Consider the following 55,054-nt stretch of genomic DNA (forward strand, 5'->3'; position numbering starts at 1 on the left):
CCCTTTTTTTCATATTTTTTTTCGTTCGCTCAGCTTTCCATCAAATTTAACTTAAATAGCTAGTTTTTGCAGCGTTTTGAACCCTTCGGCTTCGAGAACTGGTTGTAACCCTTTTACGTTGTCATCCATTAATAAGCAATATGCGAAGTTTTCCTCATCTGAATTGATGATTTCAGCTTGATTATTAATGAGCCAAATAGTTCTTCTGGCGATTGCAGAACCTGAATCAATGAATCGAGTTCCATCTGGTAGCACTTTTTCGAGTTCTTCTATTAATAAAGGAAAATGCGTGCAACCCAAAATAACGGTATCAGGCGGCTCTGGCATTCGAATCCATGGCCTAACAGTTTGAGCGACTTCATCGAGTGGTAAGGTTTCCCCATGTAACTTTCTTTCTGCGAGTTGAACTAATTCCGCAGAACCGAGGGAAATCACTTTACAGTCTGTAGCAAACCGTTCGATCAGCTCTTTGGTGTATTCACGGTTTACAGTGCCTTTCGTCGCCAATAAACCCACCACGCCATTACGCGTTAACTTAGTTGCGGGTTTAATGGCTGGAACAACCCCAACAACTGGGAACGTAAAATGTGCTCTCAAATTAGGGAGGCTGACCGTACTTGCGGTATTACACGCAATAATCACAATAGTTAAAGGATGTTTTGCAGCAATTACATTTACGATTTGATAGACCCTATCAATAATAAACTCTTCACTTTTTTCACCATAAGGGAAGGCTTCATTGTCGAATGCGTAGATATAGTGGGCATTCGGGATCATTTTTTTGACTTCACGATAGACAGATAACCCGCCCACTCCAGAGTCAAACACTAGAATGGTCGGGCGAACAGATAGGGTGTTATCAGAAGTTGTAGCTTCCAGTGAGGAAATATTCTCTTCCAGCGGTGCGATAACCATACGCGGTCTCATAGTCTTTATCGAACATATTAGCTATTTTACCACGAATTGTGAGATGTGAAGTGATTGGATACGCAGCTGTGAGACCCCAAAGGCTAACACCGCCTTGTTTTACACGTCTAGAAGGAAATTGGCTATAGTCATTATCATAGCGAGAGCCTATATATTGGTAGGTTAGCCCCATATCTACTTTATCAATAGCCCAATCTAGCTGGTATTTAACTTGCTGCTTAGCCCGTCGCTCAAGAACCTTATCCGTCTTTTTGTTACGAGGGTCAACATATTGATAGGTAACTTGGTGATGAAGGATACCTGTTTCGAACTCACCAACCCATTCAACACCTTTAATTTCAGCTTCGCCAATGTTCTCATAAGTGCTAGTCGGATAACCTGATTTATATGCAATCAGGTTATCAATATCATTATGGTATGCATTGACCTGCCAAAAAAGTGGTCCCGTTGTTCCTTCAACACCAATCTCCCACTGCTTACTTTCCTCGGGTTTCAAGTTCGGATTACCTAGCGTTGTTCCATATGCCGATGAAGAATACGCATATAATTGAGTTAGATTAGGTGCTTTATAAGCAGTTGCATATGAACCAACAAGTTTGTAACCTTCATGAAACTCCCAACTAAGGCCTGATTGCCATATTGTATGCCAATTAAATTCAGAGTGATGGTCAGAACGTATAGCGGCCTCTGCAGTTACTGAATCAATAATTGCATATTGCCCTGTGAGGTATATCCCAGTGTTATTTAACGTTTGTTTTTCATTGATCATCGCGTAGCTGCTAGGCTCAATACTTTGGCGTTGATAATCAATCCCCGCACTAATATTACCTTTATCTAATAGGTAACTATTACCCCATTGAATATTGTACTGCTTAGACTCATCAAGATTTGCAGATTCACTATATTGCCCTTTTCTAGGATCAAAATTGTAATCTTTTGAATAACCATAGCTTCCCATCAATGATGATGAATATTTTCCTTGATGATATTTCAAACCTGTTTCATAAGTACGGCTATAAAGCTTACGCGTATCAACACTAACTCCCGCATATTCTGATACGTCATAACTCGTTCGATTGTCATAACCGTACGCCCTTGCATACGCTAAGATTTCTGAAGAAAATTGATGTTCAACACCTAACCACAATGACTTGCTCAAAAAGCCATCTTTATCATATTGTCTTGGGCTAACTTCTTTTGGTGCTAAATCAAATCCTTTGGTATGCGTATAAGCTCCGGCTGCGGTTACCGTCGTATTTTCACCAATTTTTTGCTGAGTCGAACCGTTATAGTTTTGGTAACTGTGTGAGCCAATACCTGCATTTAAAGTTGTGCCATCGTTATCACGGCGAGTAATAATATTTACTACTCCACCTACTGCATCAGAACCATAAACCGCTGAACGGGCGCCGCGAATATATTCAATGCGTTGCACCAGTGAGATAGGAATTTGGCTCATATCGGAAGAGCCAGAAATGCCCGCTTGATTCAAACGAACACCATCAATCAGCACTAAAACGTGACGTGATTCTGTGCCTCGTATAAATAGAGAGCTTTGTTGACCCATTCCCCCGTTTTGCGCAATATCCACTCCCGGCAGGCGCCTTAATACATCTATCACGGTATTGGATTGCCAATGATCGATATCTTCACGAGTGACCACCGTCACTGGCGCTAATATAGAAGAGATGGGTTGTTCAAAGCGGTTAGCGGAGACAACCACTTGGTCAGTTTTATTATTTGCACTTGCCAAAGAAGAAGTAGCGCACAGCACAGCCAGCGCAGCGGCCGATAACGGCAGCGACTTTTTATTATTCATTATGATTACACTCGGAAAATCAATTCAATTAATGTTCCGCGAGGTTGAATATAGATTCGCGCAGATATTCAACAAAGCGATTGGTAGCGTGGCAGGTATCGGACTTATAAAGTAACAAGTTGGGTTTCTATATATGAAATAAAAACGATATATAAAATGAAAATTCGACCTGTTATATCCCCTAAATAATTCAAGTGACATGTAGGCGGCAAGCGAAGATATCCCTAGGAGCATACTGAAGTATGTGACTAGGGTAGCTGAGCGATGCCAACACCCATGTAGCTTGAAGAATGACGGGGATACCTTAATTACCGTTGCGCGTCAGTCTTGGATTTACACCAAATTCCCTAAACCACAGCCTATTATCGTAAGTTGAATAGTTATGAGTGTCTACGGATGGATAATGAAAACTGGACATCTTCGCCGCATTCCCTACAATTTCGCTCCTGATACGAATTTATTACTGTTTTATGGAGCCAAACATGCCAAACACCTTGCACACTGACGACTACGAACAACAGCTCGTAGAAAAAATGGATCGTTTAAAGGCGATGATGGCTCCTTTTAACGCCCCTGAACCTGAAATTTTTTCATCACCAAAATCGCATTACCGGATGCGCGCCGAATTTCGCGTCTGGCACGATAATGACGATTTATTTCATATTATGTTTGATAAGGAAACTAAAGAAAGGATCCGTGTTGACCAGTTCCCTGTCGCAAGTCAGTTAATCAATGACATGATGGCAGCGTTATTGCCGTTAATTAAGCAAAATGAATTACTGCGTCATAAATTATTTCAAATTGACTATTTATCAACGCTAAGTAATAAGCTGATTGTTTCGCTGCTTTACCATAAAAAACTCAGTGAAGAGTGGGTTGCTGAGGCAAAAGCCTTAAAAGCCGTTTTAGTTGAACAAGGCTTTGATGTGCAATTAATCGGCCGAGCGTCAAAAACAAAAATCATGTTAGACAATGATTATGTTGATGAAATATTACCGGTAATGGGTAAAAATATGGTGTATCGCCAAGTCGAAAATAGCTTTACGCAGCCTAACGCACAGGTCAATATCAAAATGTTGGAATGGGCAATTGGGGCAACACAGAATTCGACGGGGGATTTATTAGAACTTTACTGCGGAAATGGAAACTTTTCATTGGCATTAGCGCAAAACTTCGAACGCGTATTAGCCACTGAAATTGCAAAACCTTCTGTGGCTGCTGCTCAATATAATATCGAAGCCAATAATATTGAAAATGTTCAAATTATTCGTATGTCTGCAGAGGATTTTACCCAAGCCATGCAAGGTGCTCGTGAATTTAGGCGCCTAGAGGGTATTTCTTTAGCCGACTACCAGTGCAATACCATTTTCGTTGACCCGCCTCGCAGTGGTTTAGATGCAGAAACAGTGAAGCTTGTTCAGGGTTATGACCATATCCTATATATTTCGTGTAACCCAGAAACGCTATGCGATAACTTAGTTGAGCTGACTAAAACGCATAAACTAGAGAAATTAGCCTTATTCGACCAATTTCCCTATACCCATCATATGGAAAGTGGGGTATTACTGAGCCGCTATTAGTTGGCTGAAAACTCGGTTATTAAAAACAAAAACGCCGCATTTTACTGCGGCGTCTTATTTAGTAGAAAAGTCGTCTAAACTTAGTTTTCGACTTCTTGCTCAAGTGCCAGCTCCGCTTTTTCTTTCTTACGTGCTTTCCAGCTTGAGTACATCCACAATGCGATAATGACAATAAAGGTTGCTGGGATAAAGTTAGAGCCTATTTCAGGGTTTTGAACGCGTAAAATCGCGGCATAACCAAATAGGCCAATAAAAAAACTACCAGCAACAAATTTTGGCAACCCCATCGGCATGGCTTGATGTAAATAGCGCTGGTGTAAACAATACGCAGCCAATATTAGGGTTAAAATTGGAAAAAATGAAAAGTCGACCAACGAGTTAAACAGCGTTGAAAACGTCCCATGAGTTGCAAGGCCAATCACAAAGGCTAGCAATAATGTGCTTCTTTCATAACTTTTTTGATCCGTCATTGATTCTCCTTATTATTTAGTAAGGTCTGGGTCAGTTTGATTTTGTTTTTCCTGTTCTCGGCGGTACCAGTAATAGGCGCCTTTCGCGATCATTCTTAACTGTAATACCAGCCGTTCTTCGAGATTTCTGCGTTTTTCTTCATCAATGTCTAGCGCTTCCGCACCTGCGCTAAAGACAATCGTTACCATGGCCTCGGCTTGCATTTCAGTAAAATGGCGAGGCATACGGCTTTCAAGTTCAAGGTAATCGGCCAATTCCGCAATAAAATGTTGAATTTCCCGAGCGACCGCTGCACGAAACTCCGCAGATGTTCCCGAACGCTCCCGCAATAATAACCTAAAGGCATTAGGGTTATTACCAATAAACTCCATAAAAGTTGAGACTGATGTACGGATCACACTCCCACCTTTTGCAATACGCTGTCTTGCTTGACGCATTAGCTGGCGTAACATCAAGCCACTTTCGTCAACCATCGTCAACCCGAGTTCATCAACGTCCTTGAAATGACGGTAAAATGAAGTTGGTGCAATCCCAGCTTCACGTGCAACTTCCCGTAAACTGAGGCTAGTAAAGCTCCGCTCAGCGCTTAATTGGCTAAATGCGGCTTCGACGAGTGAACGCCGAGTTTTTTCTTTTTGTTTTGCTCTAACGCCAATTGTGTTGCTCACGGTGATCCTAATTTCTTATCATGGAAGGTCAATGTAATAAGTATTACTCTTCGCCTAGCATACCTGAAAATAATTAAACTGTTTTGGAGAAAAAGCGACTATCGCTGCAATTTACTCATTTTCAGAATTTAACTTAGCCTTTTTTCAATTAGTTTTTTAACGCTGATATACTACCAACCTTTCACTAAACAATACTTCAGCAAATCCCTACTTTATGAACCTATGAATTATATTTAGGTATTTTTCTGAGGCTCTTGAACTAAAATATTTTCTCCTAAGAATTTCAAATTGAGATAAGGCGACAAAACAAGCGAACTCCTGGAAGTATATATAAGTATGTGACTAGAGTAAGCGAATGTCGCCAACGTTGTATCGATTTAAAAGACAGCGAGGAAATTAGGTGAAATAACCAACTAATGATAACATCTTGTTGTCATTTTGTTTTAGAGCAGGTCTTACCTCATGCAACTTACCCATTTTGATGCAATAGTCATTGGTTCCGGTCCTGGTGGTGAAGGCGCCGCCATGGGGCTAGTGAAACAAGGAAAAAACGTTGCTGTTATAGAACGTTATAATAATGTCGGCGGAGGCTGTACCCACTGGGGAACCATTCCCTCAAAAGCCCTCCGTCATGCTGTTAGTCGTATTATCGAATTCAACCAAAACCCGCTTTATAGTGATAACTCCCGTAGCTTAAGCTCCTCTTTCTCCGAAATTCTACGACATGCTGAAACGGTAATTAGCCAACAAACACGCATGCGCCAAGGATTTTACGAACGTAATGGTTGCCAAATGTTTTCGGGTGAAGCCACCTTTATCGATGAACAACATATCAGTGTCCGCTACGCGGATGGAAGTTGTGATGTTTTAAGTGCAGATAAAATCGTCATTGCCACTGGCTCTCGTCCATACTGCCCTTCTGACGTTGATTTCAACCATTCTCGAATCTACAACAGTGATACTATTCTCAACCTAACCCATGAACCTCGCCATGTGATTATTTATGGTGCAGGTGTTATCGGCTGTGAATATGCATCTATTTTTCGTGGGTTAGGGGTTAAAGTTGACTTAATCAACACCCGTGATCATCTCTTGGCCTTTCTTGACCAAGAAATGTCAGATGCCTTGTCGTATCATTTTTGGAATAGTGGTGTTGTTATTCGCCATAATGAAGAATATGAAAAAATCGAAGGGGTTGAAGACGGCGTTATTGTTCACCTGAAGTCAGGTAAAAAAGTCAAGGCGGACTGTTTACTGTATGCGAACGGAAGAACCGGTAACACTGATAGCTTAGGCCTGGCTAATGTCGGGATCGAAGCAGATGGCCGCGGTTTAGTTAAAGTCAATAAAGCGTATCGCACCACTAATGAACATATTTATGCTGTTGGTGATGTCATTGGCTACCCAAGTTTGGCCTCTGCAGCTTATGACCAAGGCCGAATTGCAGCCCGAGCCATTGGGGGTAGTTTAGGTAATGCACATTTAGTGGAAGATATTCCAACAGGGATTTATACCATTCCTGAAATTAGTTCAGTTGGCAAAACAGAACAAGAACTGACCGCAATGAAAGTGCCTTATGAAGTTGGCCGGGCACAGTTTAAACATTTAGCACGTGCACAAATCGCAGGTATGAATGTCGGTAGTTTGAAAATATTATTCCATAGAGAAACATTACAGATATTAGGCATTCACTGTTTCGGTGAGAGAGCGGCTGAAATTATCCATATCGGCCAAGCTATCATGGAACAAAAAGGTGAAGGTAATACTATCGAATATTTCGTCAATACGACGTTCAATTACCCGACGATGGCGGAAGCTTTCCGTGTTGCAGCTTTAAATGGTTTAAATCGACTCTTTTAATTATTGAGTGATTAATGGTTGCCAATAATCTGGCAACCATCATCAACTAAAAAAATAATATTGGTAGCTTAACCCTAAACTCTATTTTTATAATAGTTATCCATTGAGTTATAGATGGTCTCCGCTAATTGTTCATAGCGCCCACGTAACGGTGAACCCGGGCGATAAACTAATACGATAGTTCGTTTCGGTTCAGGTTCAATGCAATTTAAATAACATACCCCATCACGACAAACTTCATTTGGCACCGATAAATCAGGTAAAAGTGTAATTCCACTCCCTGCTGCCACCATATTTCTTAACGTTTCTAAGCTCGTTGCCCTGAAGTGTGTATCTTCTTTAGCACCCGCTTGGAAGCAAAAGCCCATTGCTTGGTCACGTAAACAGTGGCCATCTTCTAACATTAATAGTTTTTCACCTGACAATTCACTCATTTCAATCGTATCACGATCATGCCATGGGTGACTCTCATAGATAGCCAATTTCATGGGTTCTTCAAATAAAGGAACAACAATGAAAGGGTCTGTTTCTTTTACTTCAGCTAAAATAGCGCAATCTAATTTACCACTGTCTAACTGAGCTAATAATTGCTGAGTTTGCGCTTCATGCAAATAGATTTCTAATTTAGGGTGAGCTTGGTGCAATTGCGGAATAATATGAGGTAATAGATACGGCGCAACCGTTGGAATTAAACCAATATGTAATGGCCCTGACATGCTTTCCCCTTGGAGGGCTGCCATTTCTTGTAATACCTTAATTTCACGCAAAATAGTACGGGCTTGTTCAACCAATAACAAACCTTGTTGAGTAAAAAGAACTTTACGGCTAGTTCTTTCTAACAACATCACGCCAAGTTCTTCTTCTAATTTACGAATTTGGCCACTAAGAGTTGGTTGGCTAACATGACAAGAATCCGCGGCACGTCTAAAGTGTTTATGTTCGGCGAGTGCGACGAGGTACTCTAAATCTCGAATATTCATATTTCTTTTCCTTTCGTGAATTCTCTGTCAAACCAAAGATAGATAATACCAATCACTATATCGATATTGTTTTGTTTTATCTATTGATAAATTGAAAAATAGGGGGAAAACCTCATTTTTTGAAGGATACACGCAATATAATGAAACAAAGTGTAATATTTAGAAATAAAATGTATCTCATTCCTGACTCTTCAACAGAGAGAATAGTTAATTAATGATTAAATTCATTTACCATTAGCATTTCAATATAACATTCCTAATAAAAGCATTAACCGTGTTTTTTTAGAATAAAATTTCAATAAATTATATCCTAACGTTGCCAAGTAAAATCCCAACATTCTCCTCAAAAAATATAGGCTATTTGTGTCATTAATTCACATAATAGATAAAATTAACTTTATTTTAACACTTAGTGAATATCACTAGAATAACTAAATTATTAGAATTTAATATGTATTTAGTCACACTTCATCAGTTTTGAATTAATTAAAACATACAAATATTTATTATATTCATCTCAAACAAAAGAAACATTTTGTTATCTTTCCTTTCACTCTCTATTAAAGTTTGTAAGTTTTTATATAAAAGTAAATGTAAATTGCAGCCTAATTTTGTTAAATTTTATTTAAATCACTATTACAGATTGATAACAACAGGAAATCACTAGATAATCCAACTATAAAAAACTAATAGATAACACAAATAATGAAATAAAACACCACAAATTATTAAATGTATAGTCTTATTGGCCATAAAGATACAAAAGGATAATTTTAAATTACAATGAGAGTAATTTTGTTTTCTTTATATTTTTAAACATTTCCTTTTTTAATTTTACACCTAAATAGTGTTTTTAAATTTATAATTCCCACATCAAAAACACCAGGGAATATCAGTTCATTATTATTATTCTTATTTAATCGCACACAAATCTAATTTAAACATACAGCAAGTTGATTAATCAAAAATCAATGATGGGATACTATTATGAAAAATTTATTAACAAAAACTCAAAAGTTTGGCCCTCGTTCACTCTGTGCATTGTTGCTCGTTACAACCGCATCTATTCATGCTTATGCAAGTAATGACCAACAAAATGGGGTTATTCATTTCTCTGGGGCAGTCGTATTTCCGTCTTGCTTTAATGAAGTGACCGACAATCATGTCACACTGAATTGCTTAAATAACCAATCTGATATGGTTTCCAGCAAAATAAACTTGAATAATGTTGCAAATACTCAAGGTTGGAAGGTAATCAATGAAGGTAGAGGAGAGTATTCATATAACTGGGTGAATGAAGAAAAACAACTCGGAATGCTAACCATTAAATATATTTAAAAACAAACGCGTTATGGGAATCGGGGTAGTCATGCTACCCCCCATTTTTTCTTCTACAACTAATCACAGTTCTAATCGTTTTTTTGCTTCCACAATAGCACTTGCCACTTGCTTCTGAGATACCCCACCTTTTGCTAACCGCTTATCTAAACAAGATTGTAGCGATAAAATTTCATAGACATCCAACTGAATAGTGTCACTGAATTTTTGCAAATCACTGAGAGCCATTTCTTCTAAAGCTTTACCTTGCCCAATCGCTGCAACAACCGCTTCGCCCACGATATGATGCGCTTCGCGGAATGGAACACCTTTAGCAACGAGGTAATCAGCAAGCTCAGTTGCATTGGCATAACCTTGTTTCGCGGCATCTTCACAACGGCTACGACGAATTTGAATACCATCAAGCACTAACGCAGCCATATGCATGCAATCTAACCAAGTATCTAATGCGTCGAATAACCCTTCTTTGTCTTCTTGCATATCTTTGTTATACGCAAGCGGCAACCCTTTAAGGGTCATCATCATACCTGTTAACGCCCCTTGGACACGGCCACATTTTCCACGGATTAATTCCAATGCATCTGGGTTTTTCTTTTGTGGCATTAATGATGAACCTGATGTCACTTTGTCTGATAACTCGACAAAACCAGCTTCACCACTATTAAAGAAAATTAAATCTTCAGCAAAGCGGGATAAATGAACCATACCGATACTTGCGTTGGATAATAGTTCAAGCACGTGGTCTCTATCTGAAACGGTATCTAAGCTATTACGCGTTGCCGAAGCAAAACCTAACCATGATGCTAGCTGCTCACGGTCGATATCATAAGCCGTGCCTGCTAATGCCCCGCATCCTAATGGGCTGACATCTAAGCGTTTTAGTGTATCTTTTAAACGGCTTTCATCACGCGCTAACATTTCACTGTAAGCTAAGCACCAATGTGCAAAAGTGACAGGCTGGGCACGTTGTAAATGCGTATAACCTGGCATCACGGCATCTTGATTATTTTCCGCAGTCAGCACCAGTGCTTTTTGTAGCTCTGTTACCGCTTCAAGTAGCAATGCAACTTGGTCTTTACACCACAGTTTTAAATCTGTTGCGACTTGGTCGTTACGGCTACGGCCTGTATGCAATTTTTTACCTAAATCACCGACTTTATCAATCAGTTGACCCTCAACCCAGCTATGAATATCTTCTGCGTCACTTTGCAGGATAATTTCAGGGTTATCTTGTACTTCTTTAAGTAAGGCATTTAGTGCTTGTTCTAAAGTTTGTTGTTCGCTATCAGACAATACACCAACTGTTACCAGTGATTTTGACCATGCGACTGAGCCGATAATATCTTGTTGCGCCAAGCGATAATCGAAACGCAGTGAATCATTAAACTGTTTAAACCGTTGATCTGCTTGCTGACTAAAACGTCCACCCCAAAGTGCCATAACTAATCCCTACCTGATTGATAAAATAAGTTTTTAACCCCGACAGCGGTCTTGGCTGCCGGGGGACTACTATTTGATTTATTTCGCTTTGTTTTGTTCTTTCAGCGCACGGATACGTGAAGATAGCGAGTAAAGACGAATAAACCCACCTGCATGACTGTGGTCATAAACTTCATCTTCACCGAATGTGGCAAACTCTTCTGAATACAAGCTCTTATCTGCTTTTTTCTGAATCGCAGTCACTTGCCCTTTATATAATTTCAGAACAACTTCACCTGTCACATCTTGTGCTAATGACTCCGCAGCAGCTTGTAATGAATGACGTAATGGTGCAAACCAGCGCCCGTCATAAACCACATATGACATTTCTAAACCGAGTTGCTCACGCCATTTGTAGCTGTCACGGTCAAGAACCAGTTGTTCAATACCACGTAGAGCAGCCATCATAATGGTGCCTCCCGGGGTTTCATAGCAACCACGGGATTTCATGCCCACTAAACGGTTTTCAACAATGTCGATACGACCCACTCCGTGTTTTGCACCTAAAGTATTTAATGTTTCTAAACAACCAAGTGGGGACAATGCTTGCCCATTCACCGAAACGACTTCGCCGTGTTTAACACCAACGGTAACCAGTTCAGCTTCATCCGGTGCATCTTGCGGGTCGACAGTCCATACCCAACAATCTTGGTTTGCCGCATTCCATGTGCTTTCCAATACACCACCTTCTGTAGAAATGTGCCATGCGTTTTCATCACGACTATAGATTTTTTCTAAGCTGGCTGTTGTTGGAATATTACGTTCTTTCAGGTAATCGAGCAGTGCTTCACGGGAACGTAAGTCCCACTCACGCCATGGTGCAACGACTTGTAACTGTGGTGCTAATGCCGTATAGGTGCTTTCGAAACGCACTTGGTCATTACCTTTACCTGTTGCGCCATGGGCAACAGCATCTGCCCCTACTTTTAAGGCAATTTCGACTTGTGCTTTAGCTATAATTGGGCGGGCCATTGACGTACCTAATAAATAGCTGCCTTCATATAATGCACCTGTTTTTAATACAGGGTAAATATACTCTTTGATGAACTCTTCGCGTAAATCCACTACGTAGCATTCAGATGCACCTGATTGCAGGGCTTTTTTCTCAACGCCCACTAAATCTTCACGGTCTTGCCCCACATCCGCAACGAAGGCCACGACTTCGCAATCATCATAGTTTTCTTTTAGCCATGGAATAATTGCTGATGTATCCAGACCACCTGAATATGCTAATACAATCTTTTTAATGCCCTTTTTCATAACGTACCTATCCGCTCAATTAATATTGTTATTCCATGGCTCATTTATGATGCCAAGATCCGTGTTCCGATTGCTGTTCCATTAAACAGCTCGGGAAGTTGTTCTGCATGACGCCAGCTTGCGATATCCACAGAACGTTGCAAGGCTGCCGCAGCGTCTAATGCTGCATTGACCTTCACAATCATTCCGTCAGTAATAATTCCCTGTTCAATTAACTTTTGCGCTTTTTGCGTCGTCATTTCATCAATTTTTTGGCCTTTACCATCCAAAATACCGCTCACATCGGACAATAAGACCAGATCTGCGTTTAATGCTTGGGCGATAGCGGTTGCGGCTTGGTCCGCATTCACGTTCATCAACTCACCTTCTGGTGTGATACCAATAGAGCTGATAATGGGTAAATAACCCGCGCCCAACAATAATTTCAATAATTTCGCATCACCAGGTTTAGCATTACCGACATGGCCTAATTCTTCGTTTAGTTGCGTCACCGTGGCACTTTGGCCATCACCGAGAGAAAGACCTACTGCCGAAAGTTGATACTTCGTTGCCCATGCCAATAATGTTTTATTCGCAGTGCCTGCTAATGCCCCCGTAATAATATCGATTTGGTCTGCTGGCGTGACACGCAACCCTTGCTTTTTAACCACGGGTAATTGCAGTTTTTGCATCAATTCATCAACTAAACAACCACCACCATGCACAATCACCAATTCGCGTTGATGAGCTTGCCGATAGGTTTGGATAGCTGTAAATAATTTTTCAAGCGCTTCGACGCTATCAAGTAACACTCCGCCCAATTTAATCACTAAGGGTTGCATGGGGTTAATCCTTCTTAAAGTAAAGACTGAGTTTCAGCAAAACCAAAACGAATATTCATGCACTGAACGGCTTGTGCTGCTGCACCTTTAAGTAGGTTATCTTCTGTACCCACTAAAATCAGGTGTTCACCTTTCAATACATAGCCAATATCACAAAACGGCGTACCGACTACCGATTTCAATGCAGGAACACCTTTTTCATATAACCGCACTAATGGTTTATTTTGATAGGCATCTTTAAACGTTTGTGTGATTTTTTCTACCGTCACACCCGTTTTTACTTTGCAAGTAATCGTTGCCAGAATGCCTCGAGAGAAATTACCCAAATGCGGTGTAAAAATTACCTCTCTCCCTAAATGAGTCGCGATTTCTGGCTGGTGACGATGCGTAAAGAGGCCATAAGGTTGCAAACTCACCTCACAAAAGCTGTTAGTCATTGAGGCTTTACGGCCTGCACCGGAAACACCGCTAGTGGCATTAATGACTGGCCACATAGCTTCATCCAGTAAATCTGCTTCAATCAATGGCTTAAGTGCTAATTGGGAAACCGTTGGGTAACACCCTGGTACTGCAATCAATTGTGCTTGATGAATTTTATCAGCCTGCCATTCTGCTAAACCGTAAACTGCTTGCATTAGCCATTCAGTATTTGTATGTTCAAAGCCATAGTATTGCGTATAAAACGCAGGATCTTGAACACGATAAGCACCGGATAAGTCGAACACTACGCAGCCCGCTTCAAGAAACTGAGGTGCAATGTCATGGCTCACTTCATGTGCCGTGGCAAGGAAAACAACATCAATACCTTTCGCTGCTTCCGCGACATCGATTAATGGCAGAACGGGAAGGTCGATGATGCCTTTATACTGAGGGTGTAAATCAGAAAAACGTTTATTTGCATCCGCACTTTGCTTCGATACCATCAATCCTTGAAGATTAACTTCCGGATGGCGTTGCAAATAAGCGGCTAATTCTGCTCCAGTATAGCCACTGGCCCCGATAATGAGTGTGTTCAACATATGCTTTCTACCTTGTACTCGTGACCCAAACAGTTTAATGTGTATTTTTATTCAAATAAAGTGCATGAATATTGATACTATTATGGATAAAGGCTGTCAACAGTGAATATTAAATTACCTGCATTTATTGAGATTTATCGTCAATTAATTGCCATTCCGTCGATTAGTGCGACTGATTCTCATTTGGATCAGAGCAATAAAGCTCTGGTGGAACTTCTCGGTGGATGGCTGGAGACATTAGGTTTTTCGGTCAACATTCAACCTGTACCGGAAACGCGTGATAAATATAATTTGCTTGCATCCATTGGCGAAGGAAATGGTGGGTTGATGCTATGCGGTCATACCGATACCGTGCCCTTTGATGATGGGCGTTGGAGCAAAAGCCCGTTTGAGCTGACAGAGCATGACGGCAAGTTATATGGGCTCGGAACCGCAGATATGAAAGGCTTTTTTGCTTTTATTGTTGATGCGTTACGCGATATGGATTTAAAACAACTCAAACGCCCACTGCATATATTAGCCACAGCAGATGAAGAAACATCGATGGCTGGTGCGCGTTATTTTGCAGCCAGTACAACATTAAGACCAGATTTTGCAATTATTGGCGAGCCAACATCGTTACAACCGATTCGCGCGCACAAAGGGCATTTATCAAATGCTATCCGCATTACTGGGCAATCGGGGCACTCTAGTGACCCAGAACGTGGCGTCAATGCAATTGAATTGATGCATGAGTCTATTTCCCACCTAATGGACTTACGAAATACGTTAAAAGAACGATTTAACAACCCTGCATTTGTCATTCCCTACCCGACGATGAACTTTGGTCATATTCATGGTGGTGACGCAGCCAACCGAATTTGTGGTTGTTGTGAATTACATATGGATATTCGTCCGCTACCTGGGTTAACTTTGCAAGATTTAGATGAACTACTTAATGAAGCTCTTGAGCCGGTTAGTGCCCGTTGGCCAGGTCGCTTGACGGTTGAATCCATGCATCCGCCGATCCCTGGCTATGAATGCCCAACGGACCACAAAATGGTCGCAGTGATTGAGCAATTGTTAGGGCAAAAAGCAGATACCGTGAATTACTGTACTGAAGCACCGTTTATCCAAGAGCTCTGCCCAACGTTGGTTCTTGGCCCTGGTTCTATTGAACAAGCACATCAACCTGATGAATTTATCGATATGCACTTTATTGAGCCTACTCGCCAATTAATTAGCCAAATGATTGAGCACTTCTGTTTCACTGAGTAAATCTGACTAGCCATAGATTCAAGCGCGACACTGAAAAGAGTCGCGTTTTTTTATCATGAATTATTTTCCTGTTGCCTTTGAAAAAACCTCAGCGTCATAATTTAATTTAAGTATTGACTATTGATACCGATCTGGTAATTTCCTTTAGACGTCTAAACGTATAGACGCACAAATGGATATAATAACGTACAAAAAATAGTTGTCTGCAAATTGCGAGGTTACAGGGTATGAGCTTTTTTCACGCAAATCAGCGCGAAGCGCTAAATCAAAATTTAGCTGAGTTAGATGGCCAAATTAATGTTTCATTTGAATTTTTCCCACCTCGCAGTGAAGAGATGGAGCAGACACTATGGAAATCCATCGATCGGCTCAAAAACCTGAAACCTAAATTTGTCTCCGTGACTTATGGTGCGAATTCCGGTGAACGTGATAGAACGCACAGCATCATCAAAGATATTAAAGATAAAACCGGTTTAATTGCCGCCCCTCACCTAACTTGTATTGATGCAAGCCCTGATGAACTGAAAGCCATTGCTCGTGACTATTGGAATAATGGTATTCGCCATATTGTGGCACTGCGCGGTGATTTGCCTGACAACAGCCGTAAGCCAGATATGTATGCCGTTGATCTCGTCGAATTGTTAAAAGGTGAAGCGGATTTTGATATTTCTGTCGCCGCCTACCCTGAGGTTCACCCAGAAGCTAAAAGTGCCCAAGCCGATTTAATTAGTTTAAAAAAGAAAATTGATGCGGGTGCTAACCGTGCAATTACTCAATTTTTCTTTGATGTTGAAAGCTATTTACGTTTTCGTGACCGCTGTGTCGCGACTGGCATTGATGTGGAAATTGTACCGGGGATCTTACCGGTCTCTAACTTTCGTCAACTTGAGCGTTTTGCCAAACTGACTAACGTACGCATTCCTGCGTGGATGAGTAAAATGTACGAAGGGTTAGACAATGACCCAGAAAGCCGAAACCTTGTTGGAGCATCCATTGCCATGGACATGGTTAAAATTCTTAGCCGTGAAGGCGTAAAAGATTTCCACTTTTACACATTGAACCGTTCTGAGCTTACCTATGCTATCTGCCATACTTTAGGCGTTAGGCCTTAGCCCCTCAATATCGTGATGTATTTTTAAAAGTACATCACGACATTGCTTTATGAAAGTTTCCTAATTCCACTTAGTTAAACTCATTGAAATCGAAAAATTCCAACAATGAGTATTAAATATGAAAGTTGAGTCCAATATCTCTTCGGTGAATGCTTCACCATCCACCTCGATTAAAGCAGCCGCATTCCCTACTGGATCATTTGAACAACGGGATGTCGTGATTATTAATCCCTATATGAATGGAGGTGGGGATAAAGTACTGGGTAATAAAGTCGCAAACATTGCTTTAAATGATGGCTGTAGGGTATCCATCATTTCAATAAATGCTGACAATATTGCAAAAATGGGCTGTCGTAATTTGTCGTTAAATGACCCCACTTTTAATTCAATTGACCAATTGAGAAATCCATTACTTATTATTACTCCAATTAGCACGCTGGAACCTCAACAAATTGAGTTTTGTATCACGTGGCTATGTCAACACCTTGATTTTAACAAACAAAAAGTAATGATCCTTGATGAAATGGATGTCCGTCCTCAAGACAGTAAACGGCTAGAATGTATAAAGCACCTACGTCATAATGGGTTTAAAAATATCCGCGCTTATAACTTAGGGTTAAATAATGGGATAGGTTATTTAGCAACAGAACAGAAACAGATAGATAATATTAAACACCGTTTCAAATATGAGTTATCCAACTTAATGGATAGTTATAATTTATCGTTAGCAAAAGATACCCACCACTATTTAGCCTATCTCAGTGCTGAACCTGTGTACCGACAAGCCAAACTCCCCATGCATAGTGCACAATTGTTCATTGCTAATAAACTTGTAGAAACACAGCATGATAATAAAGATACAAATTTTATTATTGTGATACGCCAGCTAGCCAATTGTTATCGTGATGATTTCAATATAGAAGAATTTGATAGGCATACAAAATACTACTTTGACGGTAAAGAAACTGTTTCCTCAGCCCTACAAGAAATACTGATAAAAAAAGAAGCAGGGAAATTTGATTCGCCAATGTTATTTTCAAAAGCACAATTATATCTTGCAGATACAGAGCAAGGAAAATTAGAAAAACTTTTTGAGCTTAAAGGTACTGGAAACCGACAAATTAATATTGTTGTAACTGAATCCCTCCCCAAAAATATTTTTGAGGATTTCATGTGCTTGGCTGATTCCGGCATGATGAGCGGTGATCAGTCACTTAGTGAGTATTTATCCTTAAAAAGCGCCGTACCTTACTACGACATGCAACCATGGAAAGAGGGAGTTGCTGATGGCTTAATCAAGTATGCAGAACAACATGGAACCAAAGATACTATGGTTTCTAAAATCAGTGGTTACAAACTTAATGGCGGCACTAGGGCTTCCTATTTAAATGCAACCCAGTATATTCCACCGACTCCAGAACAATTAGCTCAAGAAGAGGCAACTAATAAGAAAATTGCTAGCTTAAAAGCCAATGGTAAAATTCGTGAGTTCATCACGCCAAAAAAAGAATGGAAAAGATGGGATCAGTAGAAAGCAAGTCACTAATCGAGCAGAAGGCGGGATCACTCCGCCATCCTTTCACACCAATGTATGTACGGCTTCGTATATGGCGGTTCCTATCTATATTGAAATAAATCCAATACATGAATCTGTTTCGTTCATTGTGCCTACAAGCCGCTCGGAAAGCATATGTGATTTGTCGCTCGTGATATGCTATTGGTTAGCTAGCACTACTTTAGTTAGCTTAAAAATAAAGATCATCAATTATCCGGAACTGGCTATTTATATTTATTGTTTACAAAAGAGCTTCTGTTTTTTACAAAAATACATTGACGTGATATCGAAACTGATTAGTTTTCCGACCCACATATCCATAATAAAACCAGTGTTATTATCTTCTATATTCAAGTTTATCTTACCGCAATAAATATATTTAACGGTTAATGGTATAAATTAATTTTTAATATAATGAAAATTATCGCTTAAATATCAATCACAGAATTTAACATTACTGAAATATTAAATCCCCACAAATAATCATGTATTTCTCCTACAATTATCGCCCCATGTAAAATCAAATAAAAATAGCTAAAAAGCTAAATTCATAGAAATAAAAACCATAAAAATGTAATAATTCAGTTAAATTATGCAGTTTTTAGTATCATCTTATAAACACAAATCACCCTTTGATAAAATTATCTATCAAAAAAACAATCACAAACCATCATTCACTCCACTATTACTTTCTAATTATGACATTTTTCATTAAATTATCTTTTTTATTTGAACGCTTTTGAATTTTTCAAAAGTCAGCGTATATTTAATATTGAGCTCAAAATTAATACTATTTAATTACCACATGGTTATTGAGGAATTAAGACATGAGTAATAATGCATTAAATTCAAAACACAATGGAATGGATGATGTCTACGCATCATTAGAATTATCCAAATCATTACCAAAAACCAAATTTCCATTGAAGGAACAAGCACCACGTAATGTATTTAGTGCAGTACGCGATGAATTAATGTTAGATGGGAATTCACGCCAAAATTTAGCGACATTCTGCCAGACATGGGTAGATGATGAAATTCGTGATTTGATGGATTTGTCTATCGACAAAAACATGATAGACAAAGATGAATATCCACAAACGGCTGAAATTGAAAACCGCTGTGTACATATGTTAGCAGATTTATGGAATTCACCAGATGCAGAAAATACCCTTGGTTGTTCAACCATCGGGTCCTCAGAGGCTGCAATGCTTGGTGGGCTAGCACTAAAATGGCAGTGGCGTAAAAAACAAGCTGCTAAAGGAAAACCGACTGATAAACCCAACTTAATTTGTGGACCCGTTCAAATCTGTTGGCACAAATTTGCCCGTTATTTCGATGTTGAACTGAGAGAAATTCCACTTGAAGGCGACCGCCTTATCATGACACCGGAAGAGGTACTCAAACGCGTCGATGAAAATACCATTGGTGTCGTACCAACGCTTGGGGTGACATTTACCTGCCAATATGAGCCAGTCAAAGCCGTACATGATGCGCTCGATAAACTGCAAAAAGAGACTGGGCTGGATATCCCTATCCATGTGGATGGTGCGAGTGGCGGGTTCTTAGCCCCATTCTGTGCACCAGACTTAGAATGGGATTTCCGCTTACCACGCGTAAAATCCATTAATGCATCCGGCCATAAATTTGGTTTAGCCCCATTAGGCGCTGGCTGGGTAATTTGGCGTGAAGCCAAAGATCTCCCAGAAGAATTGATTTTTAATGTGAATTATTTAGGTGGCAACATGCCAACATTCGCACTCAATTTCTCTCGTCCTGGTGGCCAAATCATTGCTCAATATTATAATTTCTTGAGACTAGGTCGCGAAGGCTATGCAAAAATCCACAACGCTTGCTACGCAACCGCACAATATCTCAGCCGTGAAATTGAAAAATTAGGGCCATTTGAAATGATTTTTGATGGTGATAGCCAAACGGGTATCCCTGCATTAGCCTGGAAACTAAAAGAAGGCACAACCACCAGCAAATATTCCCTCTATGACATCGCAGACAAACTGCGTAGTCGCGGCTGGCAAGTTCCCGCCTATTCCATGCCAGCAAACCGTGAAGACCTTGTTATTCAACGTATTCTAGTACGTCATGGGGTCAGTTTAGATTTAGCGGCATTACTGATTGATGACTTCAAACGTACCTTAGAATATTTCGACAAGCACCCCGTCAATCAACCGCTAACAGAAGAAGAAGGCGGCGGTTTTAATCACAGTTAATTCTTTTATTCATGATTGTTTTGTTAACGAGCCAAAGAGCCTTAAGTTCTTTGGCTCCTACTGAGATCCGCCCAGCAAAGGCTGATTGTTTATCGATTTGAGGAGAACTCGTATGGCAACAACGACAGCTCCAGCCGCAAAACAGCTCACATTACTCGGCTTTTTTGCCATTACCGCATCGATGGTGATGGCCGTTTATGAATATCCAACATTTGCGACATCTGGCTTTAGCCTCGTATTTTTCCTGCTATTGGGAGGATTATTGTGGTTTATTCCTGTCGCCTTGTGTGCCGCAGAAATGGCAACCGTAGAAGGTTGGGAGGAAGGTGGTGTATTTGCATGGGTTTCTAACACATTAGGCGAACGCTGGGGATTTGCCGCCATTTCATTTGGTTATTTACAAATAGCAATTGGCTTTATTCCTATGCTGTATTTCGTCTTAGGGGCACTGTCTTATATTTTAAATTGGCCAGAACTTAATACAGACCCAATCACTAAAACGATAGGGGCTCTTGTTATTCTCTGGGTATTGGCTTTCACTCAATTTGGTGGAACCAAATACACGGCAACCATTGCAAAAATCGGTTTCTTCGCAGGTATTTTGCTCCCAGCTCTAATTTTAGTCTTTTTAGCGATCAGCTATTTAGTTAGCGGCTCACCATTAGCAATTGAAATTAGTACTGAAACTTTTATTCCTGATTTCACCAAAATTGGCACACTGGTGGTATTTGTCGCCTTTATTTTGAGTTATATGGGTGTTGAGGCATCCGCAACCCACGTCAATGAGATGAAAAACCCCGGCCGAGATTACCCCGCAGCGATGTTTTTACTCATGATAGCGGCAATTTGTTTAAGCTCAATTGGTGGGTTATCGGTGGCAGCCGTGATCCCAAACAGTGAAATTAATTTATCTGCTGGCGTAGTACAGACATTCAATGTGCTTGTCACACACTTTAATTCCTCCCTTGAATGGGCCGTAAGAATTATTGCTGCATTATTATTACTTGGTGTACTCGCAGAGATTGCTTCTTGGATTGTGGGGCCATCCCGCGGTATGTATGTCGCGGCACAAAAAGGCATTCTGCCGCAAAGCTTTGCCAAGGTGAATAAAAATGGCGTGCCGGTAACACTGGTAATTTCCCAATTACTGATCACGACAGTGGCAATTATTGTCCTCACCAATACTGGGGGCGGTGGCAATATGTCATTCCTTATTGCGCTCGCCTTAACCGTAGTTATCTATTTATGTAGCTATTTCATGCTATTTCTCGGTTACATGCATTTAGTGTGCAAACAACCAGAGAAAAAACGTGCATTTAATATTCCCGGAGGAAAAGGCGTTAAAGTTCTCGTCGCGTTAGTTGGCTTCATTATTTCTATCTTAGCCTTTATTGTTTCATTCTTCCCACCGAGCTCTTTACCTGAGGGGGCGAGTGATAACACCTATGTGACATTACTTGCGGTTAGCTTTGTGATTATCTTCTTACTCCCCTTTGTAATTTATGCATTCCATAACAAACAAGGTAAGAAAACCAATGTCGCGATGGTGCATATCAAAACGCATAATGCACCAGCTAACCATTTCTTTATTCACCCTCGAGCTCGCTCTACATATCACTTGATTCATCATGACAAACCAGATGATGGCTCATCCAATTCGTAATAACCCGTAAAAATAATGAGGGCTACCATTTGGTAGCCCTCATATTATTCAAGTACTTTAAAAATAAACAAACTAACCCGTATTACGCATACCTGCAGCGACCCCTGCAATCGTTACCATCAAGGCTTGTTCGACACGTGGGTCTGGGTGCTCTTGTTGGCGGGAACGATGTAAAAGCTCTGCTTGTAAAACGTTTAATGGGTCAGTATAAACATTGCGTAACGCGATGGATTCCGCTATCCAAGGTAAATCCGCCATTAGCGCTTCGTCTTTCGAAACCGCCAATACGCTTTTAATATCCTCAGACAACTGGTCACGTAGTTTTTGCCCTAATGGCCATAAGCGCTCTTCCACTAAGCGGTGGTCATAATATTCTGCTAGCCATAAGTCTGCTTTTGCATAAACCATTTCTAACATCGCAATACGTGTATTAAAGAATGGCCACTGCTGCCACATTTCATCAAGAACAGCTTGTTTGCCTTCTTTCTCAATGACATGTTTCAGTGCTGCACCAGCGCCTAGCCATGCGGGAAGCATTAAACGGTTCTGCGTCCATGCAAAGATCCATGGAATAGCACGCAAAGTTTCCACGCCACCCGTTGGTCTACGTTTTGCAGGACGTGACCCAAGCGGTAATTTACCTAACTCTAGTTCAGGCGTCGCAGCGCGGAAATAAGGGACAAAATCCGGTTGTTCACGCACATAATCACGGTACATCGCGCAAGACACATCAGATAGTGAATCCATCACGGACTTCCACTCATCTTTTGGCTCTGGTGGTGGTAAAAGATTCGCTTCTAATATTGCACTCGCGTATAAGGCAAGGCTGCTAATCGTGACTTGTGGCAAGCCGAATTTAAAACGGATCATTTCGCCTTGTTCTGTTACCCGCAGCCCACCTTTTAAACTACCTGGTGGTTGAGAAAGTAATGCTGAATGTGCAGGTGCACCGCCGCGGCCAATTGTACCGCCACGCCCATGGAATAATGTCAGTGTGACACCTTCTTTCTCACACAGCTTAATGAGTGCATCTTGTGCGCGATATTGCGCCCATGACGCCGCCATTACCCCTGCATCTTTAGCCGAATCGGAGTAACCAATCATCACCATTTGGCGGTCATCAATAAGGTCACGATACCACTCAATGCTTAAAAGCTTGGTCATCACGCTTTCAGCGTTGTTTAAATCTTCCAGTGTTTCAAATAGTGGCGCTACTGGCAAACGGACTGATGCCCCATTCTCTTTCAGCAACAATTTTACCGCCAATACGTCTGACGGAACTTTCGCCATTGAAATAACATAAGCTGCGATAGAATCATTTTTGGCTTTCGCAATCACACGGCAAGTTTCAAATACTTCCTGTGTTTCTGCGCTCGGTTGCCAGTCTTGAGGGATCAGTGGGCGTAACGATTGTAGCTCTGCCAGCAAGAATTGTTGTTTTTCCTCTTCTGACCACTGTGAGTAATCACCCAACCCTAAATACTGAGTTAGCTCTGCAATGGCTTCAGTGTGACGAGTGCTTTCTTGGCGGACATCAATACGTACCAGTTGCAAACCAAAGCTACGAATACGGCGCAGAGTATCCAACAACTGACCATTCGCAATGATTTTCATATTGCAGGCAATTAATGATTGATAACATGCATATAACGGGTCCCATAACTGGGCGTTGTCTACCAATAAGTCTGCTGGTGGTAAAACTTGCTCGCCTTTAACACGGCGCTCTAAATACTCTAATGTCGAGAATAATTGACTACGTAAATTTTTCGCAATTTGGCGATAAGGCTCATCAACGTCATCTCCCCCTGCTAGCGCACGCAGCTCTGGGGTTGCTTCTGTCATTGAAAGCTCTGAAACCAACACTTGAATATCTTTGAGGAATAAGTCCGCCGCTTTCCAGCGGCTCAGTAGTAGCACCTGACGGGTCACATCCGCAGTCACGTTCGGGTTGCCATCACGGTCGCCTCCCATCCATGAAGTAAAGCGGATTGGGTTTGCTTCAACGGGTAACACCGCGCCGATTGAATCTTCCAACTGTTCATTAAATTCACGTAAGAAAGCGGGAACCCCTTCCCACAATGAATTTTCAACAACGGCAAATCCCCATTTCGCTTCATCAATGGGCGTTGGGCGAATTTTACGAATTTCATCGGTATGCCATGATTGTGCCACTAATTGGCGTAAGCGGCGCATGATATTATTACGTTCATAATCTGCAATATCATCATGGTCGAGTTGTGATAAGCAGTTGTTTACCTCAACCAGTTTATGGATCAACGTACGGCGGGCAATTTCCGTTGGGTGAGCTGTTAAAACCAGCTCAATTGAAAGCTGTTCAACCGCTTTTTGAATATCGCCATCCGTGAAGTTTTTGCCTTTTAATCGGCTAAACAGATTTTTCAATGCCACTGGATTACTTGCCGCTTCACCGTGAGGCGAAATGCTGTGATATTGCTCAGCAACGTTTGTCAGGTTTAAGAATTGGTTAAATGCCCTTGCAACGGGTAGCAATTCATCATTAGAAAGATTTTGTAATGTCATCAGCAGTTTTTGGCGCTGAACTTCATTACCTGCACGGGAAGATTTGGAAAGCTTACGAATGGACTCAACTTTGTCGAGTATGTCCTCACCTAAGGCTTCCTTGATAGTATCGCCGAGTAGCTTACCCAGCATACTGACATTACTGCGCATTGCGGAATATTGCTGATTCATGAGACTCCTGACCTTGTGCTTCTGGCAGAATGCATTCCCGCACGGTTCACGGTTAACAGACTGCACCCAGTTTCCTGTAACAAAATTTCAGTCGGCTGCGTTAGAATTGTCGTTTTGTGATGCAGGCCGCTAAATTTACCCTTCAGTGTATATTCATATCAGAAAAAAATGACTTTGGGGGATTTTTCTGAAATTTAATTACAGCCTTATTTTTATTAATTTTTCTTATTTAAGTATTGTTTCAGCGCAATATATCGTCGATTCAGCACTTTTAAGACATGAATAATGTTTAAGAATTAAATCATCAGAATAAAAAACAGAAAATGAAGGGGTAAATTAAAAATATTCATAATGCATCGGCGCCCTCAATACCACCAAGAACACCAATACACCTGAAAAATGATTATAAAAGTTGAGAGAGCCGGTTGAGATCCGACTGAATAGCGCCAGCGGTCACATCTCGGCCTGCTCCTGGCCCACGGATCACCAATGGGTTGTCTCGATACCAACGGCTCTCGATAGCAAACACATTGTCACCCGGTAATAATGAGGCCAGAGGATGTTCCGGTTTCACGGCTTCCACACCGACTTTTGCTTTACCTTTTACTGCATCAAACCGTGCCACATAGCGTAGCACTAACCCTAGTTCTTGCGCCGCTTCTAAACGTTGCTGCATCTGCTCATTAATAATGGCGCTATTTTCAAAGAACTCATCGAGTGAACCCGTCTGAGCCTGTTTCGGTACTAAAGATTCCACTCTCACATCATCGGGTTCGATGTCATAACCTGCTTCACGGGCTAAAATAATTAATTTTCGCATGACATCTTGCCCTGATAAATCAATGCGTGGATCTGGTTCAGTTAACCCTTGCTGCCAAGCTTGCTCTACTAGCTCGCTAAATGGGATTGAGCCGTCAAACTGTAAAAATAGCCATGATAGTGTTCCGGAAAAAATACCACTGATAGCCAGAATCGAATCACCACTTTCTTTTAAGTCCCGTACCGTATAGTTAATCGGTAACCCAGCCCCTACTGTCGCGTTGTATAGCCAGTGACGATCTGTTTTCGAAAACGCATCGCGAATTTGACGATATTGTGCCGTTTGCGCTGCCCCTGCAATTTTATTTGCACTGATCACATGAAAACCATAACTCGCAAAATCCACATAGTTATCTGCCAGTGTCTCACTTGCGGTGACATCTAATACCACTAAATCATCATAAGGATGGGAACGCATCCATAAAAATAGGCTATCGTCCTCATGCTCTACGGCTTCGTCATCAAAGAAAGCCAGCGCACGGCTGGGGTCAATCCCTTGGTAATTCAGCAAACTACGGCGGCTGTCTACTACACCTGCTAAGACAAAATCAAAGTCGCTACGTGCCGAAATCTTGTGTTGCTCCGCAGCAAAAAGTTCTAACCAACGCGCGCCAATATTCCCTTTACCAAATAACACTAAACCAATGCGTTTTTCTGCACGGAATAAGCTCTGGTGCATCCCTTGAATTAAGTGCTCTGTTTGGTTAGAACGCAAAACAGCGACTAAGCTGATGGAATCCTCTGAATGCCAAATAAATTCAACAGGCTGCCCTTTTAATTCCTCATAAAAGCGGTGGCTATGTAATGGTTTTTTACACACACCTGCACCGACTAGTGCAACCAAAGAAAAACCTTCACGTAATGATAATGACCCCGGCAACCCGGCTTCTTCAAGGGTATTTAAGGCACTTTCGACAATTTCGGAGGTATAACATAATTGCAGTAAAGAACGGTCATGATGAATACCACGCGCCAAAGGACGCAATTGAGCGCGCTTAAGTAATAAATCCACATCTTTGCAGATTTGTTTAAAATCACGGCCGGCAGCGATGCGCAATTCAATTAAGCACACATCATCATGGCTAGTCACTATTTTTGCCCCTGCTCCTGAGGCGAGTACCCGTTCAATTTTTGTTGAGCCCTGCTCCGGTTGGTAGCTACACCTTAATTGCAAATCAATATTGCTCACAGAAACGGGTTGTAAAGTACGTGTATGTAAAACAGGAGCCGCTAAGCGCGCCAATTCACTGGCTTCATCTAGGCGCAATAAGGGCAATAAACAGGCATCTTTCACTTTACGAGGGTCCGCGCTATATACTCCAGCGACATCACTCCAAATCGTTACTTTTCCCACATCTGCCAGTGCACCGACTTGTGTTGCAGAATAGTCACTCCCATTACGCCCAAGCAGTACCGTCTCACCTTGCTGATTACGCGAAATAAAACCTGTCACGACAATACGTCGGTTCGGTAACTGAGTTAACTGTTGTTGCAATAAATAACGCGATTGTGTTTCATCGACCTGCGGTTGTGCCGCACGCTCAGCGCGTAAAAATAAACGCGCATCTAACCAAGCACTCGTCATGCCGACCTGTGCAAGCACCTCAGCCATAAGGCGCGCAGACCAAATTTCACCGTGCCCTACCACTTCTGCATAAGTCGCATCATTAGTCGGTTTATCCAACAGCGCGCTTAAACGCTCTAAATCGTGAATAAATAATTGACTTAATTCTACGGCTTTTTGTTCCGGTAAAAGAGATTCAATTAAATCAAGTTGATAGCGGCGTAACGACTGTTGAGCTTGATGAGCCGAAATACGATCACTTTGGCTTAATTTTAACCAGTTGATCAACTGATTAGTTGTACTACCCGCGGCAGAAACCACCATTAAATCACCGGGTTGACTATAGTTTGCCATAATTGCTGCAACGCGTTGATAGCACTTCGCATCGGCTAAACTACTGCCCCCAAACTTATGTAACTGACGGTGACAAGGAGCCACCTCAACCGCTGTTAGTACACTCATCAAAAACTCCGCTAACGTTGTCCCGCAACCTGAAATGCGTGATCTAAGTCTGTGATTAAATCCTGAGGATCTTCAATCCCCACTGAAATTCTTAGCAAGCTATCTGTAATCCCCGCTTGCGCACGAGCTTCTGCTGACATACCTGCATGCGTCATTGTCGCAGTATGGGAAATCAATGTTTCCACCCCACCCAATGACTCCGCCAATGTAAACAGGCTAAGTGAGCGAAGAAAATGGCGAAGTTGTGACTCATCACCTGCAAATTCAAAACTCAACATGGCGCCAAAACCTTTTTGTTGTTTCAGCGCTATTTCGTGCCCAGGATGATCTTCCAATGCAGGATAATACAATTTTTTCACTAAAGGCTGCGATTTAAGATATTTTACGATCTCTTGTGCGTTTTGCTGTTGCTGTAACACACGAGGGGATAGAGTTCGGATGCCTCTTAATAATAAGTAGCTATCAAAAGCGCCCCCAGTGACACCAATATTATTCGCCCACCACGCTAATTCTATTGCCCATTTTTCCTCTTTGGCAATCACTACACCAGCCACAATATCTGAATGACCATTAAGGTATTTTGTACATGAATGCACAACAAAGTCAGCCCCTAATGACAGTGGTTGCTGGAGGATAGGGCTTAAAAATGTATTGTCGACAACCACTAACGCGCCAACATCATGCGCTAATTGCGCAATATGCTGTATATCAAAAATTCTTAATAATGGGTTACTGGGTGTTTCAATTAAGACTAATTTAGGTTTTTTAGCGAGCGCAGCTCGTAATGCAGATTCATCACTTTGATCGACAAATTGCACTTGGTAAGCCCCACGCTGACTTTGGCTATTAAATAACCGATAACTTCCACCATAACAATCATGAGGTGCAACTAATAGATCACCGGGCTGTAAAAAAACAGTACAGAGTAAATGAAGCGCTGACATCCCACTGTTGGTCATTACTGCGCCGCTCCCCCCCTCAAGCTGTGCCAATGTTTTTTGCACAATATCGCGACCTGGATTTCCACGGCGTGAGTAGTCATGTGCGCGAGGCTCATTAAAATCAGTGAAGTTATAGGTGCTAGACAAATAAATGGGAGGCACAACACAACCAAATTGTTGGTCATCATTTAATCCATTATGAATTGCGATGGTTGACGGCTTGTAAGTCATAAACGCTTCTCCTGAACAGTGATAGGCCAAATCATACCCATCGGATGTTTAGACGTCAACATATCTAGACGTCTAAACCTCTTTACGTTTATATCAAGTAATGGAATAATCAGCCTTAATAATTATGTGTAAATTGATAGTCAATCGCATAAGTGGATTTAACTTGTTAATTTTAAACATTATTTTGTATTAAAATAAGTGAATCCTCATCGAACATATATGCAGATATTCTCGATTTAGAGCTTAGAATAAGTTCCTATTAAAAAGAATATGTATATTATTTTTAATTATTACTGAAAATATCCAAGGTAACCCATGGCTGAATGGAATGGTGAGTATGTCAGTCCGTATGCTGAACATGGCAAAAAGAGTGAGCAAGTAAAGAAAATTACAGTATCTATTCCTTTGAAGGTACTAAAAATTTTAACTGATGAGCGTACTCGCCGTCAGATCAATAACTTACGTCATGCCACTAACAGTGAATTACTGTGTGAAGCATTTTTGCATGCATTCACAGGCCAACCACTGCCAAATGATGAAGACTTGCGTAAAGAACGTAATGACGAGATCCCTGAAGCCGCAAAAGAAATCATGCGCGAATTAGGTATCGACCCTGAAACGTGGGAATATTAATCCTAATTAGTCGCCATTACGTGCCTCAAAGTTTTAACTACGTCGCAAACCTTGCGACGTAGTGCCTTTCCTTATGTTTTATTCAAGATAGCTATAACTATAATGGCGATACGCTCAAGTCTAAAGTCAAAGTACGCAGTAATGACATCATGTTTAGTGTCGTTTATCGCTTCTAATTTCTTCATTTAGACATAAAAACGCTTATTTTGGGCATTAAAAAAGGGAAACTCAGTTTCCCTTTTTTTCGCATTTCACAAGTTCGATTATTTTTTAGAACCTGGGATGCTGAAACGTTGGTTGAAGCGATCAACACGACCACCAGTCGCAACATCACGCTGTTTACCAGTATAGAACGGGTGGCAGTTACCACAAACGTCCAGGTTCAGCGAGTGACCAGCAGTTGAATTAATTTTCATTACATTACCGCAAGAACAAGTTGCAGTAACTTCTTCGTATTTAGGGTGAATACCTTTTTTCATGGGAGAACCTCTATTAAGGCCGTGTCGCCATTCCAGCCCTAACGCCGGACACCACACGTCGTGTTGATTGAATTTAATATATTGGTAAAAATAAATACCAAAGGCGGCGGATCATACAGAAATTCTGTTTATCACGCAATGAAAACTGAGTAAATTTTGTGGTACTCTAGTCAACAATCGCTCGCATTATCGCATAAAAAATAGACGGAAACCCAGATATGATCGTCGTTCAGGTGGCTTTACCTGTCCCATTAAACCGCACATTTGATTATCGCCTTCCTGATAACATGCCACTGCCAGTGATTGGCAGCCGTGTTATGGTGCCGTTTGGCAAGCGCCAAGCCCTAGGTATTGTGGTAAAACACAGTGATAAAAGCGAGTTTGCTGAAGATAAATTAAAAGCTATCGAACTGGTTCTCGACCATCAAACGCTCTTCCCTGATGATATTTGGCAACTATTATTGTGGTCTTCCCAATACTATCACTACCCAATTGGCGAAGTACTATTCCACGCATTACCCACCCTATTGCGCCAAGGTAAACCTGCAGAATTTACCCCTATTTGGCAATGGCAAGTGACAGATGAAGGCTTAGCCGTTGACCTTAATGAGCTCAAACGCTCCCCAAAACAACAGCAGGCCCTCGCACTTTTACGTCGTAGACCCGTTTATCGCCATCAAGTGAATGAGCTTGAAATCAGTGAAAGTGCTCTACAAGCACTGAAAAAGAAAGCTTATATTGAGTTACATCCCGTTCAACCGACGAGCGAAAAATGGCAACCAAACTTTACAGTTTGCGGTGAACGGTTGCGGCTTAATAGTGAGCAAGCCACCGCTGTCGGTGCTATACGCGCTGAAGATAACCAATTTTCGCCATGGCTGCTCGCAGGGATAACGGGGTCCGGTAAAACAGAAGTGTATCTGAGCGTATTGGAAAATGTTCTTGCTCAAGGTAAACAAGCTTTAGTTTTGGTGCCTGAAATTGGCTTGACCCCACAAACTATCAGCCGCTTTCGTGAGCGCTTCAATGCGCCTGTTGATGTTTTACACTCAGGGCTGAACGATAGCGAACGTTTAGCAGTTTGGCTACGCACCAAGCAAGGTCAAAATGCCATTATTATTGGTACACGTTCGGCACTGTTCACGCCTTTCGCCCACCTTGGCATTATTATTATTGATGAAGAGCATGACAGCTCATACAAACAACAGGATGGTTGGCGTTATCATGCACGTGATTTAGCCGTTTTACGCGCTAAAAAGAACAATATTCCTATTGTGATGGGCACTGCGACGCCATCGTTAGAAACCTTACTAAATGTACAGCAACATAAATATCGGCAATTAAATCTCACTATTCGTGCCGGTAATGCACGCCCTGCGGCTCAACATCTTATTGACTTAAAAGGCCAGCCACTAAAATTTGGCCTTTCTCACTTATTAATTCAACATATTAAAGAACACCTTGCACAAAATAATCAGGTGATTTTATTTTTAAATCGCCGTGGTTATTCCCCAGCATTAATTTGCCATGAATGCGGATGGATTGCTGAGTGCCAGCGCTGTGACCACTATTACACCTTACATCAAAATTTCCATCAATTACGCTGCCACCATTGTGACAGCCAGCGCCCAATTCCTCACCAATGCCCACAATGTGGCTCAACGCATTTAGTGCCTGTTGGAATGGGAACTGAGCAACTTGAGGAAGGTATTTGTGAACTGTTCCCTGACACTCCCGTTACGCGTATTGACCGTGATACCACGAGCCGTAAAGGCGAACTGGAACAACATTTAAATCAAGTACATGAGGGGGGAGCTCGAATTCTTATTGGCACACAGATGTTAGCCAAGGGCCACCATTTCCCTGATGTCACCTTAGTCGCCTTATTAGATGTTGACGGAGCTTTGTTCTCGAGTGATTTTCGTGCAGCCGAACGGTTTGCTCAATTATACATACAAGTTTCTGGCCGAGCAGGGCGAGCCGGTAAACAAGGTGAAGTGTTCTTACAGACCCACCATCCCGAACACCCACTGTTGCTCACACTGCTTGAAGAGGGTTACAACGCATTTACCCAAGAAGCGATGGAAGAGCGCAGAATCGCCATGCTACCGCCTTACACCAACCATATATTGATCCGCTCAGAAGATCACAATAACCAAGATTCGCGTCAATTTCTGCAAAATGTGCGGCAATATATAACCCAACACCCACAAAGTGATGCAAAAATGTGGATTTTAGGCCCCTCGCCGTCGATTCAAGCTAAACGTGGCGGCCGATTCCGCTGGCAATTGCTATTGCAACACCCTTCGCGACTTTATTTACAACAGTTTATGGCGAAACTATTGCCAGAAATTCTTCAACAACCAGAAAGCCGCAAAGTAAAATGGAATATTGATGTGGACCCAACTGATTGTTAACCCATGAACAATGTTAAAGGATTCATTTTATCTAGCCATTTAACTTTATAGGCTATAACCAATATTGTCTTTGCAGCATATTGATAACTTTGAATTATTTACCCTATAATGCTAAACAACTAAATTGAGCGCTTTTTACACACATTGAGTTTCATTTATCTTTTTACCCTTAGAATTATTTTCAAAATTTGCGAAGCAGCTCTAAAAAATGACGCAAGTCACACTTTTTATGCAAACTAGGTAACAGATATTATTGAGAAACCAATTAGAATAGCTACTAATAATGACGTACTTGCGCCATTCAAAAAAAGCAAACGATTAAATCAATCTAAGGAAGGCGTTGTGGAAAGTAAAAAACACAATAACACGGCAACGATGAAAGATGTTGCTAGTGCCGCGGGCGTTTCGACAGCGACGGTGTCAAGAACACTCATGAACCCGGAAAAAGTTTCTTTGCAAACACGCCAAAAAGTCGAACAAGCGGTGATGGATGTTGGTTATTATCCTCATAACCTTGCTAGAAGCTATAAGCGCAATGAATCAAAAACCATTCTTGTGCTTGTTCCCAATATCCGCGATCCGTTCTTTAGTGATGTCGTCTGCGGGATTGAAGAAATCGCTGCTCAAGAAGGCTATTTTGTTTTGATTGGAGACTGTAAACACCAAGAAAAACAAGAAAATGCTTTTATTAATCTCATTATTACTAAACAAATTGATGGTATGGTTTTACTGGGTTCCAATATTCCGTTCGATATCTCAACGGAAGAGCAGAAAAACCTTCCTCCGATAGTGATGGCAAATGAATTTGCGCCTGAGCTAAAACTGCCTACTGTGCATATCGATAACCTCACGGCTGCATTTAATGCGACACATTACCTGCAAAAACAAGGCCATAAACTGATTGCTTGTATTGCAGGCCCTGATCATATGCCTTTAAGTCAATACCGTTTAGAAGGTTATAAAAAAGCCATGTTGCGCACAGGTGAAAAATTGCGTGAAAATTATATTATTCGTGGCGATTTTACCCATGAAGGTGGCGCTGAAGCCGTGAAAACATTAATGTCACTTCCCGAACCACCTACTGCTATCTTTTGTCACAGTGATATCATGGCGATTGGTGCGGTGTGGCAAGCGAAAAAAATGGGCTTGAAGCTCCCTGATGACCTTTCTTTTGTTGGTTTCGATAACTTAGAGCAATCAAAATACACCTTGCCAGCCCTAACAACTATTAATCAACCTCGTGCTGAAATTGGTCATCATGCGATGCAATTACTGCTTGAGCAAATCCATGGACACAATGTAAACCCGGGCTCACGTCTCCTAGATTCTGATTTAATCATCAGAGAGAGCACAAAAGCGCCTAAAAGCTAGTCAAAGTTGTTCAGGTTAAGTAACATGTTAAGCCAAATGATGACGAACAATTGATAACTAGTGAATTAATAGCGTGGCACAAAAAGATTATGTAGCTCGGGGGCGCTCATCCGCCCGTAAAAAAAGCAAAGGTAAATCAAAGAAAGCACAAGGACTACCAATGACAACATTGGTTGTTGCTGTGGCAATTGTCGTGCTATTTGTTGGCGGCCTGTTTTATATCACTCAAAATAAAAAGGACACACCGCCCCCCCAAGTTGTCACACCAACAACACCGGGAAGTACGCTTCCACCAAAGCCTGAAGAACGTTGGCGCTATATTAAAGAGCTCGAACGCCGTGGTGTGGATATGCCAAATATTCAACAACCGAGTACTGGCAATAATATTGTGCGCCCATCAGATTTAACACCTGAACAGCGCCAGCTATTAGAACAAATTGATTCTGACAGACGCCAGCCTGTCACTAACTTGCAAGAAATCCCTGCAAACGGTAAACCAGTACCGCGCTCCCAAGTGCTCATCAATGAGCCAACTCAACCTATCGAGCCAGTACAACGTAAACCGGCGGTCAATATCCCTCCAAAACTTGAGGCTCAACCAACCGCGCCCGCAGCTCAGCCACAAACAGCACCAAGCACTAAACCGACAAACAGCTTGCAAAATATGGTTGTTCAATGCGGTTCATTCCGTACAGCAGAACAAGCTGAATCTGTGCAAGCTACTTTGGCATTCTCAGGTATTGAAAGCCGTGTAAGCGCAGGTGGAGGTTGGCACCGTATCGTTTTAGGGCCTTATTCCAAGTCCACTGCCGAAAAAATGCGTGACCGCGCAGCAGGTGCAGGTGTTTCCGGTTGTATTCTTCGTGCTTCTGGGGGTTGAAAAATTCCTCCTTCCCCCCCATGTACTGTTTTAATGTACTCATGAGCGGTACTTTGTGGCTTCAACCTAGTTCAAGTGATAGTTAATTAGACAACTATCACTTGAATTTATTCTTTTGAAAATCACATACAACCGCATTTTTTTGTAATAAACCAGGGGCTAACTCATGACAACAATCGTAAGTGTTCGCCGTAATGGCCAGGTCGTAATTGGTGGTGATGGACAGGCGACGATGGGTAATACCGTCATGAAAGGCAATGTCCGCAAAGTTCGCCGTTTATACAACGACAAAGTCATTGCCGGATTTGCCGGTGGCACCGCAGACGCATTCACATTATTTGAACTGTTTGAGCGCAAACTCGAACTTCATCAAGGCCATTTAACGAAAGCAGCCGTTGAACTTGCTAAAGATTGGCGCACTGACCGCATGCTTCGCAAGTTAGAAGCCTTGTTAGCTGTCGCCGATGAACACACTTCACTGATCATTACGGGTAATGGTGATGTGGTTCAACCGGAAAATGACTTAATTGCTATTGGCTCCGGTGGCCCATATGCGCAATCAGCCGCACGTGCTTTGTTAGAAAATACAGACTTAAGCGCCAAAGAGATCGCTGAAAAAGCACTCGCTATTGCAGGTGATATCTGTATTTACACCAACCATAATGTCAACTTTGAAGAAATTTCTTCAAAATCATAAGGATTGCTAGTATGTCCGAAATGACTCCACGCGAAATTGTCAGCGAACTCGACAATCATATTATTGGCCAGAATAAAGCCAAACGTTCTGTTGCGATTGCTCTGCGTAACCGCTGGCGCCGTATGCAGTTAAATGAAGTGTTACGTCACGAAGTCACCCCAAAAAATATTTTGATGATTGGGCCAACAGGGGTGGGTAAAACTGAAATTGCTCGCCGCCTTGCGAAATTAGCCAACGCGCCATTTATCAAAGTCGAAGCGACTAAATTTACTGAAGTCGGCTATGTCGGTAAAGAAGTTGACTCGATTATTCGCGATTTAACTGACTCCGCCGTTAAAATGGTGCGTTTACAGTCTATTGAAAAGAATCGCTATCGTGCCGAAGAAGTGGCTGAAGAGCGTATTTTGGACGTTCTTATTCCACCAGCAAAAAATAACTGGGGGCAGTCTGAACCAACGGATGAGCATTCCCCTGCTCGCCAAGCATTCCGTAAAAAATTACGTGAAGGCCAATTAGACGATAAAGAAATTGAAATTGAAGTTGCTGCATCCCCTATGGGTGTTGAAATTATGGCGCCTCCTGGCATGGAAGAGATGACGAACCAGTTACAATCCATGTTCCAAAACTTAGCAGGCCAAAAGCAGAAGCCACGTAAGATGAAAATCAAAGAGGCATTCAAACTGCTAGTTGAAGAAGAAGCGGCTAAATTAGTCAACCCTGAAGAGCTAAAAGAACAAGCGATTGAAGCAGTTGAACAAAATGGTATTGTCTTCATCGATGAGTTCGACAAAATTTGTAAACGTGGTGGTCAAAGCTCAGGGCCAGATGTCTCTCGAGAAGGGGTTCAACGCGATTTACTGCCATTAATCGAAGGCTGCACCATTTCGACTAAGCACGGCATGGTCAAAACTGACCACATTCTGTTTATCGCTTCAGGTGCGTTCCAAGTTTCGAGCCCATCAGACTTGATCCCTGAACTCCAAGGTCGCTTGCCAATTCGTGTTGAATTACAAGCGCTGACAACTGAAGATTTTGTGCGTATTTTGACGGAACCAAATGCCTCATTAACTGAACAGTATAAAGCGCTGATGGCAACAGAAGGCGTGAATATTGAATTCACGACTGACGGTATTCGTAAAATTGCGGAGTCCGCATGGCAAGTCAATGAGTCAACCGAAAACATTGGTGCTCGTCGCTTGCACACCGTGCTTGAGCGTTTAATGGAAGATATTTCTTTCGATGCCAGTGACCGTAACGGGCAAACTATCCAAATCGATGCAGACTATGTCAGACAGCACTTAGATGAGCTGGTGGCGGATGAAGACCTGAGTAGATTTATTTTATAATCTTATTAATTATCTGGTTTTCATGTATCCTTAATATACATCGACTAAAGTGCAGCTTTTATCGCTGCACTTTTTTCTATTAAATATTCTGCCCATTACATTGAAAATACTCAGGTATCTCTCTATATGATGGGCTATTAAATTATTAAGAACACATCTCTAAAGAGTTTGAATTATAGGTAACTGCATGCAGTCGACATCCACAACAATAAGTCGTAAACAAGCTTGGATTGAAAGTCTCCGCCCTAAAACCCTACCTTTAGGGGTGATTGCGATTGTGACAGGCTCTGCACTCGCTTATTTAACTAATAATTTTAAATGGCCCGTCGCTTTATTAGCACTCATCACGGCGGGTTTATTACAGATTTTATCTAACCTTGCGAATGACTATGGTGACGCAGTCAAAGGCTCTGATACAGCAGAACGTATTGGTCCATTACGTGGTATGCAAAAAGGTGTTATCACGCAAGCGGACATGAAAAAGGCGCTCAGACTAAATATTACAGCAGCCTGCCTTTCTGGCTTACTGTTAATTATTGTTGCGTGCGAAAAGCCAGAGGATGCCATTGGTTTCGTCGCATTAGGCCTTATTGCTATCGTTGCTGCAATTACCTATACCGTTGGCAAAAAACCCTATGGGTACCTAGGGTTAGGGGATATTTCTGTCTTAATTTTCTTTGGCTGGCTAAGTGTTATTGGGACTTATTATTTACAAGCTAATAGTTTTAATATCATCACTGTCCTGCCCGCAACTGCCTGTGGGTTGCTCTCTGTCGCAGTACTGAATATCAATAATATGCGTGATATCGAAAATGATATTAAAGCAGGTAAAAACACCTTAGCGGTACGTTTAGGTCCCCAAGGGGCTCGGATTTATCACACCATTATTATTGTTGCGGCAATTTTATGTTTGGCATTTTTTAACCTAATTTACTTGCACGGGTGGAGTGGTTGGTTATTTTTATTAGCCGTACCGATGCTAATGAACCATTTACGCCGCGTTCTGAGTGACCCTACCCCAGAAGGCATGCGTCCTTTACTCGAAAATATGGTGAAAGCTGCACTCGTGACCAACGTTTTATTCTCCATTGGCGTTGTAATGAGCAAATAACAGTCACTATTTGTCGTTTTTTTGACTTTTTCCGCCTATTTTTAGGCGGCTAACTTTGCCAAGTACTGTTGAAAAGGGATATACTGGCTACCTCTTGCAGCAAAAAAGACCTAACTCCTATGAAATATGATACATCCGAACTCTGCGATATTTACCAAGAAAGCGTTAATGTGGTAGAACCCCTTTTCTCCAACTTTGGTGGACGTACTTCATTTGGCGGTCAAATCATTACAGTTAAGTGCTTTGAAGATAATGGCCTACTGTATGATTTGCTGGAAGAAGACGGCACTGGGCGCATTCTACTGGTTGACGGTGGCGGCTCTGTCCGTAAGGCACTCATTGATGCTGAAATTGCAAGACTCGCCGTTGATAACCACTGGGAAGGCATTGTGGTTTATGGTGCCGTCCGTCAGGTGGATGCACTAATGGAGCTTGACCTCGGTATTCAAGCTATTGCGGCGATGCCTGCAGGTTGCCCAGATGAAGGCATCGGTGAAAGTGATATCCGCGTTAATTTCGGCGGCGTCACTTTCTTCTCAGGTGATTACCTTTATGCCGATAATACTGGCATTATTCTTTCTGAAGAGCCATTAATCCCGTCTGAGAACGACGATTTTATCGAAGATGACAATATCGACGCATAATCCGTTAAAAATTCTATAAATAAGGGCTGCAATAATTTGCAGCCCTTATTTTTATACTCTACTACGCGAGGTATGACGAAAGTTTCTCTAAACCCTACAGCGTGAGATATAACAAAGATTTCTCTAAATAATTCGTGTTGTAGGTAGGCGGCAAAGTCGATAAGACCCTAGGAGCATACACAAGTATGTGACTAGGGCGAAGAGACGAAGCCAGCGCCCTACAATGTGAGATATATTTCTCTAAATAATTCGTGTTGTAGGTAGGCGGCAAAGTCGATAAGACCCTAGGAGCATACATAAGTATGTGACTAGGGCGAAGAGACGAAGCCAACACCCCTACAACGCGAAGTATGACGAGAAATTACACTTCTTCCATCTTACCTAGCAGAGTCCGTAAACGCTCTTGCCAAGCTTGCTGCTCTTGTTTTAATTGTTCATTTTCACGCACCAGTGAATCCGTACCTGACTTTGCTGTTTCCAACTCTTGGCTTAGTGCACCATTTTTATCTTTTAATTCATCGATTTCCATTTGTAACAGTGTGATTGTATCAATCGCTTGTTGGACTTTGGATTCTAGTTTTTCAAATACTTCAAATGACATAATTCTGGTCTCCCTTATCAGCTTTTACACGATTGTAAGTAGCATGATCCTCTGTGTCCAGTTCCTTCCTTCTGAATCGTAATAACCTTCATAAAAAAACACTGGTCAGATCACATCACAAAGGTCGAATTCATCACTATTTTTGATTGTTTTGTTTCGCTTTAGTGATGCAACACACATTTTTCAATTTCGATATTTCTCGTTTATGTTCTTTAACGATAAATTCACAGTTAATGATTTTCGATTAGAAAATCTTAACTTAAAAAAACATTACAATATTTTTCATTTTCGTAGGATAGAAACATATGAGCCAAATGACGACTACATCACTCACAGGTCAGTGCATCTCAGAGTTTTTAGGGACTGCGCTACTGGTATTTTTTGGTCTAGGCTGTGTTGCTGCCGTTAGAATAGCTGGCGCACAACTAGGTTTATGGGAAATTAGTATTATCTGGGGCTTCGGCGTTGCTTTAGCCGTTTACCTAACGGCGGGTACTTCCGGTGCTCACTTAAACCCAGCCGTTACTCTCGCATTATGGCTATTTGCGTGTTTTGATAAACGCAAAGTCGTCCCTTATATCATCGCACAGATGCTAGGAGGCTTCTTTGCTGCCGCCTTAGTTTACTCAATGTATTCCCCTGTATTTTTCGATTACGACCAAGTCCACCATATCATTAGAGGCTCACAAGAAAGCTTATTCACTGCTGGTGTTTTCTCAACCTACCCTGCACCACAAATTAGTGTTCCTCATGCATTCTTTATTGAGGTCATTATTGCTGCCATTCTTGTTTGCTTAATACTCGCCCTAACCGATGATGGCAATGGTGTCCCTCGTGGCCCACTTGCTCCATTATTAATTGGTATTTTGATTGCCGTCATCGGCGGGTCATTTGGCGCACTCACAGGATTTGCACTCAACCCAGCTCGTGACTTCGGTCCAAAGGTTGTCGCTTATCTCGCTGGTTGGGGTGATATCGCTCTCACCGGTGGCCGCGATATTCCCTATTTTCTCGTCCCATTGACAGCACCTATTGTTGGTGGTCTGCTAGGCGCATTCGCCTATCGCAAACTAATTGGTCGCCACTTACCTTGCATGGTATGTGAAGAAGAGACCAAAACAGAAAAATTATCCGTTAAAAACACCAAATCCTCGGAACAGGCTTAAATTATGACAACTGAAACCACTATTGCGAAAAAGTATATTGTTGCACTCGACCAAGGCACAACCAGCTCACGTGCTGTTGTACTCGACCATGATGCAAATATTGTCAGTATTTCACAACGTGAATTCACCCAAATTTATCCTAAACCAGGCTGGGTAGAACACGACCCAATGGAAATATGGGCATCACAAAGCTCAACACTTGTGGAAGTTCTCGCTAAAGCAGATATTCGTACCGATGAAGTCGCTGGGATTGGGATCACTAACCAACGTGAAACTACCATCGTATGGGAAAAAGCCACTGGTAAGCCCGTTTATAATGCGATTGTGTGGCAATGTCGCCGCACTGCTGATTTTTGTACGCATTTAAAACAAAATGACCGTGATTTAGAGGAATACATTCGCCAAAATACCGGCCTGGTTGTTGACCCCTATTTCTCCGGTACCAAAGTAAAATGGATTTTAGATCATGTTGAAGGTGCACGTGAACGTGCCGAGAAAGGAGAATTACTATTTGGGACTGTCGATACTTGGCTCGTTTGGAAAATGACACAAGGGCGTGTTCATGTCACCGACTACACCAATGCTTCCCGAACCATGTTGTTCAATATCCGCAACCTTGAATGGGATGATAAAATCCTCAAAGCACTGAATATTCCACGAGCGATGCTCCCTGAGGTACGCCCTTCTTCCGAAGTCTACGGGCAAACCAACATTGGGGGGAAAGGCGGAACACGTATTCCAATTTCAGGGATGGCAGGAGACCAACAAGCCGCACTTTATGGTCAACTGTGTGTTAAATCAGGGATGGCAAAAAATACCTATGGCACTGGCTGTTTCCTACTGCTGAACACCGGCGAAACCGCTGTACGCTCAAATCACGGCCTACTGACGACCATCGCATGCGGCCCAAAAGGCGAAGTCAATTATGCCCTTGAAGGTGCAGTATTCGTCGGCGGTGCGTCTATTCAGTGGCTACGTGATGAATTGAAACTTATCGATGAAGCGACGGACTCTGAATATTTCGCCACTAAAGTAAAAGACAGTAATGGCGTGTATGTTGTTCCTGCCTTTACAGGTTTAGGTGCTCCATATTGGGACCCGTATGCACGCGGAGCAATCTTTGGCTTAACCCGTGGTGCAAACCGCAACCATATCATCCGCGCAACATTAGAATCTATCGCTTATCAAACCCGTGATGTACTTGATGCCATGCAAGCAGACTCTGGTGAACGCTTAAAAGCACTGCGCGTTGATGGGGGCGCTGTCGCTAATAATTTCTTAATGCAATTCCAATCAGATATTTTAGGTACCCCTGTCGAGCGCCCTGAAGTGCGAGAAAGCACCGCACTGGGTGCAGCCTACCTTGCTGGTTTAGCGGTCGGTTTTTGGAGTAACCTTGATGAGTTACAAAGTAAAGCCACCATTGAGCGCGTATTCAAACCGGGTATTGAAACAACAGAACGTAATTTCAAATACGAAGGGTGGAAAAAAGCGGTTGCCCGTGCTCAAGAATGGGAAGATCGCGGTTAATTTTTAATTCAAAACAAATCGCTCAAAGGCAGCACTGAAGTGCTGCCTTTCTTTTTCATAAAACTAATTAACTAATAAATATAAAATCAATAATCAGATTAATAATAAATTAGAAGAACAATAAATATTTATTTAAAGTTATCTAGTAAGAGGAAAATTACCTATTGATATTTTAAGAAATAAATAAAGGACACGGTTATGGAAAACCGATACGAAGAACAAAATAAACCCATTTCATCCATTAAAAACCAATATGATAGCAATATTAAACAACAACCATTAAAAATTGGCTTATACGCAAATAAAAGTAGGGTCGTAGTTATTGATAATAACTCACCATTATTAAAAAGCTTAAGCCTTGACCCTACGTTTTCAAAAGAGGGCAAAGCCGCTCATGAGCTATTTAGCTGGCTTATAAATAAGCCGCGAATTATAGGAGAAGCTAAAAAAAGCTACATTGCTAGCACGTTACCAGAGTCTCAATTTTCTGGTTTCAAGTTCCATTCCAAGCAAGGTATATTTGTAGAAAGCTTTAATTCACCCCATGAATGGATCGACGGAGAAGTTAGAGCACAGGCCCAGCTCGCTGATTTATTGCTGCCAAGTGGGGAATGGCATCGCCATTATAGTATCGTAGTCTTGCCCGAAAGTGCCAATGATAAACAAATCGAACTCATTCGCCATTGGTTGGAGCTCACTGGAGGTAGTTTATTGATAGTAAAAGATAAACAAAAAAAAATATCAGCTTCTACTCAACAATTAATTAATGAACTTCGCCCAGTAGAGCACATTGAGCTAGCCAGCAATACCTTAGAAAATCACAACTTCCAACAAATTATTACCCTACCACCCCCTGCAATAAGCTCATTGAAGCTAACAGATGAATTACGAAAAAACAGTCAATACTTTTCAGTATCCATAAAAAACACCAATAATAACAATATATTATCCTTACATGACATCCCAATTACAGAAACATCATCTTGGCAAAAGATTGCCCATTCAATCGAAACCGATGTTAATAGAATGATGGTAGAACACCAGCTTCCTGCGGTTAAAATCAGCTATGAAAAGAATACCTTAAAACTTGTTGGGGAGAATATCATTTTTCGCCAATTTCAATTGAAACAAACAAAACAAGTAACCTCCCGATATAATGAGCAAAAGCAGATTCCTCAAATCCTACCTATTTTAGTAACAGAAAACCCGGATGAGCTGCCAAATCAGCTGGTCGTAGGCGCTATAACAGGAAAACTACCCAATATCCCTCATATTAAGGGTTACAAAATCCTTGAACAGCCCAAATTTGGTCGATTAACGTTAAATAATATTACCAATGAGTGGCAATATATTGCCAATAACGCAAAATTTAAAACCCAGTCAGATCAGTTTGATTTTATCGCCATACTGCCTAATGGGCAGGAATCTCAGCCTATTTCAATTCAGCTACAGACCGAAAATGCACCACAACATCGTATTCCAGGGAAACGTATATTTTCCGTTCAAAACCCAATTTATCATGAACCTCAACGGCGTTATCACCCCACACCAAGCGATATGCAAATCCATAATATTCAACTAGCGCAAACTCACCTGCAGAATATGACAGATAAGCATATGAGCTTAACGGCTAATCGCTGGGCATTATTGAATTTAGAAATAACAAGTATAAGCGCAGCGAAATCCCCCGATATTGAGGCGATTATCAGTAATAAAGAAAGAAAAATATTAGGCCGAATAAGACTTACAGGGCCAGACCATTTACCCAAAATATTGACAGCACTTCCCCGCCAGCCCAATGTCTCCGCACAAGATTGGCATCAGCAACGCTTTACCGCCCCGCTAAAAGGTGAGTGGATACAACCGGATATCAACATCATTATCACTGTTAATGGCAAACCTATTATCACAGAGGAAACTAACCAGTATGGTGTATTTTCACCCAATGTCACCCTTGATAACCACTTAATTGTTCATGTTGATAGCCACAGTTTATACCAACAAGGGCATGGTGTTTATTCATCATCACCACTAAGTTGGGGAAAAGAAGCTGCAACAATCTTACCGATCGGGCAGTTCACACTGTATAGCTCTCCTGCCACAGTAAGTCACCCTAGCTTAACGCCATATATGACTGGCACCAATAATAACGCCATTCCGTTTATTCATCCTCATTATGATAACCCTAAAGAAATTGGCAATCACACTAACGCACAAGTTCATTGGGCTTACAATAATAGCCAACAATATAAAATTGCTAACAATGCTAATTCTGACTATCAATATACTGCGATTGAAATTTTTTCCTCAAGCTTCAATAACTTGCTATTAGGGCAAGCCTCCCGCAATCATGGAGGTGGGGTTCATGAACCTAACGTGATGTTCCATGAGGCTTTTGGTCATGGCCTTGGCTTGCCGCATACCAATTCGCAAGATCATAATAATCAGCCAGCATACCCTTACCCCCCCTATGACCACGGTAAAAAACCAGCTTATAACCAATCTAGACAATATTACGTTACTTATCACTCTCCCCATACTTTTCGAAAACAAGCTATCCCAACGATGCTCTCTTATTTTGTTCCTTTTAGCAGTGATGCCTATGATGCGTTTTTACCGCACGCAGATGCCTACAACCAAAAAATTCACCAATTTTTAACTAAAAGAGTACGCTGGCAAAGTAATAAAACGAAAGGGCTGGATATTGAAGATGGAGGATTTGCTGGGGATGGTTTTTATCAGCGCTGGGATCAAATCAGAAAACAATGGGTCATACTAACTCAACAGAATTACTCAAAATATTATAACCGGATACAAATTGAGCAATTTCCTCATCAACGCGATGTACCAATTTATTGGATACAACTCCAGTCGGCTAAAATGGCGGATAATACCCTTCACCCTTATAGTACGATCACCGTTGACCGTACGGTGGGGAGCTTACCTGCGAATTACCACAATCTAAAAACCGGGACTGGCCGCCAATTTTACATTTATCATAATTATGCTTTAACAGTAACTTATTCCACGCCAAATGGTTTATTAACCGAAGTCTTACAAATTCCACACGAAACGAGTTTTAATATTGCAGATAAAGGCGAATTGGTACAATTCACCATACATGAATTGAACCGCAAAAAAGAGCTTGGACAGCTCACTTCCCGCTATAGCAACCCGAATTCTTTAGCTAATCGCCTATTAGCAAAAAGGGATGGATACACATTACCCCCCCATCTACTTCTCGATAATTATTGGCAAGGTGCCCCTATCTTCTGGGCTGCAACAGAGGAAGGTGTCGTTGATTTCTCTACAGGTAAAATTAATATCGACAAAATTACATCAAAAAGCGCACTCTGCGCCAAATGGGTAGAAAATGGTCGCCTACACCAACAATACTTTTCATTATCAGATCCCTTTGGGCAAGACAGGCAAGTTGATACATCAATGAACTTTATTGCTCTTAATCACCTTAATACCTACAAAACTGGCTATTTATTGGAAAATACGATCCACCACCAAATGATAGAAACACCATTAATCGCAGATATAAATATTGAGCAGCAGATTGATATTAGTGATTTAAACTTATCTAATGGCCAACACTCTTTTTGGGTGACACTGGTGACAAGTAATGAGCAAAAACAAATCCAAGAAAAAGTACCTGTAGAGAGCTGGTATTTTTCAGTACAACAAAATCAATTAACCATAAAAGGAACGATAGACAGCACTCCTGGGTTAAAACTGGATGGAATACTCATTCATATTGACCAGCACTTGCAAGACCATGTTGCACCGAAGTTGATTTGGCTTCAACAAAATAATCAAAACCCAACCGGACAATTAGCAGAAAATATTGAGTTTCTAGATTACAACCGACCAGTAGTATTTAATTCAGGAAGTGTTTTGCCAGAACTAATATCATCAATACCAGAAGAAGAACCTAGTTCCTTTTATTCACCGACAATGTCAATTCCACAGCACAAGCAAGCTGATATACTGCTAAGTGCGTAATCTGAAAGTCAGGCTGTGTTTTACAGCCTGACTTTCTCACAATTAAACCATACGCTCTGAATGATTCATACGTTTTGCTAAAGGCAACCAACACAATAATATGAGCGTTGACATTAAAAACATCAGTAACCCAAGGCTAAACTGCCCGTTCTGCGGTAATAATGCCGAAACCCAAGTGGCAACACCTGAACCTATATTTTGCAAGCCACCCACGAGTGCACCCGCCGCCCCTGCTAAATAAGGGAAGGGCTCCATCGCACCTGTCGTTGCTAAGGGAAATAACATCCCCGCACCAAAGAAAAATACCGCTGCAGGTACTAACAGTGTCCAGGTATTCATAATCCCAAACCAACCTGGAATCCACATCATAAAGCCTGCCAATAGACAAATAAGAACGGAGTGCCACATCAAATTATAAAAGGTTTTTCCTTCTCGCCCCGCATACCAAGCACCAAAGAAAGCAGCAGGAATAGGCAATATAAATAAAATACTCACAGTAATACTATTGAGCCCTAAAACACCGCCCATTAATACACCACTACTGGCTTCAAATACGGCTATCCCAGCTAACGCGCCGACTAACATGGATAAATAAGATAGAAATGAACCGCTTGATAATAATTCCCGATATGACGCAATCATTTTATGTTTTTCAGGTGAAACAGGACGCGTTTCGGGTAACCAACGATACATGCTTAATAATACAGAAGCACCTAGGATAAACAGGAAAATATAACAAGCATGCCACCCCCAGAAATGCGCCAATATTCCACCGAACATTGGGGCTAATAATGGGCTCACTAATATACCCATATTTAATAAACTATTTGCATAACGTAACGCTGTGCCTTTATACAGATCACGAGGCATGGTTCTTGCCATCACACCAGCAACACCCGTTCCGAGGCCCTGCAACCCACTCGCTATAGTGAGTATATTTAATGTTGGCGCAAAAATCGCCACAATCGTTGAAAATAAGAAAATCGTTAAACCCGTTAAAATAACAGGTCTGCGACCAATTCGGTCAGATAATGGCCCATAAACTAACTGTGAAAAACCATAAGAAAATAAATAAGCCGCCATTACTTGTTGAACAGCACCTGAAGGCTCATTAAAATAAGTGGCAATTTCAGCAATGACAGGAACATAAATAGTTTGTGTCATTTGACCGACCGCTGCCAATGCAATTAGCATTAATAGCAAATTAAAGTGTTCCAGCTTTCTCATTTTTCTCTCAGATACATCCAATAATTCAAATACACCCTATTTCAGACACAAAATAACGCTGCATTATCTCAGTGTAATAACGCAAAATTATTTAGGTGCTTAATTATCAATATAAAATATCGCTCCACGCTTTGATGTCATTTTAAATAAGCTTTTGTGTCATTTAAAATAAATGGCAAATAGTGCGTTTTGCTTGAGTGTGACTAAGATAACAAAAGCCACCAACTTTTCGTAGTAGTGCGACATTTTATATTTTTCACCAATGGCAGTAATATTCGCCAGTATTGTCAACATAACTGTACATTGAAATCAAAAAATTACTCATTTCAAGAATAAATCACTAGAACACGTTATCGATAAGCATAAATAGTGAACTGTTTTAGTATTAAATCCTAGTGAGCCGCGCTTTGAGTTATTCGAATTATGTATTTGTTATTTTTAGCCGGTGGATATTTGAAATATAAAGAGGTGGAATGTATGGCTAATTGGGTAACAGGAACAGTGATTGAAGCCAAATTTTGGACCGACTCATTATTCAGCCTTGTTATCAAGGCCCCGATTAAACCCTTTACTGCAGGACAATATGCAAAACTTGGGCTAGAGATCGAAGGGGAACGTGTTCAACGAGCTTACTCTTATGTGAATGCGCCAAGCGATGACCGACTCGAATTCTATTTTGTCATTGTGCCAGGGGGCAAACTTAGCCCAAAACTCGCTAAACTTAAACCTAATGATACGTTGCAAATTACGGATGAAGCGACAGGTTTCTTTGTTTTAGATGAAATCCCATCATGTAAAAACCTATGGATGCTTTCAACAGGCACCGCTATTGGGCCTTTTTTGTCTATCCTACAGGAAGGTAAAGATCTGGAGCGCTTCGAGAAAATCGTTTTACTCCACGCTGTCCGTTATGAGAAAGATTTAAGCTATTTACCCTTAATGGAAACATTAGAACAACAATACCAAGGGAAATTGAAAATAGTTACCGTTGTCAGCCGTGAACATTGTGCAAATTCACTACATGGCCGTGTTCCTGCGTTAATTGAAAGCCACACTCTCGAAGATGCGGTTGGCCTAACGCTTTCACCCGAGACCTGCCATGTTATGTTATGCGGAAACCCCGAAATGGTGAGGGACACTCGCGATACATTAAAAAATAGTCATCAAATGGTTAAACATTTGCGCCGTAAACCCGGCCATATATCTAGTGAGCAATATTGGTAATGCAATGCACTACCCTGAAGCATTTTCAGGGTAGCATTCACTCTATGTGGTATTCGTGCATATGGTATCGACGCTATAGATAATCTACCGTTTCTGTTTCTTCACCATAGCGGTTAACACCCTCCATTCCCAGAAAAGCGCCGCAATCTATCACCATAATCATCGTAATAAATAAGGGTAAGAAACGCCCTATACCCCATTGCCACACAGGTTCAAATTGACTGACATCGATTGAAAAGAGAGCAAATGCCAATAAAATTAGCGCAAACCACCCTCCCGATTTACCACGATCATGTAAACGCTTCACAAAGATAGCGGCCAAAGGGTAAAGTAGTAAAATAAATAACGATATAGCAAGCGTTTCAGAGAATAGCAGTACATTTTGTAACAGGGCAACCGCCGTCATTAAAATAAAAATGACCGCAATACCTACCCAAAATGGCCGGCGACCGATACGGCCTTTGAAGGAAAAAGCCCATTGTTGTAATGTCATTACCTATTATCCTGATACAATGTGGAAAACTAAAAATGAGTGGTTCAAAAATGACCCAAATTTTATTTCGTTCTGTATACGCCATCATAACCATTTTTGTACTTAGTGCGCCACAACTGGCTATCGCTCAAAAAGTACCCACTTTGCCTGATACCGATTTCAAAGTCGCCTACTTAGCCCCAGATGCCCCTTCTTTTGAACTCACCATTCCAAAATTACGCAATCAATTCAATCAGGCTAATAAAGATTTATATCTCCATGAATATAAAGTTATTGCTAGCCAGGATATCTCTGCTCCCTATATTCGCGCAGCGTCTCGTATTAACCAACAGATATACTCCTCGGCAGTGTTAGAGCGTGGTAGTGAAAAAATTAAAAGTTTACAAATTACATTACTGCCATCAGATGACCCACAAGAAACCCAAAAAAATCGGCAGTTAATGGAAAACTATACTATTGCAATGATCCATATATTTGCCCCGGAAGTTTCATTGGACAACGCTCCAGAACTTACGGAAGCCTTAAATAAATTTATTGCCAATAATAATGCGACTCATGCTGAAGAAGCTCGGTTAGGCACTTTAAGATATATTTTAGTAAAAAGTGACAATAATGTGCTTACTTTTGCTGTTGAACCGATTAAGCTAGAACAACAAACACCCTAAACTGACTGTGATCACGCTCTAAGAACAAGCATGATGAAAAGCAAAGCTATTATTATCTATTGTTCTTATAATGCGAAAGGTGAATGGCGACAACATTGTCACGTTGCGCGTGTAACATAAGCGTGTGATGAATAACTTATTGATTAATCATTAAAACTCTCTGGTTGGAGGAAATAACATGCGACATCCATTGGTAATGGGTAACTGGAAACTGAACGGCAGCACACAGATGGTCAATGACCTCGTCGCTGGCTTGCGTAATGAACTAAGCAGCGTTGATGGCTGTGATGTGGCTATTGCACCACCTGCAATTTACTTAACCCAAGCTAAACACGCGTTAGCAGGTAGCCGTATTGCGTTAGGTGCACAAAACGTTGACGTTAACCTATCAGGTGCATTTACAGGTGAAACCTCTGCTGAAATGTTAAAAGATGTTGGCGCCAAATACATCATTATCGGCCACTCAGAACGTCGTACTTATCACAACGAAAGTGATGAATTTGTCGCTAAGAAATTTGCTGTATTAAAAGAGCAAGGCCTGATCCCAGTACTGTGTATTGGTGAAACTGAAGCTGAAAACGAAGCAGGCAAAACCGAAGAAGTATGCGCTCGTCAAATTGATGCCGTATTAAATTCTTTAGGCGCAGAAGCTTTCCAAGGTGCCGTTATCGCCTATGAGCCAATCTGGGCTATCGGTACTGGTAAATCTGCAACACCAGCACAAGCACAGGCAATCCATAAATTTATTCGTACTCATATTGCGAAGAAAGACGCAGCCATTGCCGAGCAAGTTATCATCCAATACGGCGGTTCTGTTAATGCTAGCAACGCAGCTGAGTTATTCACCCAACCAGATATCGATGGTGCCTTAGTGGGTGGAGCTTCTCTGAAAGCTGACGCTTTTGCTGTTATTGTTAAAGCGGCTGCTGAAGCAAAAAAAACTAAATAAGGTTATTTTAATACCTTGAGATTAACCGCCAAATATTGGCGGTTTTTTGTTTTAATTTTTTTAATTAATGCCTCTATTAATAATAAAGTTCATATCTAAAATTTTATCCTCCCATGATTCCAAATCATATGAATAATTATAATTTAATTTTTAATAAAATAATAAACAATTAATTAAATTTAAAATCAATTAACAAACAAATGATTAAAAATCTCAAAAAACAGTATTAATAAAAATATAAATTTATTCTCAAAGAAATAAAAACAACCATAATAACAGTGAGATACGGATTATTAGCCCTTTGCTTTATATATACTATCCATCATTTATTAAATAATAACGGTAGACAACCTATAAAAGTTAATACACATTTATCTCGCTAATCGCTCAACTAGATAATTAACATTAATAACTTTTACCCTGAAGGATAAATATGAAATATATAGTTGGTTTAATCTATAGCATCATAATTATATTCCCTACAATTTGTTTCTCTGAATTAAATAATGACTCTTGGCGAGTTAATACCAATATCTATTTGGAAATAGAAGAATACCAAGGTCAACGTGATTCATTTAAAAATAAGGTCTACGATAAAATCAGTACAGTTGGGCAATTAAAGTTATACAACCCTAAATCTGACTGGCGTTTTACCCTAGATCATCGTGAATCCTTAAGGAATCATGGCCGTAATTTCACAACTTCACGGGATTCTTACATTCGAAACCGCACACAAATTGATGCTATCAAACAAATTCTCAACACTTCAAAATCAGACTTAGAACTTGGTTTTCGTTACAGAAAAGAGTCAAACGATGTCGAGCCTAACACCAAAGCACGTTCTTCGAATCGTTTATATGGCCTAACCCCAGCCGGTGAGTACCGTTTCAACGATGATTGGTCTTTTAATTTTTGGCTTTCTTATTTTTATTACAGTAATTATTTCAATGACAGTAGCCATGAAGCGGAAACCGAATATGGCGTAACCTATAAATATTCAGATGCATTAAAAGCAAAACTCACTGTTTATATTGACAACCAATGGGATAAAAATTTCAGTACCCGCTTTTTACAATCACAAGTTCGTGCTTACTTACCCATTACCATTAAGCCGAACTGGAAAATTACTCCATATGTGCGTTATTTCTTACAAGAAAATACCTATGATAAAAATAATTATCTAACACAGGAAATTAAAAATGGCTTCCGCATTGGTTCTCGTGTGGAATACAAAGCTACACCATCCCTGACTTTATGGAGTGAACTCGCCTACGAGCCTTCAACATGGAGATCACCAAAAAAGAATGGGATCACGTCAGGGTATGATAATAAACAAACGCTATACCTCGGTAAAATTGGCGTAAAATACCAATGGTAACCTTTAATTTGCCATCAACTTATTTCTCATAAAAAAATAAGCCATATGAAATTTCATATGGCTTATATATTTTAAATTACAAAATCATTTAAATATAAGAATAAAATATTTCGAAAAGTAAATAATTAGTGAAATTATTAACTTTTTACGTTCCATTGTCGATTTAAATATCATTTAATTATAATTTATACTTACGTCACATAACAAAATAATATCAAACTGAAATTATTCTAGATTAGAATCAATTATTCTCAAAAATTTACTATTTAATATCAATTAGATAAATAAAAACCATCTCAACATTTATTTGCACTCTATTCCTCTTACTCTAAAAGAGAGAATACTACCAACTGTGAGCACTCTCACATCATAAATATATTCAGCCACTTATTATTTTCCGAAAAATAACCTAGAGAAAATAAAAATGAAGAAATTCACTTTACTTAGTGCTTGTATTTTCAGTGCATTTTCAATGGCTAACCCAATAACACAAGCCCAATTGAATGAATTATGGCAAGACAAACAAAAGTCTGCTCAAGAAATAGTGGATAATATGTCCGAGGCTGAGAAAATTGGTCAGCTCTTCATGTTAGATTTCAGATATTGGAATAAAGACAGCCATGGGGAACCCGCCCCTTTTCTCGTTATGAATGATGAAGTTTCTAAGGTTATCAATCAGTACCATCTCGGCTCGGTGATCCTATTTAGAGAAAATCTGATTGATACACCACAAACTGTGGAGTTAATTAATAAACTTCAATCTTCCCGCAGTAACCTTCCATTATTTATTGGCACCGACCAAGAAGGGGGCTATGTCACCCGCTTACGCGTAGGTACCGAAATGCCTGGTAATATGGCACTAGGCGCAACACGTAACCCAGCCCTTGCAGAACTAACAGGGATGATCCACGGATATGAGCTATCCAGTCTTGGTTTTAATATCAATTTTGGCCCAGTTGTTGATGTTAATAACAATCAAAATAACCCAGTGATAGGGGTACGTTCATACTCAGATGATAAAAATTTAGTTGGAACTCTGGCCACCAGCTATATTCAAGGTATTCATAAATATAATTTATTGACGTCACTTAAGCATTTCCCTGGTCACGGAAATGTTTCTGCTGACTCTCATGTTGATTTACCCGTTGTTAATTCTGACGCAAAAACATGGCGAGATACTGAACTCGTCCCATTCAAATACGCGTTATCTCATGGTGCTGATGCCGTCATGACCGCACATATTATTGTACCAGCACTGGATGACCATAAGATCACCACACTTGCCGGTAAACAAGTTGGCACCCCAGCGACGCTTTCCAAACCTATTTTGCATGATATTTTACGTGATGAGCTCAACTATGACGGCTTGATAGTGACAGATGCCATGGATATGGGGGCTATTGCAGACAATTTCGATATTAATTGGGCGGTAGAAACCTCGTTACTTGCTGGCTCAGATATTATTCTTATGCCAATCAAAATGTGGGACTCCCAAGCGGTTTCTCGTTTAGATAACATGTACCGCTATTTAGAAACACAAGCAGAAAAAAATCCAGAACTGAAGAAACGTATTGATGAATCCGCAAAACGTGTGGTGCTGAAAAAGCTTCAGCAAGAAATTACGGCACAACCTGTAGACTTAGTGAAAGCGGAACAAGTCGTCGCATCAAAAGGTCATAAAGATATTGAAAATATGGTTTCTGAGCAGGCTATCACATTAATTAAGAATGAGAATGTACTGCCTTATCAATTAAAACCGCTCAATCGAATTTTCACTATTTCTGATGAAAAACCACGCAATACTTTAATTCAAAAACAGTTAAATGATATCGCACAAGAAACGGGAGTTGCAATTATTACAGGCGAAAGTGTCGTTAAATTGAATGAAAACACACTAACTCAAGATGAAGCAAAAAAACTGGTGCAAAACCAAGATTTGGTATTACTGACGACCTATAATTTAAAGGATACGCCAACGAATGCTCAGCGTATCATTGATGCTGCAAACCAGCTTAAAACCCCGATTGTTGTTATCTCTTCACGTAACCCCTATGACATTGCATACCTAAACAATGTAAGCGCAAATATTGCCATCTATGGTATCACTGGATTTGATATCACCAATAATAACCGCAATTCGTTAGAAACCAATATTCGTAGCGGGTTACGGACATTATTTGCCAACACTCATGGCCAGCCGCTAAACCCACCTCAAGGGGTGCTACCCGTTAATATCAAAAACCCACAAGGTAACAAAGTCCTGTTCCCTTATGGTCATGGCGAAACTTATTCCACAGTCAATTAATTACACAGCCTATTAATTATTACCAATGATTCCGCCTTTATACCTCCACGGTATAAAGGCCAGATACTAACGCCTTGAATAAAGGTATAAAAAAATAAAATACACATAAAAATTAAAGGGTTAAAATGAAAACTTCACTGAATGGTTTACTTTTTGTTACGCTCACAGGATTGGCAACATCCGTTTTCGCAGCCGATCAAGTCAATAATGATTACTGGCGCGTTTCTTCCAACGTCTATATGGAACTCGAAAAATTTGAAGGGCATCATAATACCAGCGGTCGTAAGGTCTACGACAAAACCACGATGGTTGGGCAGCTATTTTTAGTGAATCCTGAATCAAAATGGAGCTTTTTTCTGGAACATAAGGAATCATTAAGAAGCTACAACCATAATTTTTCAACATCCAAAGACTCTTTTATTCGTAATCGTACACAAATTGGTGCTACTCGGAAAATGTATGCCAGCGAGATTGGCCAGTTCAATTTAAATGTCACCTATCGCAAAGAATCCAATGACTCCGCACCAGGTACACAAGCGCGCCCATCGAATACGATGTTTTGGTTAATGCCTAGCGGGACATACAATTTCAATGATAAGTGGGCGTTTAACTTTTGGGATGCAGTTTATCACTACGACAATTTCCACGCCCCCAACAGTTATGAGTGGGAATCCGAGCACGGGCTTGTTTACAAGGTCAATGATTCCGCAACCGCCAAAGTCTATCTATACACCGATTGGACATGGGATAAAGACTTTAATAAGACATGGGAACAAAACCAAATTCGCGGTTATTTTCCTATCACGTTAAACCAGGATTGGAGCGTAATGCCTTATTTTCGCTATTATTTAAATGAACATAACTACGATAGCAACAAACGTACAACTCAGAAAGTTAAAGACGGCTACCGTGTCGGGACACAGGTTTTTTATAACTTAACACCAAAACTAACGCTATGGGGCGGCTTCGCGGTTGAACCTAGTACTTGGGAAAACCCAAAAAATGCAGGTATCACCTCTGGTGGCAATAACCGTCAAACATTTTATCTTGGCCAGTTAGGTGTCAAATACCAGTGGCAATAAATTAGCCCTAATATACCTCTCAGATAATACTCTAAATAGTTCAAATTGTAGGTAGGCGGCAAACAAACGAGGCCCTAGG

The 55,054-nt window shown here is 41.0% G+C and carries 42 protein-coding genes; 25 read left to right on the forward strand and 17 right to left on the reverse strand.

Features of this window, described 5'->3' with window-relative positions; genetic code table 11:
* Positions 1-51: 51 nt before the first annotated feature.
* On the reverse strand, positions 52-915 hold the full coding sequence (murI, locus tag PSE72_RS14270; protein WP_004907112.1) for a glutamate racemase: 864 nt from the start codon (positions 913-915) through the stop codon (positions 52-54).
* Complete coding sequence (gene btuB, locus PSE72_RS14275; protein ID WP_217007833.1) at positions 860-2,746, reverse strand: TonB-dependent vitamin B12 receptor BtuB; 1,887 nt, start codon at positions 2,744-2,746, stop codon at positions 860-862. Before btuB ends, murI begins: the two co-directional genes overlap by 56 nt.
* Positions 2,747-3,228: 482 nt before the next feature.
* Here btuB and trmA point away from each other — a divergent pair, with 482 nt between their 5' ends.
* Complete coding sequence (gene trmA / locus PSE72_RS14280; protein WP_115168143.1) at positions 3,229-4,326, forward strand: tRNA (uridine(54)-C5)-methyltransferase TrmA; 1,098 nt, start codon at positions 3,229-3,231, stop codon at positions 4,324-4,326.
* Positions 4,327-4,406: 80 nt separating this feature from the next.
* On the opposite strand, the gene PSE72_RS14285 is transcribed toward trmA, so the two are convergent.
* Together PSE72_RS14285 and fabR are read right to left on the reverse strand one after the other, a co-directional pair.
* A complete protein-coding gene (locus tag PSE72_RS14285; protein WP_004907104.1) occupies positions 4,407-4,796 on the reverse strand; it encodes a YijD family membrane protein in 390 nt (129 codons plus the stop codon).
* Positions 4,797-4,808: 12 nt separating this feature from the next.
* The gene (gene fabR, locus PSE72_RS14290) at positions 4,809-5,465 is read right to left on the reverse strand and encodes an HTH-type transcriptional repressor FabR (RefSeq protein WP_004265350.1); all 657 of its coding nucleotides are present in this window, start codon (positions 5,463-5,465) and stop codon (positions 4,809-4,811) included.
* A gap of 462 nt (positions 5,466-5,927) precedes the next feature.
* On the opposite strand from fabR, the gene sthA reads away from it, so the two are divergent.
* Positions 5,928-7,325 carry a Si-specific NAD(P)(+) transhydrogenase gene (gene sthA, locus PSE72_RS14295; RefSeq protein ID WP_004907101.1) on the forward strand — a complete coding sequence of 466 codons (1,398 nt, stop codon included), beginning with the start codon at positions 5,928-5,930 and terminating at the stop codon, positions 7,323-7,325.
* 74 nt (positions 7,326-7,399) lie between these two features.
* On the opposite strand, the gene oxyR is transcribed toward sthA, so the two are convergent.
* Entirely contained in the window at positions 7,400-8,305 is a 906-nt protein-coding gene (gene oxyR, locus PSE72_RS14300; protein ID WP_004907100.1) for a DNA-binding transcriptional regulator OxyR, read from the reverse strand.
* 987 nt (positions 8,306-9,292) lie between these two features.
* Between oxyR and PSE72_RS14305 the strand changes: the two genes are divergently transcribed.
* Entirely contained in the window at positions 9,293-9,643 is a 351-nt protein-coding gene (locus tag PSE72_RS14305; protein WP_115168144.1) for a hypothetical protein, read from the forward strand.
* A 63-nt stretch (positions 9,644-9,706) separates the two neighbouring features.
* On the opposite strand, the gene argH is transcribed toward PSE72_RS14305, so the two are convergent.
* From argH to argC, 4 genes are all read right to left on the reverse strand, one after another.
* Positions 9,707-11,083: an argininosuccinate lyase gene (argH, locus tag PSE72_RS14310; RefSeq protein WP_004907096.1), complete on the reverse strand. Its 1,377-nt coding sequence runs from the start codon at positions 11,081-11,083 to the stop codon at positions 9,707-9,709.
* Positions 11,084-11,161: 78 nt separating this feature from the next.
* Positions 11,162-12,382: an argininosuccinate synthase gene (locus PSE72_RS14315; protein ID WP_004907093.1), complete on the reverse strand. Its 1,221-nt coding sequence runs from the start codon at positions 12,380-12,382 to the stop codon at positions 11,162-11,164.
* 44 nt (positions 12,383-12,426) lie between these two features.
* Positions 12,427-13,203: an acetylglutamate kinase gene (argB, locus tag PSE72_RS14320; protein ID WP_115168145.1), complete on the reverse strand. Its 777-nt coding sequence runs from the start codon at positions 13,201-13,203 to the stop codon at positions 12,427-12,429.
* 14 nt (positions 13,204-13,217) lie between these two features.
* Positions 13,218-14,222 (reverse strand): N-acetyl-gamma-glutamyl-phosphate reductase, encoded by a 1,005-nt coding sequence (argC, locus tag PSE72_RS14325; RefSeq protein WP_115168146.1) that lies wholly within the window; start codon positions 14,220-14,222, stop codon positions 13,218-13,220.
* Positions 14,223-14,324: 102 nt separating this feature from the next.
* On the opposite strand from argC, the gene argE reads away from it, so the two are divergent.
* The 5 genes from argE to gadC all read left to right on the forward strand — a co-directional run bounded on the left by argE (position 14,325) and on the right by gadC (position 22,037).
* Entirely contained in the window at positions 14,325-15,479 is a 1,155-nt protein-coding gene (argE, locus tag PSE72_RS14330) for an acetylornithine deacetylase (RefSeq protein WP_217007834.1), read from the forward strand.
* 227 nt (positions 15,480-15,706) lie between these two features.
* Entirely contained in the window at positions 15,707-16,591 is an 885-nt protein-coding gene (gene metF, locus PSE72_RS14335; protein ID WP_110731562.1) for a methylenetetrahydrofolate reductase, read from the forward strand.
* 118 nt (positions 16,592-16,709) lie between these two features.
* Positions 16,710-18,122: a hypothetical protein gene (locus PSE72_RS14340; protein WP_110731561.1), complete on the forward strand. Its 1,413-nt coding sequence runs from the start codon at positions 16,710-16,712 to the stop codon at positions 18,120-18,122.
* A gap of 851 nt (positions 18,123-18,973) precedes the next feature.
* Complete coding sequence (locus PSE72_RS14345) at positions 18,974-20,374, forward strand: glutamate decarboxylase (protein ID WP_004907076.1); 1,401 nt, start codon at positions 18,974-18,976, stop codon at positions 20,372-20,374.
* Between the two features lie 112 nt (positions 20,375-20,486).
* Positions 20,487-22,037, forward strand: coding sequence for a glutamate:gamma-aminobutyrate antiporter (gadC, locus tag PSE72_RS14350; RefSeq protein WP_110731560.1), 1,551 nt, complete (start codon positions 20,487-20,489; stop codon positions 22,035-22,037).
* Between the two features lie 72 nt (positions 22,038-22,109).
* Here the strand turns inward: gadC and ppc are convergent, their stop codons facing one another.
* The 3 genes from ppc to metB all read right to left on the reverse strand — a co-directional run bounded on the left by ppc (position 22,110) and on the right by metB (position 28,766).
* Entirely contained in the window at positions 22,110-24,749 is a 2,640-nt protein-coding gene (gene ppc, locus PSE72_RS14355) for a phosphoenolpyruvate carboxylase (protein ID WP_109912971.1), read from the reverse strand.
* Positions 24,750-25,152: 403 nt separating this feature from the next.
* The gene (locus PSE72_RS14360; RefSeq protein WP_115168149.1) at positions 25,153-27,594 is read right to left on the reverse strand and encodes a bifunctional aspartate kinase/homoserine dehydrogenase II; all 2,442 of its coding nucleotides are present in this window, start codon (positions 27,592-27,594) and stop codon (positions 25,153-25,155) included.
* 11 nt (positions 27,595-27,605) lie between these two features.
* Positions 27,606-28,766: a cystathionine gamma-synthase gene (metB, locus tag PSE72_RS14365; RefSeq protein WP_109912969.1), complete on the reverse strand. Its 1,161-nt coding sequence runs from the start codon at positions 28,764-28,766 to the stop codon at positions 27,606-27,608.
* Positions 28,767-29,081: 315 nt separating this feature from the next.
* Here metB and metJ point away from each other — a divergent pair, with 315 nt between their 5' ends.
* Positions 29,082-29,399: a met regulon transcriptional regulator MetJ gene (metJ, locus tag PSE72_RS14370; protein WP_004265315.1), complete on the forward strand. Its 318-nt coding sequence runs from the start codon at positions 29,082-29,084 to the stop codon at positions 29,397-29,399.
* 263 nt (positions 29,400-29,662) lie between these two features.
* Here metJ and rpmE read toward each other — a convergent pair whose 3' ends face one another.
* On the reverse strand, positions 29,663-29,878 hold the full coding sequence (rpmE, locus tag PSE72_RS14375; RefSeq protein ID WP_004265313.1) for a 50S ribosomal protein L31: 216 nt from the start codon (positions 29,876-29,878) through the stop codon (positions 29,663-29,665).
* 218 nt (positions 29,879-30,096) lie between these two features.
* Here rpmE and priA point away from each other — a divergent pair, with 218 nt between their 5' ends.
* The 7 genes from priA (at position 30,097) to rraA (ending at position 38,344) form a co-directional block, all read left to right on the forward strand.
* Entirely contained in the window at positions 30,097-32,295 is a 2,199-nt protein-coding gene (priA, locus tag PSE72_RS14380) for a primosomal protein N' (RefSeq protein ID WP_115168150.1), read from the forward strand.
* Between the two features lie 342 nt (positions 32,296-32,637).
* Entirely contained in the window at positions 32,638-33,666 is a 1,029-nt protein-coding gene (gene cytR / locus PSE72_RS14385; RefSeq protein WP_272690989.1) for a DNA-binding transcriptional regulator CytR, read from the forward strand.
* A 73-nt stretch (positions 33,667-33,739) separates the two neighbouring features.
* The gene (locus PSE72_RS14390) at positions 33,740-34,546 is read left to right on the forward strand and encodes an SPOR domain-containing protein (RefSeq protein ID WP_115168151.1); all 807 of its coding nucleotides are present in this window, start codon (positions 33,740-33,742) and stop codon (positions 34,544-34,546) included.
* A 166-nt stretch (positions 34,547-34,712) separates the two neighbouring features.
* Complete coding sequence (hslV, locus tag PSE72_RS14395) at positions 34,713-35,243, forward strand: ATP-dependent protease subunit HslV (protein WP_004265304.1); 531 nt, start codon at positions 34,713-34,715, stop codon at positions 35,241-35,243.
* An 11-nt stretch (positions 35,244-35,254) separates the two neighbouring features.
* Positions 35,255-36,589 (forward strand): HslU--HslV peptidase ATPase subunit, encoded by a 1,335-nt coding sequence (gene hslU / locus PSE72_RS14400; protein WP_272690990.1) that lies wholly within the window; start codon positions 35,255-35,257, stop codon positions 36,587-36,589.
* 187 nt (positions 36,590-36,776) lie between these two features.
* Positions 36,777-37,700 (forward strand): 1,4-dihydroxy-2-naphthoate polyprenyltransferase, encoded by a 924-nt coding sequence (locus PSE72_RS14405; RefSeq protein WP_115168152.1) that lies wholly within the window; start codon positions 36,777-36,779, stop codon positions 37,698-37,700.
* A gap of 119 nt (positions 37,701-37,819) precedes the next feature.
* The gene (gene rraA / locus PSE72_RS14410) at positions 37,820-38,344 is read left to right on the forward strand and encodes a ribonuclease E activity regulator RraA (RefSeq protein ID WP_004907040.1); all 525 of its coding nucleotides are present in this window, start codon (positions 37,820-37,822) and stop codon (positions 38,342-38,344) included.
* A gap of 361 nt (positions 38,345-38,705) precedes the next feature.
* Here rraA and zapB read toward each other — a convergent pair whose 3' ends face one another.
* Entirely contained in the window at positions 38,706-38,945 is a 240-nt protein-coding gene (zapB, locus tag PSE72_RS14415) for a cell division protein ZapB (protein WP_004265299.1), read from the reverse strand.
* Between the two features lie 305 nt (positions 38,946-39,250).
* Here zapB and PSE72_RS14420 point away from each other — a divergent pair, with 305 nt between their 5' ends.
* The 3 genes from PSE72_RS14420 (at position 39,251) to PSE72_RS14430 (ending at position 45,652) form a co-directional block, all read left to right on the forward strand.
* Entirely contained in the window at positions 39,251-40,111 is an 861-nt protein-coding gene (locus PSE72_RS14420) for an MIP/aquaporin family protein (protein ID WP_004265297.1), read from the forward strand.
* A gap of 3 nt (positions 40,112-40,114) precedes the next feature.
* A complete protein-coding gene (glpK, locus tag PSE72_RS14425; RefSeq protein ID WP_115168153.1) occupies positions 40,115-41,641 on the forward strand; it encodes a glycerol kinase GlpK in 1,527 nt (508 codons plus the stop codon).
* A gap of 198 nt (positions 41,642-41,839) precedes the next feature.
* A complete protein-coding gene (locus tag PSE72_RS14430; protein ID WP_272690991.1) occupies positions 41,840-45,652 on the forward strand; it encodes a hypothetical protein in 3,813 nt (1,270 codons plus the stop codon).
* Between the two features lie 42 nt (positions 45,653-45,694).
* On the opposite strand, the gene emrD is transcribed toward PSE72_RS14430, so the two are convergent.
* Together emrD and PSE72_RS14440 are read right to left on the reverse strand one after the other, a co-directional pair.
* Entirely contained in the window at positions 45,695-46,879 is a 1,185-nt protein-coding gene (gene emrD / locus PSE72_RS14435) for a multidrug efflux MFS transporter EmrD (RefSeq protein ID WP_004907030.1), read from the reverse strand.
* Positions 46,880-47,038: 159 nt separating this feature from the next.
* Complete coding sequence (locus PSE72_RS14440; RefSeq protein WP_264190020.1) at positions 47,039-47,173, reverse strand: hypothetical protein; 135 nt, start codon at positions 47,171-47,173, stop codon at positions 47,039-47,041.
* A gap of 183 nt (positions 47,174-47,356) precedes the next feature.
* Between PSE72_RS14440 and fpr the strand changes: the two genes are divergently transcribed.
* Positions 47,357-48,103 (forward strand): ferredoxin--NADP(+) reductase, encoded by a 747-nt coding sequence (gene fpr, locus PSE72_RS14445; RefSeq protein WP_115168155.1) that lies wholly within the window; start codon positions 47,357-47,359, stop codon positions 48,101-48,103.
* Positions 48,104-48,176: 73 nt separating this feature from the next.
* On the opposite strand, the gene PSE72_RS14450 is transcribed toward fpr, so the two are convergent.
* On the reverse strand, positions 48,177-48,596 hold the full coding sequence (locus PSE72_RS14450; protein ID WP_004907027.1) for a DUF805 domain-containing protein: 420 nt from the start codon (positions 48,594-48,596) through the stop codon (positions 48,177-48,179).
* Between the two features lie 35 nt (positions 48,597-48,631).
* On the opposite strand from PSE72_RS14450, the gene PSE72_RS14455 reads away from it, so the two are divergent.
* The 5 genes from PSE72_RS14455 (at position 48,632) to PSE72_RS14475 (ending at position 54,975) form a co-directional block, all read left to right on the forward strand.
* Positions 48,632-49,261 carry a DUF1454 family protein gene (locus PSE72_RS14455; protein WP_209102576.1) on the forward strand — a complete coding sequence of 210 codons (630 nt, stop codon included), beginning with the start codon at positions 48,632-48,634 and terminating at the stop codon, positions 49,259-49,261.
* A 178-nt stretch (positions 49,262-49,439) separates the two neighbouring features.
* Entirely contained in the window at positions 49,440-50,210 is a 771-nt protein-coding gene (tpiA, locus tag PSE72_RS14460; RefSeq protein WP_115168156.1) for a triose-phosphate isomerase, read from the forward strand.
* Between the two features lie 433 nt (positions 50,211-50,643).
* The gene (locus PSE72_RS14465; protein WP_115168157.1) at positions 50,644-51,588 is read left to right on the forward strand and encodes an OmpG family monomeric porin; all 945 of its coding nucleotides are present in this window, start codon (positions 50,644-50,646) and stop codon (positions 51,586-51,588) included.
* Positions 51,589-52,012: 424 nt separating this feature from the next.
* The gene (locus PSE72_RS14470; protein WP_115168158.1) at positions 52,013-53,893 is read left to right on the forward strand and encodes a glycoside hydrolase family 3 protein; all 1,881 of its coding nucleotides are present in this window, start codon (positions 52,013-52,015) and stop codon (positions 53,891-53,893) included.
* Positions 53,894-54,018: 125 nt separating this feature from the next.
* Positions 54,019-54,975, forward strand: a complete 957-nt coding sequence (locus PSE72_RS14475; protein WP_004907017.1) for an OmpG family monomeric porin — start codon at positions 54,019-54,021, stop codon at positions 54,973-54,975.
* The last annotated feature ends 79 nt before the right edge of the window (positions 54,976-55,054 follow it).

The sequence above is a fragment of the Providencia sp. PROV116 genome (assembly GCF_028482485.1).
Taxonomy (GTDB): Bacteria; Pseudomonadota; Gammaproteobacteria; order Enterobacterales; family Enterobacteriaceae; genus Providencia; species Providencia rettgeri.

Coding starts and splice junctions, on each gene's coding strand:
- PSE72_RS14360 (WP_115168149.1), bottom strand. CDS start 27,594: ATGAGTGTACTAACAGCGGTTGAGGTGGCTCCTTGTCACCGTCAGTTA.
- oxyR (WP_004907100.1), bottom strand. CDS start 8,305: ATGAATATTCGAGATTTAGAGTACCTCGTCGCACTCGCCGAACATAAA.
- glpK (WP_115168153.1), top strand. CDS start 40,115: ATGACAACTGAAACCACTATTGCGAAAAAGTATATTGTTGCACTCGAC.
- ppc (WP_109912971.1), bottom strand. CDS start 24,749: ATGAATCAGCAATATTCCGCAATGCGCAGTAATGTCAGTATGCTGGGT.
- PSE72_RS14285 (WP_004907104.1), bottom strand. CDS start 4,796: ATGACGGATCAAAAAAGTTATGAAAGAAGCACATTATTGCTAGCCTTT.
- PSE72_RS14470 (WP_115168158.1), top strand. CDS start 52,013: ATGAAGAAATTCACTTTACTTAGTGCTTGTATTTTCAGTGCATTTTCA.
- PSE72_RS14455 (WP_209102576.1), top strand. CDS start 48,632: ATGAGTGGTTCAAAAATGACCCAAATTTTATTTCGTTCTGTATACGCC.
- btuB (WP_217007833.1), bottom strand. CDS start 2,746: ATGAATAATAAAAAGTCGCTGCCGTTATCGGCCGCTGCGCTGGCTGTG.
- PSE72_RS14315 (WP_004907093.1), bottom strand. CDS start 12,382: ATGAAAAAGGGCATTAAAAAGATTGTATTAGCATATTCAGGTGGTCTG.
- emrD (WP_004907030.1), bottom strand. CDS start 46,879: ATGAGAAAGCTGGAACACTTTAATTTGCTATTAATGCTAATTGCATTG.
- argC (WP_115168146.1), bottom strand. CDS start 14,222: ATGTTGAACACACTCATTATCGGGGCCAGTGGCTATACTGGAGCAGAA.
- murI (WP_004907112.1), bottom strand. CDS start 915: ATGGTTATCGCACCGCTGGAAGAGAATATTTCCTCACTGGAAGCTACA.
- metJ (WP_004265315.1), top strand. CDS start 29,082: ATGGCTGAATGGAATGGTGAGTATGTCAGTCCGTATGCTGAACATGGC.
- fpr (WP_115168155.1), top strand. CDS start 47,357: ATGGCTAATTGGGTAACAGGAACAGTGATTGAAGCCAAATTTTGGACC.
- metF (WP_110731562.1), top strand. CDS start 15,707: ATGAGCTTTTTTCACGCAAATCAGCGCGAAGCGCTAAATCAAAATTTA.
- trmA (WP_115168143.1), top strand. CDS start 3,229: ATGCCAAACACCTTGCACACTGACGACTACGAACAACAGCTCGTAGAA.
- gadC (WP_110731560.1), top strand. CDS start 20,487: ATGGCAACAACGACAGCTCCAGCCGCAAAACAGCTCACATTACTCGGC.
- argH (WP_004907096.1), bottom strand. CDS start 11,083: ATGGCACTTTGGGGTGGACGTTTTAGTCAGCAAGCAGATCAACGGTTT.
- PSE72_RS14405 (WP_115168152.1), top strand. CDS start 36,777: ATGCAGTCGACATCCACAACAATAAGTCGTAAACAAGCTTGGATTGAA.
- PSE72_RS14465 (WP_115168157.1), top strand. CDS start 50,644: ATGAAATATATAGTTGGTTTAATCTATAGCATCATAATTATATTCCCT.
- sthA (WP_004907101.1), top strand. CDS start 5,928: ATGCAACTTACCCATTTTGATGCAATAGTCATTGGTTCCGGTCCTGGT.
- PSE72_RS14345 (WP_004907076.1), top strand. CDS start 18,974: ATGAGTAATAATGCATTAAATTCAAAACACAATGGAATGGATGATGTC.
- PSE72_RS14305 (WP_115168144.1), top strand. CDS start 9,293: ATGAAAAATTTATTAACAAAAACTCAAAAGTTTGGCCCTCGTTCACTC.
- hslV (WP_004265304.1), top strand. CDS start 34,713: ATGACAACAATCGTAAGTGTTCGCCGTAATGGCCAGGTCGTAATTGGT.
- rpmE (WP_004265313.1), bottom strand. CDS start 29,878: ATGAAAAAAGGTATTCACCCTAAATACGAAGAAGTTACTGCAACTTGT.
- hslU (WP_272690990.1), top strand. CDS start 35,255: ATGTCCGAAATGACTCCACGCGAAATTGTCAGCGAACTCGACAATCAT.
- PSE72_RS14475 (WP_004907017.1), top strand. CDS start 54,019: ATGAAAACTTCACTGAATGGTTTACTTTTTGTTACGCTCACAGGATTG.
- PSE72_RS14440 (WP_264190020.1), bottom strand. CDS start 47,173: ATGTTGACAATACTGGCGAATATTACTGCCATTGGTGAAAAATATAAA.
- priA (WP_115168150.1), top strand. CDS start 30,097: ATGATCGTCGTTCAGGTGGCTTTACCTGTCCCATTAAACCGCACATTT.
- PSE72_RS14420 (WP_004265297.1), top strand. CDS start 39,251: ATGAGCCAAATGACGACTACATCACTCACAGGTCAGTGCATCTCAGAG.
- metB (WP_109912969.1), bottom strand. CDS start 28,766: ATGACTTACAAGCCGTCAACCATCGCAATTCATAATGGATTAAATGAT.
- rraA (WP_004907040.1), top strand. CDS start 37,820: ATGAAATATGATACATCCGAACTCTGCGATATTTACCAAGAAAGCGTT.
- PSE72_RS14450 (WP_004907027.1), bottom strand. CDS start 48,596: ATGACATTACAACAATGGGCTTTTTCCTTCAAAGGCCGTATCGGTCGC.
- PSE72_RS14340 (WP_110731561.1), top strand. CDS start 16,710: ATGAAAGTTGAGTCCAATATCTCTTCGGTGAATGCTTCACCATCCACC.
- tpiA (WP_115168156.1), top strand. CDS start 49,440: ATGCGACATCCATTGGTAATGGGTAACTGGAAACTGAACGGCAGCACA.
- zapB (WP_004265299.1), bottom strand. CDS start 38,945: ATGTCATTTGAAGTATTTGAAAAACTAGAATCCAAAGTCCAACAAGCG.
- PSE72_RS14430 (WP_272690991.1), top strand. CDS start 41,840: ATGGAAAACCGATACGAAGAACAAAATAAACCCATTTCATCCATTAAA.
- argB (WP_115168145.1), bottom strand. CDS start 13,203: ATGCAACCCTTAGTGATTAAATTGGGCGGAGTGTTACTTGATAGCGTC.